At 64.3% G+C, this 56,620-nt stretch carries 51 protein-coding genes and 3 pseudogenes (1 of these 54 only partly in view); 24 read left to right on the top strand and 30 right to left on the bottom strand.

All coding sequences use genetic code 11. From position 1 onward, the window contains the following. A protein-coding gene (locus RVY76_RS15290) for a response regulator transcription factor (protein ID WP_317377114.1) crosses the window boundary here: on the bottom strand, positions 1-540 show its 5' portion. 132 nt of this gene lie to the left of the window's left edge; the window shows 540 of its 672 coding nt (coding positions 1-540); its start codon is at positions 538-540; its stop codon lies beyond the left edge, outside the window. Positions 541-710: 170 nt separating this feature from the next. On the opposite strand from RVY76_RS15290, the gene RVY76_RS15285 reads away from it, so the two are divergent. The 11 genes from RVY76_RS15285 (at position 711) to RVY76_RS15235 (ending at position 12,617) form a co-directional block, all read left to right on the top strand. Beyond that, entirely contained in the window at positions 711-1,682 is a 972-nt protein-coding gene (locus RVY76_RS15285) for a Bug family tripartite tricarboxylate transporter substrate binding protein (RefSeq protein WP_317377113.1), read from the top strand. A gap of 78 nt (positions 1,683-1,760) precedes the next feature. After that, a complete protein-coding gene (locus RVY76_RS15280; protein WP_317377112.1) occupies positions 1,761-2,240 on the top strand; it encodes a tripartite tricarboxylate transporter TctB family protein in 480 nt (159 codons plus the stop codon). Then, positions 2,240-3,763 carry a tripartite tricarboxylate transporter permease gene (locus tag RVY76_RS15275; RefSeq protein WP_317377111.1) on the top strand — a complete coding sequence of 508 codons (1,524 nt, stop codon included), beginning with the start codon at positions 2,240-2,242 and terminating at the stop codon, positions 3,761-3,763. Before RVY76_RS15280 ends, RVY76_RS15275 begins: the two co-directional genes overlap by 1 nt. Further along, the gene (locus RVY76_RS15270; protein ID WP_317377110.1) at positions 3,764-4,780 is read left to right on the top strand and encodes an AbrB family transcriptional regulator; all 1,017 of its coding nucleotides are present in this window, start codon (positions 3,764-3,766) and stop codon (positions 4,778-4,780) included. Between the two features lie 989 nt (positions 4,781-5,769). Continuing rightward, on the top strand, positions 5,770-6,825 hold the full coding sequence (locus tag RVY76_RS15265; protein ID WP_317377109.1) for an asparaginase: 1,056 nt from the start codon (positions 5,770-5,772) through the stop codon (positions 6,823-6,825). Between the two features lie 657 nt (positions 6,826-7,482). Beyond that, entirely contained in the window at positions 7,483-9,294 is a 1,812-nt protein-coding gene (gene dsbD / locus RVY76_RS15260; protein ID WP_317377108.1) for a protein-disulfide reductase DsbD, read from the top strand. Beyond that, positions 9,291-10,094, top strand: coding sequence for a TlpA disulfide reductase family protein (locus RVY76_RS15255; RefSeq protein ID WP_317377107.1), 804 nt, complete (start codon positions 9,291-9,293; stop codon positions 10,092-10,094). The genes dsbD and RVY76_RS15255 overlap by 4 nt, the downstream gene beginning before the upstream one ends. Continuing rightward, positions 10,091-10,810 carry a L,D-transpeptidase gene (locus RVY76_RS15250; protein WP_317377106.1) on the top strand — a complete coding sequence of 240 codons (720 nt, stop codon included), beginning with the start codon at positions 10,091-10,093 and terminating at the stop codon, positions 10,808-10,810. The genes RVY76_RS15255 and RVY76_RS15250 overlap by 4 nt, the downstream gene beginning before the upstream one ends. Beyond that, positions 10,810-11,412, top strand: a complete 603-nt coding sequence (locus RVY76_RS15245; protein ID WP_317377105.1) for a DsbA family protein — start codon at positions 10,810-10,812, stop codon at positions 11,410-11,412. The genes RVY76_RS15250 and RVY76_RS15245 overlap by 1 nt, the downstream gene beginning before the upstream one ends. A 66-nt stretch (positions 11,413-11,478) precedes the next feature. Beyond that, positions 11,479-12,030: a L,D-transpeptidase gene (locus RVY76_RS15240; protein ID WP_317377104.1), complete on the top strand. Its 552-nt coding sequence runs from the start codon at positions 11,479-11,481 to the stop codon at positions 12,028-12,030. Further along, the gene (locus RVY76_RS15235) at positions 12,030-12,617 is read left to right on the top strand and encodes a L,D-transpeptidase (protein WP_410796048.1); all 588 of its coding nucleotides are present in this window, start codon (positions 12,030-12,032) and stop codon (positions 12,615-12,617) included. Before RVY76_RS15240 ends, RVY76_RS15235 begins: the two co-directional genes overlap by 1 nt. Before the next feature lie 5 nt (positions 12,618-12,622). Here the strand turns inward: RVY76_RS15235 and RVY76_RS15230 are convergent, their stop codons facing one another. After that, complete coding sequence (locus tag RVY76_RS15230; RefSeq protein WP_317377103.1) at positions 12,623-13,543, bottom strand: hydrogen peroxide-inducible genes activator; 921 nt, start codon at positions 13,541-13,543, stop codon at positions 12,623-12,625. 110 nt (positions 13,544-13,653) lie between these two features. On the opposite strand from RVY76_RS15230, the gene RVY76_RS15225 reads away from it, so the two are divergent. From RVY76_RS15225 to RVY76_RS15210, 4 genes are read left to right on the top strand one after another with little or no spacing between them, the layout of a single operon-like run. Continuing rightward, positions 13,654-15,348: a TIGR01244 family sulfur transferase gene (locus RVY76_RS15225; RefSeq protein WP_317377102.1), complete on the top strand. Its 1,695-nt coding sequence runs from the start codon at positions 13,654-13,656 to the stop codon at positions 15,346-15,348. Positions 15,349-15,400: 52 nt separating this feature from the next. Further along, complete coding sequence (locus tag RVY76_RS15220) at positions 15,401-17,137, top strand: sulfate permease (protein WP_317377101.1); 1,737 nt, start codon at positions 15,401-15,403, stop codon at positions 17,135-17,137. Further along, positions 17,134-18,048, top strand: a complete 915-nt coding sequence (locus RVY76_RS15215; RefSeq protein ID WP_317377100.1) for an MBL fold metallo-hydrolase — start codon at positions 17,134-17,136, stop codon at positions 18,046-18,048. Before RVY76_RS15220 ends, RVY76_RS15215 begins: the two co-directional genes overlap by 4 nt. Positions 18,049-18,050: 2 nt before the next feature. Then, positions 18,051-18,653, top strand: coding sequence for a class I SAM-dependent methyltransferase (locus RVY76_RS15210; RefSeq protein WP_317377099.1), 603 nt, complete (start codon positions 18,051-18,053; stop codon positions 18,651-18,653). Here the strand turns inward: RVY76_RS15210 and RVY76_RS15205 are convergent. From RVY76_RS15205 to RVY76_RS15195, 3 genes are all read right to left on the bottom strand, one after another. Further along, positions 18,631-19,977 carry a sensor histidine kinase gene (locus RVY76_RS15205; RefSeq protein ID WP_317377098.1) on the bottom strand — a complete coding sequence of 449 codons (1,347 nt, stop codon included), beginning with the start codon at positions 19,975-19,977 and terminating at the stop codon, positions 18,631-18,633. The two genes, RVY76_RS15210 and RVY76_RS15205, sit on opposite strands and share 23 nt — an antisense overlap. After that, positions 19,956-20,642: a response regulator transcription factor gene (locus RVY76_RS15200; RefSeq protein WP_317377097.1), complete on the bottom strand. Its 687-nt coding sequence runs from the start codon at positions 20,640-20,642 to the stop codon at positions 19,956-19,958. The genes RVY76_RS15205 and RVY76_RS15200 overlap by 22 nt, the downstream gene beginning before the upstream one ends. Before the next feature lie 412 nt (positions 20,643-21,054). After that, a complete protein-coding gene (locus tag RVY76_RS15195) occupies positions 21,055-22,131 on the bottom strand; it encodes an aldo/keto reductase (protein ID WP_317377096.1) in 1,077 nt (358 codons plus the stop codon). 164 nt (positions 22,132-22,295) lie between these two features. On the opposite strand from RVY76_RS15195, the gene RVY76_RS15190 reads away from it, so the two are divergent. Further along, positions 22,296-22,838, top strand: a complete 543-nt coding sequence (locus RVY76_RS15190; RefSeq protein ID WP_317377095.1) for a TetR/AcrR family transcriptional regulator — start codon at positions 22,296-22,298, stop codon at positions 22,836-22,838. A 196-nt stretch (positions 22,839-23,034) separates the two neighbouring features. Here RVY76_RS15190 and RVY76_RS15185 read toward each other — a convergent pair. The 15 genes and pseudogenes from RVY76_RS15185 to RVY76_RS15115 all read right to left on the bottom strand — a co-directional run bounded on the left by RVY76_RS15185 (position 23,035) and on the right by RVY76_RS15115 (position 38,933). Continuing rightward, positions 23,035-24,044, bottom strand: a pseudogene (locus RVY76_RS15185) (IS5 family transposase). A 65-nt stretch (positions 24,045-24,109) separates the two neighbouring features. Next, positions 24,110-24,786: pseudogene (locus RVY76_RS15180) on the bottom strand (transposase); the annotation flags it as partial. 136 nt (positions 24,787-24,922) lie between these two features. After that, positions 24,923-25,657: a class II aldolase/adducin family protein gene (locus RVY76_RS15175; protein WP_317377094.1), complete on the bottom strand. Its 735-nt coding sequence runs from the start codon at positions 25,655-25,657 to the stop codon at positions 24,923-24,925. A gap of 14 nt (positions 25,658-25,671) precedes the next feature. Beyond that, positions 25,672-27,105, bottom strand: a complete 1,434-nt coding sequence (locus RVY76_RS15170; protein WP_317377093.1) for a carnitine 3-dehydrogenase — start codon at positions 27,103-27,105, stop codon at positions 25,672-25,674. Then, positions 27,102-28,022, bottom strand: a complete 921-nt coding sequence (locus RVY76_RS15165) for a 3-keto-5-aminohexanoate cleavage protein (protein ID WP_317377092.1) — start codon at positions 28,020-28,022, stop codon at positions 27,102-27,104. Before RVY76_RS15165 ends, RVY76_RS15170 begins: the two co-directional genes overlap by 4 nt. A gap of 9 nt (positions 28,023-28,031) precedes the next feature. Then, a complete protein-coding gene (locus RVY76_RS15160; protein WP_317377091.1) occupies positions 28,032-28,814 on the bottom strand; it encodes a carnitinyl-CoA dehydratase in 783 nt (260 codons plus the stop codon). Then, the gene (locus RVY76_RS15155) at positions 28,811-30,850 is read right to left on the bottom strand and encodes an acetate--CoA ligase family protein (RefSeq protein WP_317377090.1); all 2,040 of its coding nucleotides are present in this window, start codon (positions 30,848-30,850) and stop codon (positions 28,811-28,813) included. Before RVY76_RS15155 ends, RVY76_RS15160 begins: the two co-directional genes overlap by 4 nt. 3 nt (positions 30,851-30,853) lie before the next feature. Beyond that, positions 30,854-32,014 (bottom strand): acyl-CoA dehydrogenase family protein, encoded by a 1,161-nt coding sequence (locus RVY76_RS15150; RefSeq protein WP_317377089.1) that lies wholly within the window; start codon positions 32,012-32,014, stop codon positions 30,854-30,856. Between the two features lie 81 nt (positions 32,015-32,095). After that, positions 32,096-32,905, bottom strand: a complete 810-nt coding sequence (locus RVY76_RS15145) for an ABC transporter permease (protein WP_317377088.1) — start codon at positions 32,903-32,905, stop codon at positions 32,096-32,098. Next, positions 32,902-33,711 (bottom strand): ABC transporter permease, encoded by an 810-nt coding sequence (locus RVY76_RS15140; RefSeq protein ID WP_317377087.1) that lies wholly within the window; start codon positions 33,709-33,711, stop codon positions 32,902-32,904. The genes RVY76_RS15145 and RVY76_RS15140 overlap by 4 nt, the downstream gene beginning before the upstream one ends. Positions 33,712-33,775: 64 nt before the next feature. Next, positions 33,776-34,882: an ABC transporter substrate-binding protein gene (locus RVY76_RS15135; protein ID WP_317377086.1), complete on the bottom strand. Its 1,107-nt coding sequence runs from the start codon at positions 34,880-34,882 to the stop codon at positions 33,776-33,778. An 88-nt stretch (positions 34,883-34,970) separates the two neighbouring features. Beyond that, positions 34,971-36,011 (bottom strand): ABC transporter ATP-binding protein, encoded by a 1,041-nt coding sequence (locus RVY76_RS15130; protein ID WP_317377085.1) that lies wholly within the window; start codon positions 36,009-36,011, stop codon positions 34,971-34,973. An 84-nt stretch (positions 36,012-36,095) separates the two neighbouring features. After that, positions 36,096-37,124: a LysR substrate-binding domain-containing protein gene (locus tag RVY76_RS15125; RefSeq protein WP_317377084.1), complete on the bottom strand. Its 1,029-nt coding sequence runs from the start codon at positions 37,122-37,124 to the stop codon at positions 36,096-36,098. Continuing rightward, positions 37,066-37,800 (bottom strand): class II aldolase/adducin family protein, encoded by a 735-nt coding sequence (locus RVY76_RS15120; RefSeq protein WP_317377083.1) that lies wholly within the window; start codon positions 37,798-37,800, stop codon positions 37,066-37,068. Before RVY76_RS15120 ends, RVY76_RS15125 begins: the two co-directional genes overlap by 59 nt. Further along, positions 37,797-38,933 carry a TauD/TfdA family dioxygenase gene (locus RVY76_RS15115; protein ID WP_317377082.1) on the bottom strand — a complete coding sequence of 379 codons (1,137 nt, stop codon included), beginning with the start codon at positions 38,931-38,933 and terminating at the stop codon, positions 37,797-37,799. Before RVY76_RS15115 ends, RVY76_RS15120 begins: the two co-directional genes overlap by 4 nt. A gap of 117 nt (positions 38,934-39,050) precedes the next feature. Here RVY76_RS15115 and RVY76_RS15110 point away from each other — a divergent pair, with 117 nt between their 5' ends. Further along, the gene (locus tag RVY76_RS15110; protein WP_317377081.1) at positions 39,051-39,932 is read left to right on the top strand and encodes a LysR substrate-binding domain-containing protein; all 882 of its coding nucleotides are present in this window, start codon (positions 39,051-39,053) and stop codon (positions 39,930-39,932) included. A gap of 413 nt (positions 39,933-40,345) precedes the next feature. On the opposite strand, the gene RVY76_RS15105 is transcribed toward RVY76_RS15110, so the two are convergent. After that, positions 40,346-40,477 (bottom strand): hypothetical protein, encoded by a 132-nt coding sequence (locus tag RVY76_RS15105; protein ID WP_317377080.1) that lies wholly within the window; start codon positions 40,475-40,477, stop codon positions 40,346-40,348. A 418-nt stretch (positions 40,478-40,895) separates the two neighbouring features. Between RVY76_RS15105 and RVY76_RS15100 the strand changes: the two genes are divergently transcribed. Then, a complete protein-coding gene (locus RVY76_RS15100; protein WP_317377079.1) occupies positions 40,896-41,846 on the top strand; it encodes a cation transporter in 951 nt (316 codons plus the stop codon). Here the strand turns inward: RVY76_RS15100 and RVY76_RS15095 are convergent, their stop codons facing one another. Then, positions 41,847-41,969 carry a hypothetical protein gene (locus RVY76_RS15095; protein WP_317377078.1) on the bottom strand — a complete coding sequence of 41 codons (123 nt, stop codon included), beginning with the start codon at positions 41,967-41,969 and terminating at the stop codon, positions 41,847-41,849. A gap of 338 nt (positions 41,970-42,307) precedes the next feature. On the opposite strand from RVY76_RS15095, the gene RVY76_RS15090 reads away from it, so the two are divergent. Both RVY76_RS15090 and RVY76_RS15085 read left to right on the top strand, forming a co-directional pair. Further along, on the top strand, positions 42,308-42,940 hold the full coding sequence (locus RVY76_RS15090) for a VPLPA-CTERM sorting domain-containing protein (RefSeq protein ID WP_317377077.1): 633 nt from the start codon (positions 42,308-42,310) through the stop codon (positions 42,938-42,940). Positions 42,941-43,126: 186 nt separating this feature from the next. Next, entirely contained in the window at positions 43,127-45,268 is a 2,142-nt protein-coding gene (locus RVY76_RS15085; protein WP_317377076.1) for an esterase-like activity of phytase family protein, read from the top strand. A gap of 318 nt (positions 45,269-45,586) precedes the next feature. Here RVY76_RS15085 and RVY76_RS15080 read toward each other — a convergent pair whose 3' ends face one another. From RVY76_RS15080 to RVY76_RS15070, 3 genes are all read right to left on the bottom strand, one after another. Then, positions 45,587-46,333: a response regulator gene (locus tag RVY76_RS15080; protein WP_317377075.1), complete on the bottom strand. Its 747-nt coding sequence runs from the start codon at positions 46,331-46,333 to the stop codon at positions 45,587-45,589. Positions 46,334-46,498: 165 nt separating this feature from the next. Continuing rightward, entirely contained in the window at positions 46,499-47,212 is a 714-nt protein-coding gene (locus tag RVY76_RS15075; RefSeq protein WP_317377074.1) for a sensor histidine kinase, read from the bottom strand. Continuing rightward, positions 47,209-47,634, bottom strand: coding sequence for a response regulator (locus tag RVY76_RS15070; protein ID WP_317377073.1), 426 nt, complete (start codon positions 47,632-47,634; stop codon positions 47,209-47,211). The genes RVY76_RS15075 and RVY76_RS15070 overlap by 4 nt, the downstream gene beginning before the upstream one ends. A gap of 166 nt (positions 47,635-47,800) precedes the next feature. On the opposite strand from RVY76_RS15070, the gene RVY76_RS15065 reads away from it, so the two are divergent. Together RVY76_RS15065 and RVY76_RS15060 are read left to right on the top strand one after the other, a co-directional pair. Beyond that, a complete protein-coding gene (locus RVY76_RS15065; protein ID WP_317377072.1) occupies positions 47,801-50,083 on the top strand; it encodes a sensor histidine kinase in 2,283 nt (760 codons plus the stop codon). Continuing rightward, positions 50,073-50,531 carry a response regulator gene (locus RVY76_RS15060; protein ID WP_317377071.1) on the top strand — a complete coding sequence of 153 codons (459 nt, stop codon included), beginning with the start codon at positions 50,073-50,075 and terminating at the stop codon, positions 50,529-50,531. Before RVY76_RS15065 ends, RVY76_RS15060 begins: the two co-directional genes overlap by 11 nt. Before the next feature lie 365 nt (positions 50,532-50,896). Here RVY76_RS15060 and RVY76_RS15055 read toward each other — a convergent pair whose 3' ends face one another. From RVY76_RS15055 to RVY76_RS15040, 4 genes and pseudogenes are all read right to left on the bottom strand, one after another. Further along, positions 50,897-52,033: an MFS transporter gene (locus tag RVY76_RS15055; protein ID WP_317377070.1), complete on the bottom strand. Its 1,137-nt coding sequence runs from the start codon at positions 52,031-52,033 to the stop codon at positions 50,897-50,899. Then, on the bottom strand, positions 52,030-52,554 hold the full coding sequence (locus RVY76_RS15050) for a helix-turn-helix domain-containing protein (protein ID WP_317377069.1): 525 nt from the start codon (positions 52,552-52,554) through the stop codon (positions 52,030-52,032). Before RVY76_RS15050 ends, RVY76_RS15055 begins: the two co-directional genes overlap by 4 nt. Continuing rightward, positions 52,520-53,311, bottom strand: coding sequence for an IS66 family transposase (locus RVY76_RS18725; RefSeq protein ID WP_410796047.1), 792 nt, complete (start codon positions 53,309-53,311; stop codon positions 52,520-52,522). Before RVY76_RS18725 ends, RVY76_RS15050 begins: the two co-directional genes overlap by 35 nt. Positions 53,312-53,367: 56 nt before the next feature. Then, a pseudogene (locus RVY76_RS15040) lies at positions 53,368-53,817 on the bottom strand (transposase); the annotation flags it as partial. Positions 53,818-54,701: 884 nt separating this feature from the next. On the opposite strand from RVY76_RS15040, the gene RVY76_RS15035 reads away from it, so the two are divergent. Then, positions 54,702-55,001, top strand: a complete 300-nt coding sequence (locus RVY76_RS15035; protein WP_317377068.1) for a hypothetical protein — start codon at positions 54,702-54,704, stop codon at positions 54,999-55,001. 259 nt (positions 55,002-55,260) lie between these two features. Here RVY76_RS15035 and RVY76_RS15030 read toward each other — a convergent pair whose 3' ends face one another. Then, on the bottom strand, positions 55,261-55,398 hold the full coding sequence (locus RVY76_RS15030) for a hypothetical protein (protein WP_317377067.1): 138 nt from the start codon (positions 55,396-55,398) through the stop codon (positions 55,261-55,263). A gap of 494 nt (positions 55,399-55,892) precedes the next feature. Between RVY76_RS15030 and RVY76_RS15025 the strand changes: the two genes are divergently transcribed. Next, positions 55,893-56,279 (top strand): hypothetical protein, encoded by a 387-nt coding sequence (locus RVY76_RS15025; RefSeq protein ID WP_317377066.1) that lies wholly within the window; start codon positions 55,893-55,895, stop codon positions 56,277-56,279. The last annotated feature ends 341 nt before the right edge of the window (positions 56,280-56,620 follow it).

Raw genomic sequence — 56,620 nt, 5'->3', positions numbered from 1 at the left:
CGTATAGAGCTTGTCGGCCACCTCCTCCTTGGTGAGCATACGGCCGAGATTGCCGATCAGGATCTCGAGAAGCTGGATCTCGCGGGCGCGGAGCTGGGCGTCGACGCCGTCGACGGTCGCCCGTTTGGCGGCGCGGTCGAAGCGCAGGGTACCGGCGTTGAACTCATTGCTGGCGCTCCCGGCCTTGCGCCGTGCGAGAACACGGCAGCGCGCCGACAACTCGCGGAAATCTATGGGCTTCACCATGTAATCGTCCGCCCCGGAATCGAGGCCGATCACGCGGTCGTCGATCTGGCTGCGCGCGGTCAGGATCATCACCGGCGTCTCGTCCCGCCGCGAGCGGAGCGATCTGAGCACGTCGTAGCCGCTGCGTCCGGGCAGGTTGATGTCGAGCAGCACGATGTCGAACCTCGCATGGCGCAGCAGCTCGTTCGCCTCGTTTCCATCGCGTTCGCGGTCGACCGAATGCCCTTCGGACCGGAGACGATCGACGATCGTCTCGGCAAGGTCGTCGTTGTCCTCCACGAGAAGCATCCGCATGGCGCGACGTTACCGGCCCCCGCGAAATCTGAGAAGCGTCAATGCCACCGCGTCGGCGGCTGTCAGGTTGGTGTCAGCTTCGCGTCAGCCCGGGATCAGGCGGGCCGCGTAAGGAGGTCTGAACCCCGGGCTTCCGGGGTCCGAAACCATCGTCTCAGGGAGGAGATACCATGAAGATCACGCGCCTTGGCGCCGCCGTCGCGCTTGCCGCCGGAATCGCGGCCCCCGCATTCGCCCAGACCGAGATCCAGGACCCGGAATGCGTTGCACCCGCGCAGCCGGGCGGTGGTTTCGACCTGACCTGCCGCGTGGCGCAGGCCGGGCTCGAATCTGTGCTGGGCGAGCCGATGCAGGTGACATTCATGCCGGGCGGCATCGGTGCCGTGGCCTTCAACATGTTCAACACGACCCGCGACGACGACGCCTCGGCCATCGTCGCCTTCTCGACCGGTTCGCTGCTCAACATCATCACCGGAAAATACGGCGATTACTCGCCCGAGGACGTGCGCTGGGTCGCCACCGCGGGGGCCGATTTCGGTGCCATCATCGTGCGCGCCGACAGCGAGTACGAGACGCTGTCGCAGCTGATGGACGATTTCGCCGCCGATCCGTCGAGCGTCGTCGTCGGGGCCGGCGGCTCGGTCGGATCGCAGGACTGGATGAAAGGCGCGCTTCTGCTGCGCGAGGCCGGCGCGAGCCCGATGGAGATGCGCTACGTCGCCTTCGACGGCGGTGGCGATGCGATCGCGTCGCTTCTGGGCGGGGCGATCCAGGTCTATACCGGCGATATCGGCGAGATGGTGCCCCATCTCGAATCGGGCCAGATGCGGATCCTCGGCGTCATGGCACCGGAACGCCTCGACGCGCCCTTCGACGAAATCCCGACCGTGATGGAGCAGGGATACGACGTCGAGTGGACGATCCTGCGGGGCTTCTATGTCGGCGGCGGCGTTTCGGATGCGGAATATCAGGCGTGGGTCGACGCGTTCGACGCTGCCTACCAGACCGAGGAATGGTCGCAGATCCAGCACGAGAGAGGTCTCCTTCCGCTCGATTTGTCCGGCGAGGAGCTCGAGCAGTCGATCGAGGAGCGCGTACAGGTCTTGCGCGAGGTCGCGACCGAAGCCGGCCTGATTCAGTAACGCGCGTTGCTGCGACCGGTCCGGCGGGCTGCACCGCCGGACCGGTCCTTGCCTATCAGAACATCGAAGGGGGGCCGGATGGCTGACCGTATCTTCGCCGGGGTCCTCCTGGTCGTCTCGCTGGCCTATGCGGTCATCGCGTTCACGGCCATCAGCGCCCCATTCCAGTACGACCCGCTCGGCCCGGAAAGCTGGCCCAGACTGCTCGCCATCGTGGCGATCGTCTGCCTGCTCATCATCCTGTGGAAGCCCGATACCGACAGCCTGGGCGTGACCGGGCGGACGTGGTTCCGCCTCGCGGCGACGATCATACTGCTCGTCGCCTATGCCGAACTCTACGAGCCGCTTGGCTTCATCGTGTCGACAATCCTGTTCGGCACGACGATGGCGGCGATGCTCGGGGCCGGGATTCTCCGCTCCGCCGCGTTCGGCCTTGCCGCGGGCATCGCCGGCTACCTGCTCTGCGTCATGCTGCTCGATCTCAACCTGCCGGCGGGCGAGATCTTCGAGACCCTGTTCGAGCCGTCCAGCCCCGCCGCGTCAGAAGGAGAGAGCTGATGGAAGCCGTCATCTCCGGTCTCGCAACCGGATTCGGGGTCGCGCTCGACCCGTTCAACCTGTTCCTCGTCCTCGCCGGCTGCTTTGCCGGGACGCTGATCGGAGCGCTGCCGGGCCTGGGCCCGATCAACGGCGTCGCGATTCTGCTGCCCATCGCCTATGGCCTTGGGTTCGGGCCGGAATCGGCGCTGATCCTGCTCGCGGGGATCTATTACGGGGCCGAATACGGCGGCCGGATCTCGTCCATCCTGCTCAACGTTCCGGGCGATGCGGGCGCAGTCATGACCACGCTCGACGGCAATCCGATGGCCCGCAACGGCGAGGCGGGGCGCGCACTTTCGCTTTCGGCGGTCGCGTCATTCATCGGCGGCACCTTCGCGGTGGTCCTGATGTCGCTCTTCGCGCCATTGCTCTCGGCCTTCGCGGTGACGTTCTCGCCGGCCGATTACGTGGCGCTGATGGTCTTCGCCTTCGCCTCGCTCGCCTCACTGGTGGGCAAGAGCACGACAAAGACGCTCCTGGGGGCCACGATCGGACTGATGCTCGCCACGATCGGGGTCGACGCAAATACCGGCGTGGCGCGTTACACATTCGGCATTCCCGACATTCTCGCCGGGATCGACTTCCTGATCGTCGTCGTCGGTCTCTTCGGGATGGCCGAGCTGCTGACGCTGGTCGAGCATCAGGTCTCGGGCAAGCTGAAGTCGCTGCCGGTCGACAAGAGCTTCGTGCGCTGGTCGGACATCGCCCTGACGAAATGGACCATCGCCCGGTCCTCGGTCATCGGGTTCTTCATCGGCATCCTGCCTGGCACGGGCGCCTCCGTTGCCTCGGCCGTGGCGTACGGAACCGAAAAGCGGCTGTCCGACAGCAAGGGGACCTTCGGCCATGGCGACATGCGCGGCCTCGCGGCACCCGAAGCCGCGAACAACGCGGCCGCGGGCGGTGCCATGGTGCCGATGCTGACACTGGGCATTCCGGGGTCTGGCACGACGGCCATCCTCCTCGGGGCACTTCTGATGTTCAACATCCAGCCCGGCCCCCTGATGTTCACGCAGCGACCCGACGTGGCCTGGGGCCTGATCGCGTCGATGTATATCGGCAACGTCGCGCTGCTGGTCATCAACCTGCCGCTCGTGGGGCTCTTTGCGCGGATGCTGACGATCCCGCAGCACTATCTGACGCCGCTCATCGCGATTCTTGCCTTCATCGGGATCTACACGATCGTCGGCAATCCGTTCGACCTGCTGCTGATCACGGGCCTCGGGATCTTCGGCTGGTTCCTGCGGAAGATGGACTTCTCACTCGCGCCGGTGATCCTCGGCTTTGTGCTGGGATCGCTCTTCGAGAACAACCTGCGTCGCGCATTGTCCATCTCGGGCGGCGACTGGAGCATTCTCGTCTCGGACTACAAGAGCATCGTGCTCTACGTGCTGGCGGTCCTTGTCGTCGCGCTGCCGGTCTACCTCACGCGCCGGGCGCGCAGGATGGAGGGCGATGCGGACCGAGGCGGTCTCGTCTGAGTGACGGCAGCGCATCGATCCTGGTCTACTGCCCTCGCGGCGGGTCTGACGGGGGCGGCACTGGCCGCCCTCGCTGGCATTCCGGCCGGGGCGCTCATTGGTGCCACGCTTGCCGTCGGGGCGGCGGCGGCGGCCGGCCTCCCCGTTGCGCTGCCTGCCCAGCTGCGCAACGTGGCCTTCGCGGCGATCGGCCTGTCGCTCGGATCCGGGATCGACGGGACGCTGCTGTTGGAAATCGGCGATTGGGGTTCCAGCCTCGCCATCCTGATCCTGTCGCTGATCGCCACGATCCTGTCTGGACGGCTTGTCCTGACAAAGGTGTTCTCGCTCGACGCCGAAACCGCGACACTGGCGAGTTCGCCCGGCACGATGTCGAACGCCGTCGCGATCGCCATAGAAGGTCGAGGCGACCCGACCGCGGTTATGTTCCTGCAGGTGCTGCGCCTTCTCGTTCTCGTGGTCGCAGTCCCGCCACTCGCCATCTTTCTCGACGCGCCCGATGCAGAGGTCGGCATCGTCACTCACGCGATGGCCCTTCCGGAGCTGGTGGTTCTTCTCGCCATTTCGCTGGCGGTGGGGCTCGCGGGCGCGCGCGCAGGCATCCCCGCCGCCTGCCTGCTGACGGGAATGGTCGTGAGCGCCGTCGCCCACGCGACGGGGCTCGCCACCGGATCGGCCCCCGGCTGGGTCATCTTCCTCGCCTTCGCGATCACCGGGTCGACGCTCGGCACCCGGCTCAGCCGCGTGGATCGTCGCCAGATGGCCCGCTTTGCGGCAGCTGGGATCATCACGGTCTCGGTCTCGTTTCTGTTGTCGCTGGGATTTGCCGCGCTGGCCGCGGCGCTCACCGGGCTGGATTTCGGGCAGGTCTGGATCGCCTACGCCCCCGGCGGGGTCGAGGCGATGGCGGCGATCGGGCTCGCGCTCGGATACGATCCGGCATTCGTCGCGCTGCACCATTTCGCGCGGATCCTGGCCCTCGTCATTCTCGTGCCGCTCGTCATGCGGATGCGCTAGATGCGGCTTGGGCAGATCCGGACGATTGGGGCAGAAACCCAAGCCGCCTCGGCGCTACGCAGCCCATCAGACGGCGATACTGCGAAGCCGAACAGTTCTCATCCGGATTTCAGTCACGGGTTAAGCCTCGCGGGCCGTTTCCATCAGTCCGCCCAAGGCAAAGGAGGGAACGCCGGACACGATCCGTAAGCCTCGGCCAGCTGGTGCCGGGGCACATCGCTCTGGTCCGCGTCGTCTGCGATCCTTCCCGACGTCCTCCGGACGTCGGAGGCCGGACAACGGCGGATCGGCCCGTCGTCGATGACCATGCAGCCGGAACTCGTCGCCGGCACCTTGGACTTTGAGATTCATCACAAACCGGATGCGACGATTCGCGCCGGGTCTTCGTGGTACGTGCCGTCGATGTAGCTCTCCCAGATTTTATCTGCTCATCACCGCACCCGGCGCGACCGCGCAGATCGTGTCGAGCGTGGCGACGCGAATTAACTCTGCCGGTGTCTATCGCGTTGGCATCAAGAACCCGATCAAGCGGACGCGGCCGCGTTACGGCCTGTTGAACGGATCGCGGGCGTTTCGCAGGTTACCCTCGACAGGACACGCAGACACTGCCGTCTCATAGACGGTCAGGCCGCTGGTGGCTTAACTCACCGCTATGCCTTTTGAGCGCTATGGAAATTGCAGCATTGGAACGCCTTTCGCGCCGATCCCCAAGCTGATGTTCGTAGTCCCCGATAGCCCTGTGACACGGCTTCCCTGAAGCGGTCATTCGGGACGGGGCATAGTATCACCGGACCTCGAAGTTCACCTGCACGGACACATTTCTCGTCCACGAATTTCTCGAAACCTGCTGCGTTCGCAGGCAGGTTGCACGACGATTTCGCGATTGCGGCCCTTCTTGCACACTTCGGCAGGACGTCGGCTCTCATGAACTTTGGGAACGTCCAGTTGCGGCGCATGGATGCGGATGCAACAGAAACGGGACCGTAGATATGCTTGATTTCTCGATAAGGCAGTTTGCAACGACTGCTGCCGTCGGTGCGGCACTTGCACTGACATCGCTTACCGCTACGGCCCAAGAGAGCGATCTTCCCCTCATAAAAGTGGTCGCCACGGGGGGCACAATCGCCAACACGCCCGACGGGCGCCTCTCTGTCGACGCGGTGATCGAGGCGCTGCCCGTGGTAGAGTCGCTGGCAGAACTGCAAACCGAAGAAGTCACCCGCGTCGGCAGCTCAACCCTTGGTTGGCAAGAGTTCATCGATACGGCGAAGGCGATCGAACGGTCTCTGGAGGAAGAGCCTGAGATCGACGGTTATGTGGTGACGATCGGGTCGAACACCTCCGGGGACATGGCATACTTCCTCAACCTCGTACTCGATACGGAGAAGCCCATTGTGGTGACGGCGGCTCAGCGCCAGCGGACCACCTTGTCAGAGGATGCAAGTCGCAACTTTGTAGATGCGGTCATTACCGCTGGAACGCCCGAAAGTACCGGCAAGGGCGTCTTGCTCGTCGCAAACGAGTTGATCCACTCGGGGCGAGACGTGGTGAAGCAGGTAGTCAGCCGCGTCGATAGCTGGCAATCACTCGACGTCGGTGCGCTCGGTATCGTTTCGGGCGGCGAAGCGGCGTTCTACCGCACGCCCACGCGGCGACATACGACCGAAAGCGAGTTCAACCTGGATGAAATCGAAAGCGCGGAAGATCTACCGAAGGTCGAAATACTCTACTCGTACGTCGATGCGAACCCGGTACTGATCGAGGCGCTGGTGGCGGACGGCACCGACGGAATCGTCGTCGCGGCCTTCGCGACAGGTTCCGCACATGCAGGCCAGCGCCCGCCCCTTTCCGCGGCAATGGAGCAGGGTGTGAAGGTCGCGATCGCCAACCGTGGCAGCAACGGAAGATTCACGGTCGAAGGCGGCGACTACTACGATCTGAGCGCTGACAACCTCGCCCCCCAGAAGGCGCTGATCCTCATGATGATGGGTCTTACCGTCACCGACGATAGCGCCGAGCTGCGCCGCATCTTCAGCGAATATTGACATCGACCGGCGAAATGGAAGCTTCTCCGTCGCACGCTGCATAATCTCGAATTGCGATATTCGTCCCGCACAATCTACCGGGCACGCCCGGAAGAGTGAGAGCATTTCGGCAAACGGCTCGGAGCAAGTAGAGGCGTTGCAGCATACCGCTTCCGTCCGCGGCGCTCAGGCAGGCGCAAGCGGCGCGATCCTGCAGTTCACCGCTCTTCCGGATGCCGCGGCGCGGCCCACCAAACCGGCCGTTCGCCGCGGTCGGGACATCGGCCAACCCCGAACTCACACTTCGCGGACGAAGCTGCCCGTGACCCGTATCAGTTCAGTGGCCACAGCAAATTTGTGAGCGGCCATCGAGTTGAATCCTCCTCCCGATGAGATTGGCCCGCCGCCTGCCATGAGCCGGCGAAACCCGTTCGGCCGGTCAAGTTCGAGGAAATCGAACCCGTTGAGCCGGTCGCGGAGACGAGGAAGGGCCCTGATTCCACCGACCCAGATCACTGGGCCTCCGCCCACAACAAGCAACTGTCGCGGCGTTGCCACTTGGTTGGCCTTGCGGAAGAGCAGGTGCCGCAGCGGCCTCATGCGCGGCCTACGTGCGAAACATCCGCCCATCCGCACGACCTTAAGCCTGGCATAAGATTGCCGGCGCAGATCGAGCCCATGATACGCATAGCACTCTTCTTCGCGCTCCTCATGTCTCTCGCGGCCCCGGTGGCCGCACAGTCGGGCGAGCCTCTTCCTCCAGCCGAGGCTTTCCGCCTGAGTGCCCAGATCGAGGACGGAGAAACCCGTCTTCGCTTCGACATCGAGGACGGGTACTACCTTTACCGCGAGCACCTCTCGGCCGAGGGTCCGAAGGGAGAGATCCCGATTGCCACGGCACCGGGGATCGTCAAGGACGACCCGACCTTCGGACGCGTGGAGATCTATTACGACACCGCCACAGCAAGTCTGCCGGCCACGGACGGGAACGTGACGATCACCTGGCAAGGCTGCCAGGACGAGGGCATCTGCTACCCGCCGCAGCGGGTCTCTCTCGACGCGATCCCGGCCAGCGCTTCAGCCAGCGCAGAAACCGGCGCATCGGAGGCGGGCGGCCCCTTCTCCGGACCGCGCGGAATGACATCCGCGCCGACATCCAGCGACGCCGACCCGGCACTGCCGGCATCGTCCGGCACCGCCGGGATCACGCTCGCCGAGGATCGCGGGATCGCCGGGTTCGAGGGCGGCGCAGGCCTCGTCGTGCTGACATTCTTCGGTCTCGGGCTCCTCCTGTCCGTCACGCCCTGCGTCTTTCCCATGTTCCCCATCGTCGCGGGCATGGTGACCGGCCAGGGCAAGGATCTGACCATGGGCCGCGGCATCGCGCTCACGGGAACCTACGTGGTCGCCATGGCGGCTGCCTTCGGCTTCCTCGGAGTCGTGGCGGCCTGGTCGGGGCAAAACCTGCAGATGGCACTGCAATCGCCTTGGGCCGTGGGCGGCATCGCGGCGCTTTTCGTGGTCTTTGCCCTCACCATGTTCGGTGCGTTCGACATTGCGCTTCCCTCCGCCCTCACCACCCGCGTGCAGCGGATCGGGGGACGCGGCGGATCGCTCGGAGGTGCCGCAGGGCTCGGCTTCACCTCCGCGCTTATCGTCGGGCCCTGCGTCACCGCCCCCCTTGCCGGTGCCCTCCTCTATATCGCGCGGACAGGCGACGTGGCCCTTGGTGCCGCAGCCCTTTTCGCGCTCGGCCTCGGGCAGGGCGTGCCGCTTCTCGCCATCGGCGCCTTCGGAGCGCAGATCCTGCCGCGCGCCGGGGCGTGGATGGAGCGGGCCAAGCAGGCCTTCGGCATCGTGTTCCTCGGCCTTGCCATCTGGATGATCGGCCGGATCGTGCCCGGCCCATTGGCCCTCGCCTTCTGGGCCACGCTCCTCGTGGGCACCGGCGTCTTTCTAGGTGCCCTCGACCGCCTGTCGCCGGAAGCCGGCGGCCTCCGGCGCGGTGCCACGAGCCTCGGCCTCCTGGCATTGCTTGGTGGCGGCCTACAGGCGGTCGGCGCGGCGTCCGGTGCCCATGACCCCCTGCGTCCGCTCGCCGTTCTCGCCGGCGATCCATCGGCCGATGACCCGAAGGCCGTCTTCGCGAACGTTACGGACAGCGCCGGGCTCGACGGCGCGCTCGACGCCGCGACCGGCCCAAGCATGGTCTACGTCACTGCAGATTGGTGTACGTCCTGCCGGATGATCGAACGGCACGCCCTTGCCGATGCCGACGTGCAGTCGGCCCTCGCCGACCTCGCCCCCATCTCGGTGGACGTCTCGGACTTCGGCCCCGCATCCCAGGCGCTCCTCGACGAGCTCGGCTCCGTCGGTCCGCCAACCATGGTCTTCCTCGACGCGGGCCGCCGCGAAGTCCCGGGCACCCGCCTGGTGGGCGAGGTCGGTTCCGCCGACATGCTGGGTTCGCTCGCGGGGGTGTCGCGATGAGCGCCGTGCAGATCGGACCCCTCCTCTTCGACGGCGACCGCTTCGCCGCGATCATGGCGGCCCTCGCCTTTGCGATCGTCGCCGGGCTCGTTGCACGATGGCGCGGCGCGGACGTGCCGGTCTTCGGCCTGCTCATCGCCTGGGTCGTCTTCGCGCGGATCGGATTCGTGGTTGAGAACTGGGAGACCTTTTCGCAGCATCCATTCGAGATCTTCGCCGTCTGGCAGGGCGGATTCTCCGTCCGGACGGGAACGATCGGTCTTCTTGGCACAGCCCTTGTCTTCGCCATTCGTCGATCCGGAATGGTCGCACCGGTCATATCCGGCACCCTTGCAGCGGCGTTCGCCGGAGCGATCACGCCGTTCCTGATCGCTTCCGATGGCGGTAGCGGCCTGCCCGATACCCCGTTCCTTGCCTATGAAGGCCCACCGGTCGTGCTCTCGGAACGTGCCGGACGCCCGCTCGCCATCAATCTCTGGGCCACGTGGTGCCCGCCCTGCCGTCGCGAGATGCCGATGATGATGGACGTCGCCTCCCGGGCCGAAGGCGTCGATGTGGTCTTCGCCAATCAGGCCGAGACGCCGCCCCGGATCGCCGGATTCCTCGACGATGTGGACCTCCCCGGCGAGGGCATCCTGCTCGACCCCGAGGGTGATCTTCTCGGTGGTCTGGGAGCGATGGGGCTTCCGACGACGCTCTTCTACGATGCGGACGGCCGGCTCGTCGCGGCCCATACGGGCGAGATCTCCCGCGCGGAGTTCACATCACGCCTCGAAGACCTCGGAGGAGAAATACAGTGATCCGACCCATCCTCGCGCTTGCGGCTTCTCTTGTTCTCGCAGCCTGTGCCCGCCCCGGACCGGATGTCGCAACGATCCCGGTTTCGCCCCGGATCGATCCCGGAATCCTGCAGATGTACGGGGCGGTCGACGATGGCGAGACGATCATTCCCGCCGTCGACGCGCGGTTCCTGTCGGAGCGCAATGCGCGTCAGGAAGTGGACTACTGGACCTACGAAACACCCGGATCCATCGTCGTCGACCCCTACGAGCGGTTCCTTTACTATATCCTGCAGGACAACCGGGCGATCCGCTACGGCATCGCGGTGGGGGAGGCAGGCCGTCAATTCGACGGTGAGGCGGTGATCCCCTATCAGCGCGACTGGCCGTCCTGGACACCGACCGAGAACATGATCTCGCGCGAGCCGGAACTCTACGCGCCGCATGCCGGCGGCATGGAGGGCGGGCTCGACAATCCGCTCGGGGCGCGCGCGCTTTATCTTCACCAGGGCGGACGCGACACGCTCTATCGCATCCATGGCACGTCACAGCCATGGACGATCGGTCAGGCCGCCTCGTCGGGCTGCATACGGCTCTACAACCAGGACATCGTCGATCTGGCCGACCGCGTCCGAAGCGGTACACGCGTCGTCGTCCTCTCGCCCGAGGAATCGGGGCGCGGAACGCGCCCGCCGGGGTCACTTCCCCCAACCCAAATCGGAACGGAGCTTTACTGATGCCGACACGTCGTTCGATCCTCGCCGCCGCAGGCGCGGCCCTTGTCTTGCCGAGCTTTGCCCGCGCGCAGGAGAACCAGCTCACCGTGGACGAGGTCCTCTACGATCCCGACGCACCTATCCTCGCCAATCCCGACGGCGACGTCACGGTGATCGAGTTCTTCGACTATCAATGCCCCTTCTGCTGGGAGGCACATCCCATGCTGAAGTCCGTGGCGGAAGCTGATCAGGGCGTGAGGCTCGTCCTCAAGGACTGGCCGGTCTTCGGTGCCCCCTCGGTCCGCGCGGCACAACTCGGACTTGGATCCGTCGAGCTCGACGAATACCGCGCGGTCAATGAGACACTGATGAATCTGGAGGGGCGGCTCAGCATCGAGCGTGTCGAGGAAGCGGTCACGCAGCATGTACCTGCAGAGCGGGCCATGGCGTCCTATCGCGACGATCGTTCGAGATGGGATGGACTTATGCAGCGCAACCAGATGCAGGCGGCTGCTTTCGGTTTTCGCGGCACGCCCTCCTTCGTCGTCGGCACCACGCTCTTCGGTGGCGCGATCGATCGGGAAACGCTCGAAGCCGCGATTGCCGCCACGCGGCGAGGCTGATGGCCTTCAGGCAGGCTTAAGGTTCGTGGAAGAACCTGACCAAAACCAACTAAAGAGGAGAGCAGTATGAGTTCCAGGATCAACCGCCGTCACCTTCTGATCGGGGTTTCCGCGATTGGTGCGGGTCTCGCCGCGCCGGCTATCGCCCAGACAGGCGGCCTTCGCCGCAACGCGTCGAGCTTTACCATGCCCGATTGGCGCGACCATTTCGACGATCTGGGCGTCGCCACGCTCATCTCGGACACGACATCGCGGGCCGTCCACTACTGGAGCGGCGACGGCGCGGATTACCGCATCTACCCTACCTCCGTCCCGATGTCGGACGAGCTGACCAAGCGCGGCTATACCGAGATCGTGCGCAAGAAAGTCGGTCCCGACTGGACCCCCACCCAATCGCAACGCGAGCGCTTCGGCTGGGAATACATGCCGCCGGGGCCCGACAATCCACTTGGGACGCACGCCATGTATCTCGGCTGGCCCGCCTATCTCATCCACGGCACCCACGACACGCGCAAGATCGGGCGACCTTCCTCCGACGGCTGCATCGGGCTCTACAATCACCAGATCGAGGAATTGTTCGGCATCTGCCCCGTCGGCACGCAGGTGAGGGTGATCTGATGGCTCCCACACGCCGAAAAGTTCTCGCGGGCGGCGCAGCAGCTGCCCTCTTGCCCAGTGCGCTCGCCGCGCAGAACTACCAGCCGGTGATGGAGCCGCATGTGGTGACGCTTCGTCATCCGTTACCGCCCCACGAACTGCACGTCTTTCCCGATCACTTTCGCCTTTACTGGACGCTGCCAGAGGGCCGCGCCTGGGTCTATCCGATCCGGGTCGGACGCGACGACCTCTATGAGGCGGGCGCATTCTATGTCGGGGCCAAGAAGGAATGGCCCTCATGGATGCCGACGCCCGGCATGATCGAGCGCGAGCCCGAACTCTACGAGCCCTACGCGGAAGAGGGGATGGAGGGCGGTCCCGACAACCCGCTCGGGGCCCGCGCGCTCTATCTCTTTCAGGAAGGGCGCGGCGACACGTTCCTCAGGATCCACGGCACGAACGATCCGCGCACGATCGGGCGCGCGGTGTCGAACGGCTGTGCGGGCCTCACGAACGAGCACATCGTGCAGCTTTATGAACAGGTGCCGATGAACACGCGCGTCGTCCTCTACCCAAAGATGGGATCGGATGCGTTCGTCGACGGCTGAGGCCGTCAATCCGGCAAATGCGCCTCGGCGAAAAGCGTATCACGGGCCTCGGTCAGGGACGCTCCGATCTGTTCGAACGTTTCGGACCGGGCGGAACTCTTGCGCCAGGCAAGCACGATCTGCCGCGGTCGTGCCCCGCGAAGCGCGGTGAGGGAGAGATGCTGCCCGGTCACCGCGCCTGCGGCGATGGCGAGGTCCGGCAGCAGCGTGATACCCAGCCCCTCCTCCACCATGGCCGCGAGCGTGGGCAGGCTGGTCGCGGCAAAGCTCTCATCCTCGCTGAGAAGCGCCTCGGGGAAGGCGGAAAGCGCATGGCGCTGGAGGCAATGCCCCCGGTCGAGAAGGAGGAGACGCCGTCCATTCAGGTCCTCGCCCTCCACGGACCCGGCATTGGCGAGCGGATGGTCCAGCCGCGTGGCGAGGTGGTAACTGTCCTCGAACAGGGTGCGGGTTTCCACGCGCGCCGGGACGGGATGCGGCAGGGCCATCAGGACGAGGTCGAGCCGACCGGCCAGCAGCGACTCCACAAGGCTGTCCGTCAGTTCCTCGCGCAGCGAGACCTTGAGCCCCGGCAGCCGCGCACGGATCAGCGGCAGGGCGCGCGGCAGGATGAAAGGGCCGACGGTGGGGATCACCCCCATGCGCAGGAGCGCGCCGCCGGTCCCCGCCTCGCGCGCGGCATGATCCTCGAGATCGGCCACGGAGGCTAGAATATCCCGTCCTCGGGCAGCGAGATCGGTCCCGAGGGGCGTCATGGATACGTTCTGCCGCGTCCGTTCGGCGACCTGAACGCCGAGAGCGTCCTCCAATTCCCGGATCCCCGCCGAGAAGGTGGACTGGGTGACATTGCAGCGCCCGGCGGCCTGCGAGAAGCTGCATGTCTCCTCGAGGGCCACGAGAAACCGCAATTGGCGAAGCGTGGTCATTCGTTATCGATATAATCGATCACGACGTGCTGCAAAGTCAATTTCACTGCAAGGGGTGGTCGTCTTACCATTCAAGGGTATCGCCGTCGGGCTCCGAGGAGGAGAATACCATGGACGTGAAGAAACTTGACCACCGGATCTCGGTCGGACCGCAGATCGCAGCGACCGACCTGGACGACCTGAAAGCGCGCGGTTTCCGCTCGATCATCGTGAACCGCCCCGACGGTGAGGATGACGATCAGCCTGCCTTCGCGGAAATCGAGGTGGCCGCACGGGAGCAGGGCCTGGAGGCGCGTCACATCCCGGTCGAGACCGGAAAAATCTCGGATGCCGAGGTCGCGGCTTTCGCCAAGGCGCTCGAGGAACTGCCGGGGCCGATCTTTGCCCATTGCCGGTCGGGTACGCGGTCCGCCACGCTCTGGGCGCTGAGCCAGGCAGGTCATCGCCCGATGGCCGACATCCTCGCGCGCGGAAAGGCGGCCGGTTTCGACCTGAACCCCGTCGCGCGGCGGATCGCCAATGGCGGCCGCGTGCCGACCGATACGGGCGACGCGAAGTACGATGTGGTCATCGTGGGCGGCGGGGCCGCGGGCATCGCGGTGGCGGCCTCGTTGCAGTCCCGCCGCTCGGGCCTTTCCGTCGCCATCGTCGAACCGGCGGAGGTGCATTACTACCAGCCGGGTTGGACCATGGTCGGTGCCGGCATCTTCACCGCCGACGACACAGCGAAAACCACGGGCGCGCTGATCCCGAAGGGCGTCACCTGGATCAAGGACGCGGTCGCGGCCTTCGAGCCGGAGAAGAACGCCGTGGTGCTCGAAGGCTGTCGGGTCGTGAACTACGATCGGCTCGTGGTCTGCCCGGGGCTGAAGCTCGACTGGAACGCGGTCGAAGGCTTGGGAGAGACGCTGGGCCGGAACGGCGTGACCTCGAACTATCGTTACGACCTCGCGCCCTATACGTGGGAGCTCGTGCAAAAGATGCGGGGCGGGACGGCTCTCTTCACCCAGCCGCCCATGCCGATCAAGTGCGCCGGTGCGCCGCAGAAGGCGATGTATCTGTCCGCCGACCATTGGCACAGGCAGGGGCGGCTCAAGGACATCGACATTCATTTTGCCAATGCCGGCGGCGTGCTTTTCGGGGTCAAGGATTACGTGCCCGCGCTGATGGAGTACGTGAAGAAGTACGACGCCACGCTCGACTTCTTCCATAACCTCGTCGCTGTGGACGGGCCCGCGCGAAAGGCGACGTTCAAGGTAACGAAGGCAGGCGAGGAGCCGACAACGCGCGAGATGGCGTTCGACATGCTCCATGTCTGCCCGCCGCAGACGGCACCCGACTTCATCCGCGTCTCGCCACTGGCCGACGATGCCGCCGGCTGGGTGGACGTCGACCAGCACACCCTGCGCCACAAGACCTACGACAACGTCTGGTCACTCGGCGACGTGATGAACGCGCCGAACGCCAAGACGGCCGCCGCCGCCCGCAAGCAGGCCCCGACCGTGGCCGAGAACATCGTGGCGGACATCAAGGGTAGCTCGGCGGTCGCCGCCTATGACGGGTATGGCTCCTGCCCGCTGACGGTGGAGCGGGGCAAGATCGTGCTGGCCGAATTCGGGTATGGCGGCACCTTGCTCCCGACCTTTCCGAAGTGGGTTCTCGACGGCACGAGGCCCACGAAGCTCGCATGGATGCTCAAGGCGCAGATATTGCCGCCGATCTATTGGCAAGGCATGCTCAAGGGCCGCGAATGGCTGGCTGCCCCGGGCCTCGCACAGCAGGACGCGCCGACCGAACGGGCATAATCTTTTCCACCAGCGGCTACGCCGCCGGCCCTTCTGAACAACCGGGACCACGATGATCCGCACGCTGCGCAGATACCTCCCCATTCTGGATTGGGGCCGCCGCTACGACGGGGCCACGTTCGGAAACGATGCGCTGGCGGCCTTGATCGTGACGATCATGCTGATCCCGCAATCGCTGGCATACGCGCTGCTGGCCGGATTGCCCGCCGAGGCCGGGATCTACGCCTCCATCGCGCCCATCATGCTCTATGCGATCTTCGGCACGTCGCGGTCGCTGGCCGTCGGGCCGGTTGCGGTGGTGTCGCTTCTGACCGCCACGGCGGTGGGGCAGGTCGCCGAACAGGGGACGGCCGGCTATGCCGCCGCGGCATTGACGCTCGCGGGGCTGTCGGGCGGGTTTCTCGTGATCCTCGGCGTCTTTCGCATGGGGATGCTTGCGAATTTCCTGAGCCATCCCGTCATCGCGGGGTTCATCACCGCCTCCGGCATCCTGATCGCGGCCTCGCAGCTGCGCCACATTCTCGGGATCGAGGCCGGGGGGCACACCCTGATCGAGATGTTCGCGTCGATCGTCTCCAATCTGGATCAGATCCATCCGGCCACCATGGCCATCGGGATTCCGGCCTCCGCTTTTCTCTTCTGGGTGCGGCGGGGCATGAAACCGGCGTTGCTGAGGCTGGGTGCCGGTCCGACGCTTGCCGATATCTTGACGAAGGCCGGGCCGGTGCTGGCCGTCATCGTGACCACTTTGGCGGTCTGGGCGCTGTCGCTCGATCGGGCGGGCGTGGCCGTCGTGGGGGACGTGCCGCAGGGCCTGCCGCCCTTCACCCTGCCGGGCCTGTCACCCGATCTGGTCCGCCAGCTCCTGATCCCGGCGATCCTGATCTCGATCATCGGCTTCGTGGAATCCGTTTCCGTCGCCCAGACGCTGGCCGCAAAGCGACGCGACCGGATCGATCCGGACCAGGAGCTGATCGGCCTCGGCGCGGCGAACCTGGGTGCGGCCTTCACCGGCGGCTACCCGGTGACCGGCGGCTTCGCCCGTTCGGTCGTGAACGATGATGCCGGTGCCGCAACGCCCGCGGCCGGGGCCTTCACTGCCGCTGGACTGGCGCTCGCCGCGGCGTTCCTGACACCGCTTGTCTTCTATCTGCCGAACGCCACGCTGGCAGCCACGATCATCGTCGCGGTTCTGGGCCTCGTGGACCTGTCGATCCTGCGTCGCACATGGGCCTATTCCAGGGGTGACTTTGCCGCCGTCGCCATTACGATCCTCCTGACGCTCGGGGCCGGGGTCGAGATCGGCGTGGCGACCGGCGTCGCCGTTTCGCTGCTCCTCCATCTCGTGAAGACCTCGAAGCCCCACGTGGCCGAGGTGGGCCTCGTTCCCGGCACGCATCACTTCCGCAACGTCGACCGACACAATGTCGAAACCGACCCGCATCTTCTGACCCTGCGGATCGACGAAAGCCTCTATTTCGTCAACGCGCGGTTCCTCGAGACGCTGGTCCAGGACCGCGTCAGCGAAGGATGCGCGCTCCGCCACGTGGTCCTCATGTGCCCGGCGGTGAACGACATCGACTTCTCGGCGCTCGAAAGCCTCGAGGCGGTGAACCGGCGTCTCACCGAACTCGAGATCGGCTTTCATCTCAGCGAGGTGAAAGGCCCCGTCATGGACCGGCTCGAGACGACGCATTTCCTCGACGCGCTGAACGGCCGCGTCTTCCTCAGCCAGTACGACGCCTGGTCCGCGCTTGCCGGGCTCCCTTCGAAATCCGCAGCAGAATGAAAGAGGCGAAGATGGACATCCTGTCGAAAGTCAGCCCCTCCACCGGCACCGGCTCCCCCCGTGTGGTGGGATTCTACGAACCGGTTTCGGGATCGTGCCAGTACATCGCCATCTGCGAGGCGACGAGGAAGGCCGCGCTGATCGATGTCGTCCTGAACTTCGACGCGGCGGCCGCGCGGACCTCGACGGACCACGCGCAATGGGCGCTCGACTATCTCGACCGCGAGGGGCTGGAGCTCGAATGGATCCTCGACACGCACCCCCATGCCGACCACCTGATGGCCTCGGCCTGGCTCAAGGCGCAAACCGGGCGGCCTACGGCCATTGGCGAGAAGGTACGAGACATCGCCGGCCTCTGGCGCGAGATCTACCACATGCCCGACGCCTTCGACCCCGATGCCGATTTCGACCGGCTCTTCGCCCATGGCGATACGTTCCGGGTGGGGGAATGCGACGGACGTGTCATGCTCTCGCCCGGCCATACGCTCGGCTCCGTGACCTATGTCATCGGCGACGCGATCTTCGCCCACGACACGTTCATGCAGCCCGATGTCGGCACCGCGCGCTGCGACTTCCCCGGCGGCTCGGCGCGGGATCTCTATGCGTCGCTGACGGCGATCCTCGATCATCCGGACGGGCACAGGATCTTCATCGGCCACGATTACGGCACGGACGGCCGTGATGAGCCCGCCTGGGAGAGTACCGTGGCCGAGCAGAAAGCGTCGAACAAGCATCTGGGTGGCGGCATCCCCGAGGACGAATATGTCGAGATCCGCGAAACGCGCGACGCGACGCTCGGTCTGCCCAAGCAGATGCTCCACGCTCTTCAGGTCAATCTGCGCGGCGGCCGCTTGCCGGAACCCGAGGCCGACGGGCACAGCTATTTCAAGATCCCGGCGAACAGGTTCTGAGAATGCCCGACTGGGATACGCGATATACAAGTGACGGCTACCTTTTTGGAACGGAACCCGCCACCGTCCTGCCGCGCCAGGCGGCACATCTGCCGACCACCGGGCGCGCGCTCTGCGTCGCCGACGGCGAGGGGCGGAACGCCGTCTGGCTGGCCGAGCGTGGCATTGGTGTCACCGCCTTCGATGCGTCTCCCGTTGCGGTGGAAAAAGCCCGTCGCCTTGCAGCCGATCGAGGACAGAACGTCGAGTTCCAAGTGGCGGATGCGGAAAGCTTTAACTGGCCCGACGCTGCCTTCGATGTTGTCGTGGGCATCTTCATACAGTTCGCCCAACCCGCGGAACGCTTGCGGATGTTCGATGCTATGAAGCGCAGCACGCGCCCCGGCGGAATCATCCTCCTCCACGGTTACACGCCGAAGCAGCTCGAGTTCGGCACCGGCGGACCGCCCCATCCGGACCATCTCTATACCGAGCGGATGCTGCGCGACGCCTTTTCCGACTGGCGGATCGTGACCCTCGACGCCTTCGAGGCCGACCTTGCCGAGGGCACGGCCCATGTCGGCCGCTCCGCCGTGATCGACCTCATCGCCCGCCGCCCGGCCTGACGTCGCACGGCACCGTCAGGCGCACTGTCTGGCCCGGTCGATCCGGCATCAACTCAAGCGTCCCGCCGAGCCGCTCCATCGCCACAGCCACGATGGCGAGGCCGAGCCCGCTGCCCGGGCCGCTGCGGCCCCGCACGAAGCGGTCCGTCGCGATGTCACGGATCGCCTCGGGGATGCCGGGGCCATCGTCGGCCACCTCGATCCGGCAGCGATGCGTATCGCAAGCGGCGCGAACTCGGACCGTGCCGCCTGCCCCGGATGCAAGAAGCGCATTCTCCAGGACGTTGCGGATTGCCGCATGAAGCAGGAACCTCGGCACCGCCAGGTTCGCCGGTATCGGCTCGGTGACGATGCTCACTCCTCGATCTGCTGCCAGGGATGCCAGTTCTTGCTCAACCTCGGAAACGATCTCGTCGAGCCCGAAGACCTGGGCGGGCAGATGATCGCCTTCTACCGTCGTCAGCTCCAGGAGTTGCCGGACGAGGCGGTCGGTCCGGGTTACCGAGGTTTCGATTTCTTGCAATGCCGCGCTCCGCGTCGCGTCATCCTCTGCCCTGCGCGCGACCCAGGCCTGGGTCTTCAACCCTGCCAGCGGCGTCTTGAGCTCATGCGCGGCGAATGCCGTGAAATCCCGCTCGGTCTCCCGCCGCTTCGCAGCGCGGGCGAACAGGCCATCCAATGCGGTGCGGACCGGGCGCAGCTCCGCCGGGGCGGACCCGGCGGGGAGAGGGCTGAAGTCGCTCGCCTCCCGTTCGCGCAACGACGCGGCCAGACGGTCGAGTGGCGCGAGACCACCGGCAATGCCGATCCAGATCAGCACCGCGAGCCCCGGCAGAACGACAGCCGCAGGCCAGAGGAGCCCTCCGATCACGTCCCTCACCAGCCGGTCGCGAACCGCCACGTTGTCGCCGACCATGACCCTCACACCGAGCGCCGGATTGACCACGGTGTAGACGCGCCACCGCTCTCCGTCGATCGAGGAGAAAGCGTAGCCCGTTTCGGTACCGTCGGTCAGACGTGTCTCCGGCGCCCCGCTCGACTGACCTATCAAGGCACCTGAAAGCGACCAGATCTGGCATGTGAGCTGCCTGGAATATGTCGCGTCCTCCGCCATTGGCACTTCGAAGGCCGTTGACGCATCGGCGACGTCGATCCGACGATCGGCGAGGAGTGAGGAAACCATCCGCGCCGATTCCGCAAGTCGCGCGTCGAGCACGTCTTCCACCTTCGCGCGCGTGGAATGCTGGATCCACAGGACCGCCGACAGCCATACCGCGACCGTCGCGGCAAGAAGCGTCAGGATCAGCCGCAGGCGGATCGACATGGGCCTCCCTCCGGTGCAACGCGATAGCCCACACCGCGGACGGTCTCGATGAACCCCGCTCCGAGCTTCGCCCTCAGCTTGTGGACGTGGACCTCGACCGTGTTGCTCTCAACTTCGCCGGTCCAGCCATAAAGCCGTTCCTCGAGTTCGCCCTTCGAACGGATCGTGCCCGGACGTTCCATCAGATGATGAAGGATGGCGAACTCCCGCGCCGAGAATCGCAGATCACGCCTGTCCATGAGCCCGGTCATCCGCCCCGGATCGACCGTGAGACCGTTCCAGGCAAGGCCGGGCGCTGCACGTCCCTCGCCCCGGCGCAGAAGCGCGCGAAGCCGCGCCCCGAGCTCGTCCATGTCGAAGGGCTTGCCCATGTAATCGTCCGCCCCATGATCGAGCCCCGCGACGCGATCAGCCACCTGATCCCGCGCGGTCAGAAGGAGGATCGGCACCGCGTTCCCTGCCCGCCGTAGCTCGACGAGGAGGTCGATGCCCGATCCGTCCGGCAGCCCGATATCGAGCACCACGCCCTCGAAGCCACCGCCCGACAGCGCGACCCGCGCATCGCCGATCGTATGAACCACGTCGGCCCCGAAGCCCCCGAGACGCAATCCCACGACCAGCCCATTCGCCAGAACCGCGTCATCCTCGACGATCAATACGCGCATTTTTGAAGCCTCCGGCAGGCACAGACCGTCCGAACCTTAAGCGAGGCTTAAGACCTTGGCACGAGCCGCCGCCGATCAGGCGATCCTTCCCAGAATGGAGAAGCATCCGGTGCCCCGCATAACCACTTGTTCTCTCTTTCACGCTTCGATGTTCGGCGCAGCGATGAACTGCATGGTCTCGACGTCAGCCCGCGGCGGTGTGGCGCACCGGGCAGCAGGAACGTAAGATCGGTTGCCGCTCGCTGCCCTCAATATCCGCTCGCCTGTCGGGTCATCGCTGCAGCACGGCTTCACAGAACCGGACGTCCAAGCATCGCGCACAGTGCCAATGCCCGCCTTGCGGCATTAAACGGCCGTTCCCGATCTTGCGCGAGATGTCCGCTTTGCATTTCATCCCGCGCCGCCGGTTTTCTCATTCCCCCCAAGCGGTAACCTCATGCCCACCGTAGAGCATCTTCCGGATCGTGGGAGAGGCGAGGGAGGAGGTGAAGCCGGGGGTCGGCGCGCTGGCGTCGTTCAACCGCTTCATCTGGTCGTCGTTCAGGCCGATGCTGGCGGCCGCGATGTTGCCTTTCAGCTGCGCCGCCGTGCGTGCACCTACGAGGGTCGAGGCAACGCCCGGACGTGCCATGGTCCAGGCGAGCGCCGCCTGTGCCGGCTCGCAGCCGAGCTCGGCCGCCACCTCCCGGAGCGTGTCGAGGATCGCCCAGTTGCGGTCCGTGAACTTGCTGTCGCCGAACGGATTGGCACCGCTCAGCCGGCCGGTATCGGCGGTATCGTCGCGTCTGTATTTCCCCGTCAGAAACCCTCCGGCCAAAGGGCTCCAGGGCATGACGCCCATCCCGCCCTCCCGCGCGGCGGGAAAATGCTCTGCCTCGACCTCGCGCGCGACCAGCGAGTATTCGAGCTGCATCGCGATCGGGCCCGGTACCCGGCGTTCGGAGGCGATCGTCGCGGCCTTCATCGCGACCCAGGCGGGCACATCGGAGAAGGCGTAGTGACGGATCTTGCCGGCGCGCACGAGGTCGCCCAGCGTCTGCACGATCTCTTCGACCGGCGTGACGCCGTCCCAGATGTGCATCCAGTAGAGGTCGACATAGTCGGTGCCGAGCCGCTTCAGCGACGCGTCCAGGGCGCGATGGATGTTCTTCGATCCCGCTCCACCGGCATTGGGATTGCCCCCGCCGCCCTCCTTGGCGGTCAGCGGGCTGCTGGACCCGTTGAAGCCGAACTTGGTGGCCAGAACGATGTCGTCGCGGGACCCGGTCTCGTGGATGAACTTGCCGACCAGCTCCTCGCTGGCACCGCTGGAATAGATGTCTGCGGTATCTACGAAATTGCCGCCCGCGTCGCGATAGGCCTGAAAGATCTCGCGCGACGCCGCCTCGTCGGCATTCCACTCGCCGGGGCCGAAGGTCATCGTGCCAAGGGACAACGGGCTGACCACCAGGCCGGAGCGGCCGAGAGCGCGGAAATTCGTGAGGGACATAAGGTGTTCCTGAGTTTCATATCGGTCGTTATATATTTACATGCGGATCTTGAGCGGTGAGGTCAACCGGTTTACTAACGATTGCTATGGAAAGCCCCTCTGAGCCACGCCGCAAGACCGGCCGCCCCTTGTCGTTCGATCGAGATGATGCCCTCCGGAAGGCGATGCTTGCGTTCTGGGAAAGCGGCTACGAGACGACCTCGATCAGCGATCTGACCGCCGCGATGGGCGTGACCGCTCCCAGCATCTACGGGGCGTTCGGCGACAAGAAGCGGTTATTCCTCGAAGCGTTGCGGCTCTATGCGGGCGATCCGCGCGATCTTGAGAAGGCGATGGATCTTGCCCCGACCGCCCGGGATGCCGTCGCGGGCATGATCGAGAATGCGGCGAGGCTCTTCACCAGCGACGCGACACCGCGGGGATGCCTGCTCGCCAGTGCCGCGGCCACCGGATCGAAGGGGGCCGCGGACGTGCGACAGGCCGCGGCCGGGGAGCGACGCGCCATTCGCGGCGTCATCGTCGCACGGATCGAGCGCGACATCAAACAGGGACTGCTGCCAAAGGCAACGCAGTCGGAGGTGCTGGCCGATCTCGCCCTTGCCGTGACGCAAGGCATGTCAGTCCTTGCCCGGGACGGTGCCGATCGAGAAACACTGCTGAAGGTCGCACATGCGTCGATGACGGGCTGGCCCCATCCGAAGGGTTGAGGACCAAGACCGCGAGAAGCCGATAATCGTTTCTATCGCAGCGTTAATCAGAGAGGGCTCGAAGCGGACTTCACGCAGCGCAGCGAATGGAAGGCCCGTCGAAAGGGTAACGTGTCGGGCCGCCCCAAAGCAGACATCAGAAGGGCGTTGTTGCGCAACTCATGAATGAGGCATGATGCCCCTTTCCCCGTCAGCGTTATACCACAAAGACGATAGCGGTGCCGAGCGCATTGCAACAATTGATGAGGGCGATGCGGATCTGGATTTCGGCGGTTTGCCGGTCCGCGCCTCTTGCGGCGATGCGCTAACAGAAAGCCTAGAGGCACCGCGTTTTCGCCTCGATCCGGCTCCGGTCATGGTATCCGGTCCTTCCACAGCCCGGCAGGCGCATCCGCAGGATGCTGGCGATGGGAGCTTCCAGAACGCCCTGTCATAATGCCGGGTGATGCGAAGGGTTTCGTTGCGGATGATTGCCGCCGGGCAGTCCTCTTTCCACGGGCGCTCGTTCTTGCGGATAGGGATGATAAGGCGTGGTCTGACGGTCGATGATGGCGGCGCGGCAACGGCGCGTGCCATACGCTCCATGCAGTGCCCGGCAGGCGATTTGCTGCGCAAATCTGCCGAGAAAGGGCAGTCGCGGTGCCGATCTCTTCGCCTTCGTGGATCTGGTTGAGAAATTCTGGTAAGATTGGGACTGTCATCATTGTTGCTAAAAGTGAATTCCATGGCGCGGATTTCAAACGGCGCGGCATCCATGACAAGATGCACCTTGCGCCATCAACGAGAGCCTTTAACGCCGTGCTTGAGCGCCTGCCGCTTTCCATCGCCCAGAAACTCGAGGCCGGTACTTTCAGCCAGCAGCTTGAGGACGCCATCGGCGCGTCTGTACAGGATCTGAATGGCGAGCGTCTTCTTCCGACGGCCGAGCGTCGTGTAGTCCGGCACCGCCCAGGCCCGCCAACTTCGGAAGGCCGGCGACCATTCCGATCGTTTGCCGGAGAGGCAGCTTGAACAAGACCTTGATGGTCAGACCGAATTGGATCGCAGCATTAGAGAACAACGCGGGGCGACTGGGCTGTCGTCGTGCGGCGCGAGCCACATCATCTCCTTGTCCAGCCAGATCAGTAGCGACCCGCGCTTGCGAAGCGAAGCCGTGTAGCTGGACCATTTCGTCGTGCGACAGCGGGCGGGTGCAGGCTGGCTCATGCACGCCGTCGAACCGCATGAATTCACGATGTGAATCCTTCGAAGACAGAACTCTGCAACCACTCCGTGTCATAGACACCATTGGCGATCACTGACCTGATTTCTTCGCCAATCGAGATCTGGCCAAGCAGGTCGGGCCGGACCGGTGCGTCACCAATCTGACTCCCGGTGATCTGGACGGCGCGGAACTCCTGCGTTTTCTCATCTATCCCGAGGCGGATCTTGCGCCACATACGCCATATGGGGCCGCCATGCTTGCGAGCGTGCCATTCGCCCTCAACCTAGGTCCCGGTACTGTCCATCGCCCGGCAGGGTCATGCGCAACATGATCACGAGAGGGGATCGGCACAACCAACCCTTGGAGCCACGATATAGGATGCTGAGGGCAACGGCCTTCCGGCGGTGGCTCAACGTGCTGAAGTCGGGTACCGTTCAGGCGCAAAAGGCTCTCGACAAACCAGGTCGTCTGCGAGAGCGCCGTGCCGAACAGCACCTTTATCAAAAGGCAAGTCCAGATGGCGGCATCATTATAAGTCCGCTGTAGGCCCCGCCCGCCTGTTGGCGTGGCCTTTCAGCTCATCCAGGGGTCAAACCAGATCGTCAGCGACCACCGGCTCATGAGCGCTGCAGGCAGGCAGGCAGGCCAGCCCATGGTGTTGCGCAGCGGATGCCGGGACGGGATGCGCTCCTCAAGATCGACATAGCTGAGCAGCAACCCCGTCACCTCGTCCGATCCGCGCATCGCTACCTCCGTCATACCGTGGTGGCGATGAATCACCTTCCGCAATGCGCGTCGCGAACCGATTTTTTTCAGGAGCCTGCCAGGAGGCATGGCCCCGTGGAAAGGTCCGCGCCGGGAATGCGCGAACCTTCATATGTCAAGCGCGGTAGTCGCTGCCCATCCCTTCGATCGAGCGCAGGTGGGCGTCCCACTCGAGTTGCAGATCGCCGTCTTCCTCGTTCATCTGCGTGTATTGCCCGTGGACCTGCGCGGCGATGCTCTCTTCGACCATGCGGAGCGGGCGCCCCGAGGATGTCGCTGCCACCTGGATCTCGCAGGACCGTTCCAGATAGAACATGTTGGAGAACATCTCGGCCGCAGTTCGCCCGGTCGCGATCAGCCCGTGATTGCACAGCACCATGACCGGGTGGTTGCCGAAGTCTGCCACGATGCGCTCGCGCTCTTCGAGGTCGAGCGCGATGCCTTCGAAATCGTGGTAGGCTGTGCGGTTGTGGAATTGCAGCGAAATCTGGTTGAGCGGCAGCAGCCCCTCTTCCATGCACGACACTGCCACCCCTGCGCGGGTATGGGTGTGCATGATCCAGGCCGCGTCATGCCGGTGCATGTGGACCGCCGAATGGATCGTGAACCCCGCCGGGTTCACCCGGTGCGGGCTGCCGTCGACCTTGTTGCCGTCAACGTCGATCTTGACCAGCGACGAGGCGGTGATTTCTTCCCAACGCCAGCCGTAGGGATTGATCAGGAAATGCCCATCCTCTCCCGGCACGCGGGCGGTGATATGGGTGTAGATCAGATCCGTGAATTTATGCAACGCGGCCAGGCGATAGCAAGCGGCCAACTCTTCGCGGGTCTGTTTCTCTTCAGGAGACATCTTTGTTCTCTTCCTCAATTGCGCTGGCCGACAGACCCGCCGGCGCCGGGCGCATCGCGCCCGGCATGGGCCGCAGCCAGGGTTTCGAGCGCCTCCGCCACCGCCGGCTCCGGCGGGCAGGCGCGACGGGTGTTCAGATCGGTATGCAGCATGAGCGTTTCGATGGTGGCCACGAGGCTGCCGTCTTCCTTCAGAATGCGGTGAAAGAGCTTCATCGTCTTGCCTGCCCCGTCGAGCACCTGCGTGGTCGCCGTCAGCACCGCCCCCCGATGCACCTCATCGAGGTACCGAATGCGGGTGTCTACGGTGAAGAAGCTCTTGCCGCTGGCAACGTAGGCATCGTCGGCACCCACCAGCTTCATCATGCCGTCGGTGGCCCAAGTGCCAAGCTCGAGATAGGCGGCCTCGTTCATGTGACCGTTATAGTCGGTCCAGGTCACCGGCACGGCGCGGCGCTGCGTGACCGGCAGTCCATCGATCTCGCCGCCGGTGTCCAACCTCTCCTCATGCGCGGTGATCACGCCCCCTGCGCCGCTGCCGGTGCGGCGCAGGCCCCGCAGGGTGGCGACCAGGTTGTCGTCGCGCAGGGTTTCCATCTGGGCGATGGTCATATGGCCGGACTGCGCGTCCGACTGTTCACTTATGGCCTGCACCAGCGCGGCGTCGAGATCGGGCACATCGGTGAGCTTGGACCAGGGCCAGTGCAGCGAAGGGCCGAACTGCTCCATGTAGCTGGCCATGCCTGCCTCGCCGCCTGCCAGACGATAGGTCTCGAATAGGCCCATCTGTGCAAGTCGCAAGCCGAAGCCCATGCGCATCGCGTCGTCGATCTGCTCGGTCGTGGCGATGCCGTCCTTGATCATCCACAGCGCCTCGCGCCAGATCGCTTCCTGAAAGCGGTTGCCGATGAAGGCATCGATCTCCGTCTGCATCTCCAACGGATACATGCCGATGGACTGCACCACGGGCAGAGCCTTGGCGCGCAGCTCCGGCGCGCCGGTGATCTCGGCCAACGGCAAGAGGTAAACCGGGTTGAACGGATGGACCACGACCACCGGCGCGCCGTTCGCCGCAAGGTCGGACGCCTTGAAACCGGAGGTCGAGGAAGCGATGAACCCGCCCTCGGGAAGATGCGCGGCGATCTGGTCGTAGACCTTGTGCTTCAGCTCCAGCCGCTCGGAGACGCTCTCCTGCACCCAATCGGCTCCCTGCACGGCCTCATCAAGCGTCGCGCAGAAGCTCAGCGTTCCCGCTGGCGGCAAAGCCCGGTCGTAGAGCGCGGGCAGCGAGGCGCGGGCCCGGTCGAGCACCGCGCCGATCTTGCGCGCAGCCTCCGGGTCGGGATCGAACACCGCAACGTTCCAGCCGTTCAGCAAGAACCGCGCCGCCCAGCCGCCGCCGATGACGCCGCCCCCGATGATCGCTGCTGTCCCGACTGGCGGGGTCATGCAGGCACCGGCATGTCACGCTTCACGAGGCCAAGCTGGTCGCGGACCTCCTGCGGGCCCATCGGCGAGGCACCCATGTTGGCAAGGATGTTCCCCGCTTTCTCGACGAGCTGCGCATTGGTCGCCATGACACCGCGTTCGAGATAGAGGTTGTCCTCGAGACCCACCCGCACGTTGCCCCCGGCAAGGGCTGCGGCGGCCACATAGGGCATCTCGTCCCGGCCGAGGCTGAACGCCGACCAGGTCCAGCCGGCGGGCACGTTGTTGACCATCGCCATGAAGGTGTTCATGTCCCCCGGCGCGCCCCACGGGATACCCATGCAAAGCTGCACCAACGCGGGATCCGCCAGCACGCCGTCCTTCACCAGCTGCTTGGCGAACCAGAGGTGTCCGGTGTCGAACGCCTCGATTTCCGGCTTGACGCCAAGCTCGGTCATCATCCGGCCCATGGCCCGCAGCATCTCGGTGGTGTTGGTCATCACGTAATTGCCATCACCGAAGTTCATCGAGCCGCAATCGAGCGTGCAGATCTCGGGAAGGCAATCGCGGATATGCGCCATGCGCTCGGTCGCGCCCGCCATGTCGGTATTGGCGGCGTCCAGATCTATCGGGCGCTCGACATCGCCCAAGGTCAGATCCCCCCCGGTCCCGGCGGTTAGGTTCAGCACCATGTCCACCTCGGACGAACGGATGCGGTCCGTCACCTCGCGGAACAGCGCCACGTCGCGGCAGGGCGCTCCGGTTTCGGGGTCGCGGACGTGGCAATGCACCACCGCCGCGCCGGCCTTGGCGGCATCGATGGCGGCGTCGGCGATCTCTTTCGGCGAGCGCGGCACGAGCCGGCTCTTGTCCTGCGTGGCCCCCGCTCCGGTGATGGCGGCGGTGATGAAGGGCTTGCGGTTCATTTGCAGGGTCATCTGATCTCCTTACCGGCCCTTCCAGACCGGATCTCGTTTTTCGGCGAAGGCGCGTGCGCCTTCCTTCTGGTCCTCGGAGCGGTAGAGCTTTTCCACCGTCTCGAACTGGCTGGCGTTGATGCGGTTGAGTGCGTCCTGAAACTTCATGTTCTCCGCCTCGCGCGCGATCTCCTTGATCGCGGCAAAGACCAGCGGCGGACCGGCGGCCAGCTCGTCGGCCATCTTGCGGGCCTCGGACATGAGATCGGCGGCGGGGACGATGCGGTTGACCAGCCCCCAGCGATGCGCTTCCTCGACGTCGAACCAGCGCCCGGTGAAGAGCAGCTCCATGGCGATGTGATAGGGAATGCGCTTGGGCAGCCTCAGCGTCGCCGCATCGGCCACGGTGCCCGAATTGATCTCCGGCAGGGCAAAGCTGGCGTGATCCGCGGCAAGGATGATGTCGGCACCGATCGCAAGCTCCAGCCCGCCGCCGCAGGCGATGCCGTTCACGGCGGCGATCACCGGCTTGTTGAGGCCACGCAGCTCCTGCAACCCGCCGAAGCCGCCCTTGCCATAGTCGCCGTCGGCTCCCTCGCCCTCGGCGGCGGCCTTGAGGTCCCAGCCGGGGCAGAAGAACTTCTCGCCCTGCGCGGTGAGGATCGCCACGCGCAGCTCGGGGTCGTCGCGGAAATCGGTGAAGATCTCGCCCAGCTCTCGTGAGGTCGCCATGTCGATGGCATTGGCCTTGGGCCGGTTCAGCGTGACTTCGAGCACCGCGCCGCGGCGCTCGGTTAGAACGTTCTGGGTCATTCTTCCATCCTGATCAGGGCATCCGCCGCCACCGCGTCCGTCGCGCGGCAGATGAGCGGGTTGATTTCGATTTCGTGCAGAGCACCGGCGTGCTGCTGCACCAGCTGTTGCAGCGCCATGGCCGTGTCGATCACCGCCTCGATATCGGCACCGGGACGGCCCCGGTAGCCGGTCAGCAGAGGCGCGGTGCGAAGGCTATGCAGCGCCGCCGCGATGTCCTCGCGTGCGGCAGGGATCAGCACCGAGGCGGTGTCGCGGATCAGCTCGGTCAGGATGCCGCCCAGCCCCAGCGTCAGCACGAAGCCGTGCGCCTGATCGCGCGTGACGCCGATGATCAGTTCGGCCACGGTGCCGGTGATCATCTCCTCGACGAGGAAGTTCTCGGCGGGCATCTTCGCGGCGGCCTCGGTAACCGCCTGCGCGCTGGAAAGGTTCAGCACCACGGCCCCGGCTTCGGTCTTGTGGGCGATGCCCTCGCCCTTGAGCACCACCGGGAAGCCGATCCGCGTTGCGGTCTCCGCGGCCTTGTCGGCCTCACCGGCGCGCCCCGACCCGGGAACGCGCACACCGAAGCCTTGCAACAGCGCCTTGGCCTCGGCCTCGGAGAACACCCGCGCCGCGCCGCGGCCATTCACCGGCAGAGTCACGGGATCGGCACGCGCATTGCTCCGTCCCGGCCCGGTAACGGCAGCCCGGATCGCACGCAGCGCGTCCCCCATGCCACAAAGCGGGACGATACCCATCTCGAGCGCCTTCATCGCCACCGGCTCCGGCAGCCCCTCGGAAAGCAGCGAGACCAGCGCCATCGGCGTGCCCGTCATCTCGCGGGTCTTCGCAACGGCACGCAGGACCTGATCGTAATCGGGCGCCTCGAAACGGTCGTCGCGGGGATAGTCCACCACGACGCAGCCAAGCCCGAGCTCCGCTGTGCAAAGCGCCGTGAAGGTCGCCGTCAGCGCCTCTTCATCGCCCCAGATATAGGTATTGTAATCCAGCGGATTGGCGAGCGCGACCTTGGGCCCGAGCGCCGCGCGCAGGCCGGTTTTCTGTGTATCGGTCAGCGCCGGGTAGGTGACCCCCGCGATTTCGCCCATATCCGCCATCAACGACGCCTCGCCTCCGGAACAGGAGGCCGAAGCAATCCTCGCAGAGCGCAGTCCGCCGGTGACATGCAGGATCTTCAGCGTCTCGATCAGCTCGGTCGGCGTGTCTACCTGTGCGATGTCCAGCCGCCGCAAGAGCGCCCGAGCACCCGCGTCCGAGCCGGTGAGCGAGGCCGTGTGCGACACTGCCGCAGCCTGCGCTTGCTCGGACGCACCGACACGCAGAGCGACGATCGGCTTGCCCAGTTCGGCGGCACGGCCGGCCAGCGCCTCGAAGGCAGGCAGATCGCTGATCCCTTCGATGTGCAGGCCGAGCGCGGTGATGCGCGGATCTTCAAGCAGCGCAATCCCGAGATCCGACATCGAGGTTTGCGCCTGATTGCCGGCCGCGACCACGGTGGCGAGCGGCAAGCCGCGCCGCTGCATGGTCAGGTTGATGAGCACGTTGGAGGACTGGCCGATCACCGCCACGCCGGTCTCGACCCGCGACATGCCGTGCCGATCGGGCCAGAGCGCCATGCCGTCCAGCGCATTGACGATGCCATAGCAATTCGGCCCCAGAACCCGCATCTCTCCGGCCGCCTCTACCAGCTGCGCCTGAAGCGCGTCGCCATCGACAAGCTCGGAAACCGCCTCCGAGAAGCCGGCGGCGAAACAGACCGCACCACCGCATCCCATGGCTGAGAGCTCGCGCGCCATGGTCACCGTCAGCTCCCGGTTGACGCCGATGAAGGCCGCGTCGGGCACGTCCGGCAAGGAGGCGAGGTCCGGATAGGCGGGCAACCCTCCGACCTCGGATTTCTTCGGATGCACGGGCCATATCGGCCCGGTGAAGCCGGTGGCACGGCACTGGCGCACCACCGCCTCGCACCATGTGCCGCCACCGATCACGGTGACGGCCTTCGGCGAGAAGAACCGGCCCAGTGGCGACATGGCTCAGGCTCCCAGCGGCCGGAAAATCTCCCGGCTGATGATGTGGCGCTGGATCTCGGACGTGCCGTCCCAGATGCGCTCCACCCGCGCGTCGCGCCAGAAGCGTTCGATCGGCAGTTCGTCCATCAGACCCATGCCGCCGTGGATCTGCAACGCCGCATCGGTGACGCGGGCGAGCATTTCCGAGGCATAGAGCTTGGCCGACGCGATCTCGCGGTTTGCGGGCAGCCCCTGGTCGAGACGCCAGGCGGAGGCGAGGGTCAGCCAGTCGGCGGCGTCGATCTCGGTGATCATGTCGGCGATCTGGAAGCTCACGCCCTGGTACTTGCCGATGGGCTGTCCGAACTGCTTGCGCTCGGCGGCATACTGCACCGCATGGTCATAGACCCGGCGCGCCCGACCGACGGAGTTGGTCGCAACGGTGATACGCGTGGCATAGAGCCACTCGTTCATCACATCGAAGCCGCCATCGACCTCGCCCAGCACCTGAGCGTCCGACAGACGGCAGTTGTCGAAATAGAGGATCGAGTTCTGGTAGCCGCGGTGCGACACCGAGTTGTAGCCACGGGCGATCTCGAAGCCCGGCGTTCCGCGGTCTACGAGGAAGCAAGTGATGCGCTTTTTCGGTCCGCGCGGTGTCTCGTCGACGCCGGTGGCGACGAAGACGATGACAAAGTCCGCGTGCTCTGCGCCGGAGATGAAGTGCTTGGAGCCGTTCACCACCCAGTCGCCACCGTCGCGCACGGCCGAGCATTTCATGCCCCGCACGTCCGAGCCGGCATCGGGTTCGGTCATCGCGAGCGCATCCATCTTCTCGCCGCGCACTGCGGGCATCAGGTACTTCTCGACCTGGTCACCCTTGCAGGCCATCAGGATGTTCTGCGGGCGCCCGAAGAAATGGGTAAGCGCCATCGAGCCGCGGCCAAGCTCGCGCTCGACCAGCGCAAAATCGACGTGGGACAGGCCCGGGCCGCCGACGCTCTCGGGAAAGTTCGAGGCGTAAAAGCCCAGATCGAGGCACTTCTGCTTGATGTTCTGCGCGATCTCGGCGGGCACCTCTCCGGTGCGCTCGACCAGCGACTCGTGTGGGTAGATCTCCTTCTCGACGAAACTACGGACGGTGGAGACGATCATCTCCTGTTCTTCAGTCAGTCCAAAATGCATGAGTCACACTTTTCTTTTGTGCGGAAGGTCCGGGGTGGGTTCGGTCCGCGCCGGGGCTGCCGGCGCGGGAATGGGGCGGGATCAGCGCGAGCGTTCCTTGCGCATCAGCATCGCGGCGCGGACGGCGACCAGCAGGGTCACCACGCAGATCAGCAGCACCGAAAGCGCGGCGATCGAAGGATCGACGTTGTCACGCAGTCCCATCCACATGCGGCGCGGCAGGGTGATCGTCTCGACCGAAGTGATGAAGAGCGTCACGCCGATCTCGTCCCAGCTGAGCAGGAAGCACAGGAAGAACGCGCCGATCAGGCCGAAGCGGATGTTGGGCAGGATGACCCCGAAGACGCGGGTCGGTACGTTGGCCCCCATCGACTGGGCGGCAAGGTCCATACGCCGGTCGAGCTGGCTGAGCGAGACCATGATCACCACCACCGCGTATGGCACGACCATGACCATGTGCGCCAGCACTACGCCGCCGAGCTTGTCGTAGGCGATGATGTCGTTCCAGCGGGCCATCTTGTTGAGGAAGAAATACAGCGTCAGCGAAGACACCACGGGCGGTGCCACCATCGGCAGCAGCACGAAGCCGGTCATCAACCCCGCACCGCGAGGGCGCAGCATCCAGATGCCGATGCAGAAGGCCGCCGCCAGCGCCACCGCTAGGAAGCTGGCCAAAAGGCCGACCTGCACCGATGTCAGAAGGCTCTGGCCCCACTCTGCGTCTTCGAAGAGCGCGGCGTAATGCCGCCAGGACCAGTCGCCATCCGGCAGCGAAAGGTAACGCCGCGAAGTGAAGCTGACCGGGATCACCGCGATCAGCGGCATCAGCAGGAAGACCGCGACGAGGCCCGAGAGGAGCGTGGCGATGACGCCGGGACGAAGCCTGTTCATTTCGCCATCTCCCCGTAGCGGCGCATCAGCACGTAGAGGATGCCCCCGACCCCGAGCATCAGCACCACGCTCATCGCGGCGGCCATGCCCCATTGCGGGATCTGGAAGATCCAGAGATAGATCAGTTCTGCCACCAGCACCGACTGTCCGCCGCCCAGCAGCGCGGGCGTCACGTAGAAACCGATGGAGAAGACGAAAACGAGCAAGGTCGCGCCTAGGATGCCGCTGGAGGTCATCGGCAGGAAAATCTGCCAGAAGATCCGCAGCCGCGAGGCGCCCATGCCGTCGGCGGCGGTCAGCACGCGTTCATCCACGTTGCGCATGGCCGTGGCGAGCGGGAAGACCGCGAAAGGGATCAGGTAGTGCGACATACCGACGACCACGGCAAACTCGTTGCGGGTCATCTGGATGGCGCTGTCGATCAGGCCCATATCCTGCAGCCAGGTGTTCAGCAGGCCACGGTTGGACAACATCGACAACCACCCGAACGCGCGGCTGAGCACCGAGATCCAGAACGGGATCATGATGCAAAGCTCGGTGATCGAGCGCACCAGCGGCGAGCCCCGCACCCAGAGCAGTGTGATGACGTAGGCGCAGCTCACCGACACGGCGGTGACCAACACGCACAGGCGCAGGGTCCGCCAGATTACGCCAGTGGGTAGATCCTCGGTCAGCACACGGCTGTACTGGGCCAGCCCTGGATCAGGGTCGGTGAAGCTCAGCTGCACGATCCCCAGAAACGGCAGCAGGTAGCTGACACCGAGGAACAGCAGCACGGGACATATGAGAAAGAGAAAGGCGCGCATGGGGTCTCCGGTCCGCCGCCCGGGTCAAGGGCGGCGGTCGTTGAAAATCAGGCGGAGGCGTTGATCAGGCCGAGATGATCTGAAGATAGGCGTCGAGCGCGGCGCCGTAGTTTTCTTCGTACCAGTCGGTGTCCAGAGCGATCTGTTTCGGCCTGTTCTCGGGGTCCATCGCGTTGAAGCGGCGCTCGTCCTCGGGGATCAGCGCATCGGCCGCCGGGTTCGACGGCGCGTTGCCGAGCATCTGGAACAGGACCACCTGACGCTCTGGGTCCTGCGTGGCGGCGATGTAGCGCATCGCGGCCTCGGTGCCGCCGGGGTTACCCTTGAGCACGCCGATCCCGCCCGGCCCGATGATGCCGTCCTGCCAGGTGAAGGTGATCTCGCCCTCGGTGTCCTTGTGCAGCAGGCTTGCGCGGGTGTTCCAGATCAGCGCCATCGACACGTCGCCGTTCAGCAGCAGCGACTGGCTTTCGGCACCGCCGCCCCAGAAGGCGCCGATGTGCTCCTTGAAGCCGTCGATCTTGGCATGGGCACGCTCGAGGTCGAGCGGATAGAGATCCTCTGGCGCCACGCCATCGGCCAGCAGAGCCGCTTCCCACATGCCCGCGCCCCACTTGTACATGGATCGCTTGCCGGGGAACTTCTCGGTGTCGAAGAAATCGGCGATCGAGGTGGGCGGCTCGTCGAACTGCGTCGCATCGTAGGCGATGACGTAGCTGTAGAAATAGCAGGACGAGCTGTATTCCCAGCCGAAGCCCTCACGCTGCTTGGATTCGTCAACGATGTCGTAATCGATGGGCTCCATCAGCCCCTTGCGTCCAAGCGCCTGCGACGTGAACGGATCCGCGTCCACGAGGTCCCAGGACGGGTTGCCGCCCTGTACCTGCGCAGTGATCGCACCCTCGGTCGGGCCGGAGCCGTCGTAGAGTACCTCGATACCGGTCTCTTCGGTGAACGGGGTACCGAAGGCCTCGTCCATCGCATCGAGTGCATCGCCGCCCCAGTTGACAAAAACCAGCCGGCCGTCCTGCGCCTTTGCCGCGCCCGCGCCGAGCGCGGTGGTGCCCAGCAGAGCCGCAAAGCCCTGCAGCATCTGGCGGCGCGAGATTTGCCCCTTGGCGGCGCGTTCTTTCAGGATCTCCGCAAGGTCGTTCTGAAAATGAGTGTTCATTAGTCTTACCTGTTGCGTTTTATTATCCGGGTCTCGTCGTCCCGAGGCGACCTGCGCCGCCGGTCGGGGATTTGTCGTGTGACCGAAGTCAGATGGCGAAGCTGTCGCCGGTGTTCCATGCCACACGAAGTTCGGTGCCAGGATCGGGCGGCGGCACTCCGGGGCCGTTGTCGAAATAGAGCATCAGCTCTTCACCCGCCCGGGTTTCCAGCAGCAGCCGAGATTTCGAGCCGAGATAGACCCGGTCGCGCATCGTTACCGGCAGCTGGTTGGTGTCAGTGTCAGTGGCAAGGCGCATGTGTTCGGGGCGGATCGCCAGCGTGTCGAAGGCACCCGAATTGGTTGGCAGCTCGATCGGCGCGCCGGAAAGACCCGCAAGCGACAGGATGTTGATGTCACCGAGGAATTCCGCGGTGAAGCGGTTGGCGGGGCGCTCGTAGACCTCGGCCGGTGTGCCGATCTGTTGCAGCTCACCCTCGTTGAAGATCGCCACGCGGGACGACAGGGCCAGCGCCTCTTCCTGGTCGTGAGTGACGAAGACGAAGGTCGTGCCCAGCTCGCGGTGCAGGCGGCGTAGTTCTTCCTGCATCTGCCCGCGCAGGTTCTTGTCGAGGGCAGAGAACGGCTCGTCAAGCAGCAGCACCTTGGGCTCGTAGGCCAGCGCCCGGGCCAGTGCGACCCGCTGCTGCTGCCCGCCAGAAAGCGCCTTGGGCTTCTTGTGGGCGTGACCGTCTAGGCCGACCATCTCGACCATCTGCGCGACGCGGTTGGCAATATGCGACTTGCTGCGCTTCTGCACCCTCAGCGGGAAGGCAATGTTCTCGGCCACGGTAAGATGCGGAAACAGGGCATAGCCTTGGAACACCATGCCGAAACCGCGCTGGTTGGCCGACCAGGTGGTCATGTCCTGCCCTTCGAGAAACAGCTGGCCCGAAGTCACCGGCTCGTATCCGCCAAGCAGTGTGAGGAAGGTGGTCTTGCCCGAGCCCGATGGACCGAGCAGGGAGAGAAACTCGCCTTCCGAGACCCCGAGGGAAACATCTCGCAAAGCGTGGAACTTCCCGAATTTTTTTCCGACCGAACGTGTTTCGATCTGCGTTGTGTCTGACACAATCGCCTCGCTCTTCATTCCTGTCCGTTGTGGTCTAAGGGTGCGGGGCGAAGAGGTGAACTGCAAATGAAACTCGTTCAGAGCCGTGACAAATTTCCTTTGTCACACCCTGCGAGGGGAGCTGAGCCTGCTAAATTCTACCCTTGATTTCAGCCACTTATGAAACTCTTCAACAATGGGATTTTCGATATTTTCCTTGGGTGTGCAAACGAAATAACCGGTGTCTGCGTGCAAAGAAGCCGAGAAAGGTCGCATCAGACGCCCTTCGCGCAGATCTTTTCCCCAGAGAACCGTATCGCCGATGGCGATCCCCTCCCCGGCTAGAACCGCCGTATGGACGATGTTCATGTCCGAGTAGCAGATGCCGCGCCGGGCATCCTCGGACGGCAACCCCGAGAGGGCCATCCAGTCCTCCCAGTCGGTGAAATCGGTGATGTGCAACAGTGTCGCTTGCTGCAAGATGCGCAGGTCGTTGAAACTCTCGAACCGGCTGAGATAGGCCGGGCTGCACAGTGGCGTGAACTCGACCGCGAAGAGCGGCTCGGTCCTGAGGTTGGCGCGCGGCTCGTGCCCGAACGTGATGAAGGTGTCGATCTCGGGATTGGTGGTGTCGGCCATCTTGTGTGAGCTCAGCACGGTCACCACCACGTCGGGATGCTCGGCGATGAAATCGCCCAGATGCAGACACAGCCAGCCATCGGCAAAGCCGGGTGTGGCGCTGATCGTCAGCGAGCCGGTCAAACCCTCCTGCGCCACCCGCGCGGTGGAGGTGGCGATCATGCTGAGCGCACGGCGCACGTCCTCGGCATAAGCACGGGCGCGGGGCGTGATTTCGGATTTGTTGCCGGTGCGTTCGACAATTTTGAAACCGAGATCGGCCTCGAGCAGCCGCAACTGGTGGCTGATCGCGCTGCGCGTAACGTTCAGCTCGGCAGCGGCACGCCAGAGGGCACCGTTGCGGGCGACACTCTCGATGGCACGCAGCGCCTGGATGGAGGGGTAGCGTTTGATGACAGGCCTCGCGCGTGGATGCCCCCGCTGGATACACCGGCGGGGGCCTGCATGCGAGCGCTCAGAGCGCCGGGAGTTGCGACTTGAGAAAGTCGAAATGCCGTTCTGCCATTCCGGCATAGGTCCGCCAGCCGTCGACGGTGTTCTGCGCCACCGCATCCGAAAGCACCGACAACGGTGCGCCAGTTGACCGGGCCAGGATCAGCGTCTGCGCCGCCTTCTCGAAGAAATAGAGATCCTCGAAGGCCGCCGCGACGGTCTCGCCCGTCACGGTGACGCCATGGTTGCCCATCACCAGCACGCTGTTGTCGCCCAGCGAGTCCGCCAGCCGCTCGCCCTCTTCCTCGGCATCGGCAATTCCGCCGAAGTCGAGATCATAGGACGTGCGCCCGTAGAATCGTGCGGTGTTATTGTCGATCGGCACGATGGTCGGGTCCTTCAGGCAAGCCAGCGCCGTTGCGTAAGGCGAATGCGCGTGCAGGATCACCCTTGCTTCGGGTTTCTTGCGGTGCAGCGTTCCATGCACGCACCAGGCTGACGCGTCGGGCGTACCCTCCCCCTCGACCACCCGCCCGTCACGGACATCGATCCGGAGAAGGTCCTCGGGACGGATCGTCGCGAAGTGCTGCCAGCAGGGATTCAGCAGAAACTCGTGTTCGCTGACGGCCGCGCTGAAATGGTTGCCGACCGACTCGCTCCAGCCCATCTGGTGGCAGATGCGGAAGGCCGCCGAGAGATCCTGGCGCAAAGCGTCAGTCTCCCCGACGCTCCCGGTCGTCTGGGTCAGGTCTTTCATTTGAAACGCCCCTCGCTCACCAGCGCACGGTAGGTGGACCGCATCTCGGCTCGGTCCGTGTAGGTGCCGCGCAGGTAGCGGTCGCCGCTTTCGGCCGTGTAGGCTGCGCGGCCGTGTACGATGCGGTGGTTGTCGAAGACCATGCATTCGCCAGCCTTCATCAGGAAGGTCATCATGTACTTCTCTTCCTGCAGCATCTTCCCGAAGCGGCAGAAAGCCGGGTACCAGCTGTCCAGAAGTTCCTGATCCAGGTCCGAGATGTCCAGCATGTGCTGACTGATGGTCAGGCCCGAGACCTCACCGTGCTGGTCCAGCTCGATGATCGTCTGGCGCGAGCGCATGTCGTAGGTGTCGTGTTCGCAAAAGAACGGCACCGGGGTCTCCGAGAGCACCTTGAACCCTTCGGGATCGCGCGCCCGGAAGTCGTTGGCAACGGCCACGCCATCCGCGTAGAGGCTGTTGCCGCCTTCCACCGTGTTGGCGCGGCAATGCAGGAACTGAACGCCCGGCGCGTGCTCCTCGGCGGGCGTGTCGGTGTGCAGTTCCAGCGCCGATGCGGTGTAGGCCGTGTTGGTCGGGTTGATGTGGGTCCTCACGTCGAAGTAGTCGCCGAAGAAGGTCGGGCGGACACGCCCGATCATCTCGGCGGTCTTGGTAAGACCTTCGTCGCTGTCGGGCATGTCGGTGAGGATCACGAAGCCCTCGACCAGCAGCGCCTCGATCCACTTCGCCCGCAATGCGGGGTCCGCCAGCAGCTCGGGCTGGCTGAAGCGCGGCACGTTCGGGTAATGGTCGCCGTACCACGCCCTGCGCGGCAGGTCGGCGGGATCGGGGCGGCGCTGCGGGGTCTTGTAAGCCTCGAGCCACGCCAGCGGGAATCGCGTCACGTGGTCTTCGCTTTCCCACGAAATTTCCAGAACGTCGCCGGTCACCTCGGCGGTCTTCGCCTTGGGCGCGGTATCGAGGTGGAAGATGTCGAAGCTGCGCTCGCGCGTGGAGCTGTTGAACGAGCTGGGGCAGTTGTCGCGCAGCCAGTGATAGTTGAAGTAATGAGCTTTCCCGTCGGAGAGAAGAAGCTCCAGACCCTTGTCCCTTAGGACCGGATCGGCAGCGGGGGAGGTCATGACATTCATGCGTGATTCCAGGTTATTGGAGTGAATTTGGAGGTTTCTGCAAGGAAGCATTCCACGTCTTCCTTTCCGCCAAAAGCCGGATTACCGTGAAGTTAACTTAAGTCCGGGATTAACTTGATGGATCGCCTGCCCCCATTGCGCCTGCTGACCACCTTCGAGGCCGTCGCCCGGCACGGTTCGGCGGGGCTCGCCGCCGCCCGGCTCAACGTGAGCGCGTCCGCGGTAAGCCAGACCGTCAAAGCGCTCGAGGATCATATCGGCACCTCTCTCCTCGACCGCGGCACTCGTCCCGCGCAGCTGACAGAGGCGGGCGAGCTCCTCGCGCGTGCGGTACGTGACGGGCTGGGACAGATCGCGGCGGCGCTGGAGGACATCCGGGCACTCAGCGGGCAGGACGGTGCCCAGCTGACAGTGTCCTGCACATTGGGCATGGCCACCTATTGGCTGATGCCACGCCTGCCTGATTTCTACGCCGCGCACCCGGATGTGACCGTGAACGTACAAGCTCCGGCAACCGACCTGCCGCATCTGTCCCCCGGCGTCGACGTCGCCATCCGCTACGGCACCGGCGGCTGGAGCGAGGGCACGACGGTGAAGCTGTTCGACGAACGCGTCTGCCCGGTGGCGGCACCCCAACTGCTCGAAAGCCTTCTCGGGAAGGGAGTTGATCTTGATGCGGCGCCACTCATTCACGTGCGCAGCCCGCACAACCAGCATTGGGCCGGCTGGGAGGAATACCTGCGCACCCGGCGGATCGAACGCAGCCGGCTGTCGGGGCAAACGTTCAACAACTATGTGCAGGCCGCACAGGCGGTCCTGGACGGGCGCGGTGTCATGTTGGGCTGGCGCTCCATTGCCAGCGGTGCGGTCCGCGAGGGGGCGCTGCGCATGTGGCCGGACGGAGAGCTTGATCTCGGCACATCCTACTACGTGACCGGACCTCGACGACCGTCGGGGCCCGCGCTGGCTTTCCTGGAATGGATTATCGGCAATGAGTGATCTGCCGCCGCCGCCCCCTCATTGCCGGGCGACGGGATAGCCACTGCAGCGAAAGTCGGCTTTACCGCCCTTCCGCCAAGCCCTCTCGGAATCACGGCAGAGATCGAGCAGTTGCGGCGAATGACAGGAAAACTCGCTCAGCGGTCATCCAAGGATGAAAAATGCTGCGCGATGCGCGAATGGCCGGTTCGATGAAGCTTCATAGCCGTACTCAGCGAAGGTCGGCTCTGGCCCGTGTGCGCAGAGCGAACAGAAAGCACTGACGTGCAGTCCGCGCCACCGCAGTCCCGTCCGGCTCTAGCGGCGGTGTGCATGCTGCCTCAACCAATGTAAGTCATTCGGCCGAGAGCCAGAGTCGTCCGAGAAATGTCGAGCGGAGCGGGCGAACGCCTCGTGTTCGCCCGCCGGGCGGCTCACTTGCCCTTCTTCTCACCCAGAGAAACTGGTTTCGCCGCGCCGGAATTGGCCGTCGCAAGAACCTTCGGGCTTTCCCGCTTCGGCTTCTTCGCTTCCTTGTTTCCGCGCTTGTTGTTGCCTTTTCCCATCACGACCTCACAGGTTGTAAAACCGGTCCGGCGACATACCGGATCGGCCGATCCTCAGGAAAATCAGGGTTGCCTGATCGAGGTCAGGGCGATGACTTTGATGAGTTGCGCAAAGTGCCACTTTCGGGCCCATCTCGCATGATTGAAGTAGGCTTCCTCTCGTGGTCTCACAAGGCAAGGGGATCGATGGCAATCGAACTTTGAACCGTGGCCGCCTGTTTCACGTATGAGCCTGCGATCGGAACAAGCACCTGTGGCGAATGTCCAGGTCGATCGGCTGCGGCGGAGCGTGCACAGTGACATGGCAGACGACAGCTCAGGGCCGCACGAAGCCGCCTGCACGGAAAAGCAGTTTTCGCCATCGTCTTTCGGTGCCTGCACCCGCTACGCTGCCTCATCGCGATGAGGGGGAGATCCAGTGGCAGATCAGATTAAACGCATTGAGGCGCGGTCTCTGACACTCGCGATGTGGGGCAACCTCGTCATGGCTGCAATGGGTCTTGGTGCAGGACTGTGGTCGAATTCCGGCGCAGTGCTGCTCGACGGTCTGTTCTCGCTCATCGGGTTCTTCGCGGCGCTCGTCGGTCGCAGGGTGGGTCTGCGCAGCGACACGCCGCCCGACCGCGACCGCCCCTTCGGCTATGCCGCGGAGGAGGCGATCTTTTCGACGTTCCGGGCCCTGTCGCTGCTGGGGCTGATCCTGTTCGCTGTCGCGAACGCCCTGCGCACGATCTTCAATACCCTCTCCGGGGTGCCGGCCGAGCCGCTGCTCTACGGCCCGATGATCGGCTATTTCATCCTGATCGGCGTGGTGTGCGCGCTGCTCTGGGTCAGTCACTTCCTCGCCTGGCGGCGCACGGGACGGCAAAGCGCGATCCTGCGGCTGGAGATGAAGGCGGCGTTCTTCGATGGCCTCATCACGGTGTCTGCGGGCGCGGGGCTCGCGGCGATCTACGTGCTTCGGGACGGCGCGCTTGCGGGCATCGCCCCGATCGGAGACTCGCTGATCGTCCTGCTGCTCTGCCTCGCAGCGGCTGTCGTCTATCTCGGTGACTTTCGTGGTGGACTGCGAGAGCTGGCATCGGCCAGTGCCCTTCCGAAACACGTCGCGACGGCGCGGCGGGCCCTGCGCCCGGCCATCGCCGAGGATGGCGGGACGCTGCGCGACCTGTCGGTGGTGAAACTCGGGCGGACGTTCCTTTTGACCGCCTACTACGATCCGGGCCGTCCGCTGATCGCCCGTGAGGTGGATGCCCTGAACCTCCGCCTGATCCGCGACGCCCGCGCGGCCCTCCCGGGCGCGGATGTGCTGCTGCTCGTCACCGAACACCCGCGACGATGGCCCGACGAGCTCGACCCCTACGGATGATCAGAGCGAGCGGCGCGCCCGGACCGCCAACGCCCCGTCCGTCAGGTCGCGCAGATCGACCATGCGAAGCTGGCCCGCTGCTGCAAGGCACCGCAAACGTCCGCTTGCGAAGGGCGGTGCCACGGCGTTCCACCGACAGCGACGGGCGGCATTGCGACAATTGAAGTCCAGAGCTGGATCAGGGCCGGGACCAGCCTCCGTATCGTCACGGCTCTGCCGCGAGCCTGGCAATCTCGGGATGGACTGTCCAACGGTAGACAGGGACAGAGGTCATTAACCTGCCGTAAAGATTTGGATCGCTCTTGCAGGCATTCTTCTCTAAGTCGGCCGTCGTCGAGCGACGCGGACATGCTCTTCTTTCGTTCAGCACCGCTTCGTGGTTCGACCCGAGGATGTCAGATCCTCCGGAGGCTGGAAGAATCCGCCGATACCTCATTCTTCCGTTTCATGGAGTTATCAACGTGAAGAGCCTCGCGATCGCCCTCATCATTTCTGCCGCTGCCGCCACCGCCGGGTCCGCCAAGACGCTGACCTACGACTTCGCCGGGAACGGCCGGACGGCGTTCGGCTTCTCCTTCGCCTCCGAGGGCGTCACCATCGATGTCACCGGCCTGTCCTACCACGCCGGCAGCTATCGGCAGGAACGCCTGACGCAGTGGGATCACGGGTTCGGAATGTCGAGCTATTGGGGCGACAGCCACTTGATCGACGGCTACGGGAAACAGGAATTCGTCGTTTTGTCCTTCTCGGAAAAGGTCGACCGCATCGACTCACTGACCTTCGACTATGTCGATCTCCATGACAGCTTTTGCCTTTATGGCCTCGACGCCGACAACAATGCCGTCCGGCTTAAGTCCACGCAGATCTCCGACCGCAAGAGCGGCAAGGTCACCTATCTGTTCGAGGAGGATTATGCGGGCAGCTATTTTGGGGTGGGCGCGCTTGGCGAAAAGGACGCCTTCAAGCTGCGCGGCTTGACCGCGACCATCGAAGACGCACCTTCGCCGGTCCCGCTCCCGGCCGCATTGCCGTTGCTCGCGGCGGGCCTCGGCGGGCTGGGAGCCGTCTCGCGCCGCAAGCGTCGTTCCACCTGAGAGCCCACGGACCGGGTCCCCAGGATTATCCTGCGGGCGGCGAGCACGCCGCCCACAACGCACACCCATGTTCGTGCAAACTCGGTTTCACGACCGTCACGCGTTTGTCACACATCCGTGATCATAACCGCGCCGAAGCGTGCCGAGAGCCACTCGCTCGCAGATCCTTGCAGGAGACGAAAGAACATGGATTGCCGCGCGTTGACGATATCGTCGGCCTTCATCTGTCTTGCCGCGCCGGTTTTGGCTGAGGAGATGAATTTCAACCGGATTGCGTCCTTCCGCGTCGCCGACAATCTGCCCGACTCCGAGAACACCTCGGCGGAGATCATCGACGTGACCGAAGACGGCATGACGTTGGTCTATACCGATAGCCCCGGCGGCTCGATCGGTTTCATCGACATCACCGAACCGGCGAACCCGAGCGCCGCGGGTGTGTTCATGCCCGAAGGTGAACCGACGTCGGTCGCCGTGATCGGCGGCCATGCGCTGGCGGGCGTGAACACCTCGGAAAGCTATACCGATCCGTCGGGCTACCTCGTCGAGATCGATGTGGCGAGCCGAGAGGAGATCGGCCGCTGCGAACTGCCCGGTCAGCCCGATAGCGTCGGCATCGCGCCCGACGGCTCGTTTCTGGCGGTGGCCATCGAGAACGAGCGTGACGAAGATCTCGGCGACGGCCGCGTCGGCCAGTTGCCCGCGGGATCGGTCTTCATGGTCGATCTGGACGATGATGGTCTGATCGAGTGCGACACTGCCCGCGTGGCGGACGTCACCGGGCTTGCCGATATCGCGCCCGAAGACCCCGAGCCCGAGTTCGTCTCGATCAACGGCGAGAACGAGGTCGTGGTGACGCTGCAGGAGAATAACCACATCGTCGTGCTATCGTCGGATGGCGAGGTCATCGACCATTTCTCGGCAGGTAAAGTGACGCTGGAGAACGTGGACACCGCCGAAGAGGGTGCGTTGGTCTTCCAGGACACGATCACCGTCGCGCGCGAGCCCGACAGCATCACCTGGATCGACGACACGCATTTCGCGATGGCCAATGAAGGCGACATGGATGGCGGATCGCGCGGCTGGACGATCTTCAGCCAGGATGGCGAGGTCGTCTACGATGCGGGCATGTCCTTCGAGAACGCCATCATCGAGGTCGGTCATTACCCGGAAGGGCGGTCCGGCAACAAGGGCGTCGAACCCGAGAGCGTCACGTTCGACGTGTTCGACGGCACGCCTTTCGTGTTCGTGGGTGCCGAGCGCGCCTCGATCGTGGGTGTCTACGACATCACCGATCCGGCCAATCCCGAACTCAGGCAGCTGCTTCCCTCGGGCATCGGCCCGGAAGGCTATGTGACGATCCCCGAGCGCAATCTTCTGATCTCGGCCAACGAGACCGACGATGCCGGCGCGCGCGCCCATGTCATGATCTTTGAATATCAGGAAGCTGCGGCGGTCTATCCGCATCTCACGTCCGCGGGCATGGACGAGCTGACCGGCTGGGGCGCAATCTCGGGTCAGGTAATGGCCGCGGACGGCACCATCTACGCGGTCTCCGATAGCTTCTACGGCATGCAGCCGACGATCTTCCACATCGATGTCAGCGAGGCACCGGCGCGAATCGTGGACGCAATCCGCGTCACGCGCGAGGGCGCGCCGGCGCAGTTGATGGATATGGAAGGCATCGCGCTGGATGGCGAGGGTGGCTTCTGGATCGCCTCCGAAGGACGCTCGGATCGCCTGGTGCCGCATGCGATCTATCATGTCGGCGGGGACGGCGCGATCGAGGACTACATCACGCTTCCGGAGGCATTGTCGGCCGTCGAGGTCCGGTACGGTTTCGAGGGCATCACCCGCGTGGACGACATGCTCTATGTCGCCGTGCAACGCGAATGGCGCGACGATCCTGAAAACCACGCCAAGGTTCTGGGTTACAATCTCGAGACCGAGGAATGGTCGGTGATCCACTACCCGCTGACCGAGCCCACAACCGGCTGGGTCGGCTTGTCGGAGATCGTGGCGCACGGGGATCACGTGTACTTCGTCGAGCGCGACAACCAGCACGACACGCGCGCCGTGACCAAGGTCATCACCCGGGTACCGATGTCGGCGATGGAGGATATGGTCGACCTGGGCGAGACGCCCGCCGTGCTGGATCCGGAGCTGGTCGTGGACCTGCTACCGCACCTGCGATCGACGGGCGGATACGTACTCGACAAAGTCGAAGGTCTTACCATCGCCGAAGACGGCACGATGTGGGTCTCGACCGACAATGACGGTGTCGACGACCATTCGGGCGAGACCATGTTCTTCTCGATCGCCGCAGAATAGACGCAAGATTTCTATGAACAGAGCCCCCGCTGTTACGTGGGGGCTCTGTTCTTGCGTGACCACGCGCTCTCGATAGCGGGTTCTTGTTGGAGTCTCGATGTACCGATTTGGCGACGCCGCACGACAGCGACTTGCGCGTCCGTGAAAGGCCGGTCGAACACAGGTTGCCCGGCTGAAGGCAATGCTTCTGCCTTTGGGGCGGAGAATATCTTCGGAAACAGGAAGATATCATGACGTCGAGCCGAGATTGGCTCTTCAGTCAGAAAGATTTGCCTCACACGGGCCGCGTGGCATCCACAACCGCACGAGGGTGCTCGCTCAGGCATCGGGCACGGTTGGGACATGCTTTTTCAACGCCAGAACATCTTCGACAGATTTTCTGTAGCGGTTGTGTGCGACCTCGTGATCGCCCTGTTCCAAGGCTTGCCGTCCCGCGTCCAGGTTCACGATCAGTCGCTCCAGGATCTCGACGGCCTCTTCAGGCAGGGAAAGAGACCCAGCCTCACCCCCGCCCTGGCTTCGACCGGTACGCGCCTTGGCGACCACCCCGGATAGGGAGGCGGCCGAGAGATCGGCCTTGGCCAGCACAGGTACCTCGCCATCGGCGCTGTCGACCGGGGCCCCGGTGATCATGGCGATGCCCGCGCCGCGCAGGCGGATGTCCTTGATCAGCTCGTGGGCCAGATCCATCCCCACCCCGTCGGGCAGCAGGTGGTCGAGCAGGACGATATCGGCTGGCCCGGTGGCGAGGTAGGCACGGGCAGTTGCGATCGTTTCGAACTCGAGGATCGTCATGCCGCTGTTCGCCGATCTCAAAAGCCGACGCAGATGCATGCGGTCGAAGGCGCTGTCCTCGACGATCACGCAGGTCAGCGGGCGACCGGGCGTGGCCTGATCCTCCGCCGGCTCCAGGGCGAGAGCTGTATAGCCCTGGGATTTCAGGAGGTCATAGAGCGCGTCACTCGCGATCGCATTGAGATAGGCACCCATGGCGACGGTCTGTCGGGAGGATCCCGATCCGGTCAGCAGGCGCTTCAGTCGGGATCCGATGTCGCTCAGTCTCATAGGGCAGCTCTTCTCTTCATCTATGGCGGTGTGCCAAAGACGCCTGATGGCGATTTCTCACCAATGAACTGTGCGCCCGGTCGAAGGCCCACCCTGCCTGTCCGGTTTGCAGTACAGCCCCGCGCAAGGCGATCGTTCGTTTCCCGATCAAAGCTCGGTGGCCGGCTAGTCCGACGCAATTCGGTCGCCGAGCGGCAGGGCGACTGCGAAAACCGCTCCGCCCCCTGCCGCGGCATTCTCGTCGACGTCGATCTTTCCCCCGTAATGCACGACGATCTTGCGCGCGATCGCAAGGCCCATGCCGCTGCCCTCGTCCTTGTCACGCGAGACCAGCTTGTGCATGGGCTTGAACACCATCTCGCGCGACTCTGCCGGGATTCCGGGGCCGTTGTCGGCCACGTGGAGGGACCACCATTCGTCTTCCACGGTGGAGGAGATCGCGAGATGCGGCGCGGTGCTTTCGTTATGCCGGACGGCGTTCTCCACGAGGATCGCGATCAGCCGCTCGAAATCGGCTTGCCCGATCTGCATCACCGCAGGTGTCAGCTGCATGTTCAGAACCACGCGGTCGGGAATACTCATGGTCTCGACGATCCGGCGGATCGCCCCGCTGGTTTCGATCGGCCCTACCTTCTGAAGCCGCCCCACGCGGCAATAGATCAAGAGACCTTCGATCATGCGGTCCATGCGATGGCTGTGGGATTTCAGAAGCGCCATGGAGAGCCGAGCCTCCTCGGGAAGATCGATCCCGGCTTCGTCCAGGTCTTCCTGGATCCAGTCGGGCAGATTGCGAATGGCGCGGACCGAGGCCATGAGGTCGTGGGAGATGCGGTAGACGATCTCGTCAAACTCGCCGTGTTCCGGGGAAACGTCCGTCATGGTTCCTCCCCGCGGATCGGGCGATCGTCGCGCAGAGGGTGCCTGAGAAGCTCGACAGTCAGCTCATTCTTCGACACCACCCGGCAGCCGCGCAGATCGCGGGCTCGGCCATGATCCGCGATGTCGGCAAGACCCGTGAGCAACGTCATGCGGCTCCCCGGGCACAGGCCTTGGTCCACCACGTCCTGCACGAACTGCGTCCCTAGCCCGTCGGGCAGGATGTGATCGACGAAGACGCTGTCGTATCGAACCGATCTCAGCAGCGTGCGAGCCTCGGACAGTCGACCCACGGCGTCCAGAACGACGGTGCCGAAAGCCTTGCGAAGCAGACGGGCAAGTGCGGCCCGGTCGAAGGCATCGTCCTCGACGTGAAGGATGCGCGGAAATGCACCGTAGGGGTGGGCGACTTCTTCCTGGACCATGCAAGCCTCCGGTGCGGACCTACCGGCGACCCTGGCCGCGCATGGTTCACAAAATCCTGTCGAACCGCGCCCGGGTCGACGGGCGCACATTCCCCTGGATCGCAGGATTAAACCCTCCTTCACCATCGCTTGGGACATATTTCCGATGCTCACCCGAGGTCGAAATATGTCGCGCCCCGCCCGGGGCAGCTTCCAGAACCGCCTGATTGTCACGGCGACGGCGACGGCGGGAATCGCCGTGCTCGCCATGACCCTGGCGGGGACGTTCGTCTCCCACCGGCTGGAGAAGCGCAGCCTGGACCGCGAGATCACCGTCCTGACGAACGCGATCGCCGCGCGGAAAGAGCAAGGAATTTCCCGGCTGATCTCGGACACGGTCATCCTGGCCAATATGCCCTCGATCAAGGGGATCGAACGCGCGGCCACGAATGGCGGTCACGACCCGCTGACCGGAGATGCAACGCGGGATTGGTTGGACCGGCTGGCAGAGGAGTTCGCCGCCTTTCATGTGATGCGGCCGGACGTCGCCAAGCTGAGCCTCCTGACTACGGGAGGCCAGGAACTTCTTGGCGTTGATCGAGCCGGGGAAAGGATCGTCCGCGTTCCCGATGATCAGCTTCTGGACATGGGCAGAGAGCGCTTGGTCGTCCGTGGCCAGGCGCTACCTCCCGGCGAGCCGGCAATCATCGAGCCAAGCTACGATCGCGAGAACGGCGTGATCAGCGAACCGCGCACGGTCATGCTCCGTATTGTCCTGCCCGTGTTCGGCGACACGGGCGATCGGTTCGGCATGGTCGTCATGAATGTTGATCTGGAACGTCACAACGCCTTGGTCTTCGGATCCCTGCACCTGACTTCCGATGTCGTGTTGCTCGATGCCGGTGGCAACAGCTACTTCTGGGATGCATCGGAACAAGCCGGACAGTTTCGCCTGAATGCGCTTCCCGATCTCGCACCGGAGATCCTTGATGCCCTCAAGACGGAAGCGTCTGCTCCCGCACAAATCCGGGCCGGCAACCGGATCATCAGTACGCGGACGGTCGAGGCTCTTCGGCAAGGCGGTCTCGACGTCAGTTTCGCTGTCATAACACCCCGCAGTGCCGTGGCCGGCAGCCATCTTGTGACGCTTACCCTGTTTGTCGCGGGGCTACTCGTCCTGCTGACCGGAACGACCCTTGCCAACCGGAGAATTCGCCAGGACGTCCGGCCGCTTCTCGATATGAATGCCAGTATACAGCGGGCGGCCTCCGAGGGGTGCCGAGCCGATCTACCTCTCGACCGGCCAGACGAGATTGGCGAGCTGGCTGGCAGTTTCGACGGTTTGATCAGCCGCCTCGATCAGCAGGAACGGAGTGCCCGGGCGATCTTCGACGGCGTAGCGGATGCCGTGGTCGTCATCCGGGAGGATGGTACCATCGTGAGCGCGAACCATGCGTTCAGCCGTCTGTTCGGTGCCGATTGGGAAACGGTCCAGGACTTCCATATCGGGGAGTTTCTCGCGAGCGAGGCATGGAGCTGGCAGAAAGACGCGATCGAGGCCTATCTCGAAGCGGATGAAATCGGTCTGACCGGGCGCGAGCGCATCCTGAACGGCTGGAATGCCGAGACCGGGGCCTTTCCCGCTGAAATGACCCTGAGTCCTATCCCGGGCCAGACGGAGCCCTTGTTCACGATCATCGCCCGCAATGTCTCCGAGCGCATCGAGCGGGAGGAAGAGCGCGAGAAACTCATCGAGCAACTGAACCTCTCGAACGAGGAACTGGGCGAGTTCGCCTATGTGGCCTCGCACGATCTCAAGGCACCGCTCCGCGCCATCGCGAGTTCGGCGGAATGGCTGGCGGAGGACCTTGCGGACAAGCTCGACGACGATACCCGTGAAACCATGGAATTCATGCGGTCACGGGTCCGGCGCATGAATTTCCTTCTGGACGACCTGCTTACCCATTCCCGGATCGGCCGATCGGGGGAGGATGTCACGTCCGAACGGGTAGCAGGGCATGTATTGGCAGACCGGCTCGCTCTTTTGCTATCCCCGCCGGATGGCGCGTCGATCTTCTACAGCGACGCGTTCCGGGCGGCGACCTTCGCACCGACGCCGCTGGAAACGGTCCTGTTGAACCTGATCTCGAACGCCCTGAAGCATACCGACACGGCCGAGCCCGTGATCCAGGTCGACCTGCAGGACCGTGGATCGGACTACGAGATCCGCGTGGAGGACAACGGTCCGGGCATTCCGCCCCGGTATCACGATCAGGTCTTCGGTCTCTTCAAGACGCTAAAGTCCCGTGACGAGGTGGAGGGCAGCGGTATGGGCCTTTCCATCGTGCGCAAGCATGTCCGGCTGAAGGGCGGCGATATCCGGATCGTGTCCGACGGCAAGGGGGACGGAGCGACCTTCATCTTCACATGGCCCAAACCTTCGGAAAGGACGGCTGCCGATGCTACGTGACCTCAGCTCAAAGGATCTAAGCCCGGTCAATATCCTCATGGTCGAGGATGATGACTTCGAGGCGAAGTCCGTGACCCGGGCCTTCCGGAAAGCCCGCCTCCAGAACACGATCGTTCGCGCCCGCAACGGGGTCGAGGCGCTCGAGATCCTCGAAGGGCGCCATGCGGACCTGTCGCTGGACTGGCCCCTGATCGTCCTGATCGACATCAACATGCCGCAGATGAACGGGCACCAGCTCATTGCCGAGATCCGGAGCCGGCCGGCTTTGAAACGACTGGTCTGCTTCATGCTCACCACATCTACGGCCGTGGCCGATATCGAGCAGGCCTATGACTACAATGTCGCCGGATACATCGTGAAGGAGACCGCGGGTGCAGATTTTACCAGACTTCTCAACCTCCTCGGGGATTACTGGCTGACGGTGCAGCTGCCGCGGTCGGGAGGATAGGCCGTTCTCGGCGAACATCGCCGTGGGTTTGTGTGTCCCGGTGCGTCTGGCCGAATTGCGCTCTCGCCGAACTGATGACTGGTCGGCTTCAGACCGGAATGTCACGCACAGGGACTGCCCTCCTGATCCTTGGGGCGGTCGAGATCGAGCAGGACCGGACGAAAATTTCGTTCGGAGATCTCCGCCCTGGCCTTGGCAACCGTCGTCGCCTCAGTAGCGCGGACGGATTTCCCAAATTCTGGCGGCAGATCCTATGGAGCGGTGCGTCCTTCTCCACATCTTCGGGAACTGTTCCGAACAAGAGCGGCCAAGCGCGAGTACTGTAGGAGGTCTGCCACGAACCCGTCCATGGTAGGTTCCGGTGGCTAGGTTACCGCGCTCTCGGTCGTGCTTCTCGCTCGAAAGACCCCTGCAAAAAGCGCAAGGACGGCAAAGCATGTCACCGCCGGACCTGCGCCCGGACCTGCCATCAGAAACCCGAAGAGCGGAGCGCCGGCGGTCTGGCCCACGGCGATCGTCAGGAACCCGATCATGAGCCCCGTCGCGGGACGGTCCGGCAGGGCGCGGATGCCCCAGACGAGGTAGACCCCCGTCAGCATCACATACGCCGCCCCGAAGACAGCGCCTCCGATCAAGGCGAGGGCGGGAGTGGCGATGCCCGATCCAACCGCGAGAATGCTTGCGGTCATCAACCCCAGGAAGGTCCAGTGAACCGCGTCGAGACCGAACCGGCCGACGAGCGTACCGGCCCATGCCCCGGCAATGCCGCCGGCACCGATGCAGGTCCACAGGATGCCGGTTCCGGTCGGCCCCCATCCCAGTTGCTGCGACACGAGCTGGCCTCCGAAGGACCACAGGGCGGTGCTGGCAGCGCCCATCAGGAAAGACGCGGAGATCAGGCGCATCACCGGGCCGTTCATCGGAGGCAGTCCGCCAGCACCCCTGCCGCCGGAGGAAGCCGGAAGTGAGATTGCGGCCGCGATGGCCAACACGACCGCCACGGCGGCGAACGCACCGAAGGCCAGCCGCCATTGGCCGGCGATGGCGAGGGCGATCGGTCCCGACAGGGCCACTCCCGCGCTCGTCCCGGCATTGATCACGGTGTTCGTAAGATCCTGACGGCTCTTCTGCACCGCGGCCGCCACGGCTGCGGCCATGGGCGGGGATGCGAGGCCGGTGCTCGATCCCGCCACCACCACGGCGATGGCGAGGATCAGCGGCGACGGCGCGAGCGCGATCCCGGCCATACCGACGGCAGCGACGATGGCGGCACCGGTGGCGACCGCGCGTGCGCCGATCCGTTCGGTCAGTACCGCCGATGCGACGATGGCGACGCAGTAGCCGGCAAACGAGCCACCGGAGATGATCCCGCTGAGCGAGGAGCCGAGGCTCAGTTCTCCGTCGATTTGCGGCAGGAACAATCCGAAGGCGAAACGGGCAAAGCCGTAACAGACCGCGATCAGGCCGAAGCCTGTCGCGCCGATGCGAAGGGCGGGGCTCATGGTCGTGCCCTCTCGATCAGAATGGCCGCCGCCGCCCGCGCTGCGGAAACTGCGTCCGCGCCCCGATAGACCGCCGCGTGGGTCGCCCCCTCGAGCAGAACCAGCACCTGCTCGGCCAGGACCGGGTCTTCGCGTCTGAGGTTCGTTGCGACGACTTCTTCGATCCGTCGATGAAACGCCGCCTTGTGCATCGCGACCGCCTCGGCGATTTCGGGCGTGTCGCCGCCAGTCTCGGCACGAGAGCGGAGGAACAGACATCCCCGTGTTCCCTCGACGCGGACCCAGTCCTCGAGGGCTGCGAACAGCGCGTCGACAGTCTCCACCTCGAGCCGAGCCATGAACCGCCGGTCGCGCTCGGTCAGCACCCGCGCCATGAGCTGCGCCTTGCTGCCGGCATGCTTGTAGAGCGTCCTGCTCGACATTCCCGCAGCCTCTGTCAGCCGGTCCATGCCGGTGGCCATGTAGCCGTGCCGATCAAAGAGCCGCTCAGCCGTGGCGGTCAGCTTCGTTGTCATGTCCATGGAGAGCCTCCTTCGGTGTCCATGAACGCCAATGTAAAACGTACGTTTTACATTGCAAGTCGACAACGCTTGGAGTGCGGCACTGTCCGGCAAGACGGACATCGGCTCCGTGCTCGATGCTGCGCGGGGGCCTTGTTGCGCGAAGCCGTGCTGGGCTTGCCGATCGTCTGCCCTTCCGATCTTCCGAGAAGCGGTAGAGCGCGGACGGCGGTGCGGGTACCGACCACGGCCGCTCGATGCGCACGTAAGTCCAGAGCCGCACCGGCCGTGTTTTGCCGGTGCCGGGCGCAAGTATCTGCACGGGCGTGTCGTCGAGGCTCAGTTGCACGGAGGATCTGAAAGCCCAGCTTTCCCTTTTTAGTATTAAGGTCAGACGACGGGTCGAGTGTCGGGGATGCCTTGGGCGGTGAAGCGATTCAGGATGGATATCCGGATCTGAAGGTCGGCGGTCTGCCTTTCGAAGGTGAGGCAGCGAGCCGCCATCGGTCCGATGCCGATGCCGAACGGCCACGAGCTTCCGACCGAGCAGCTTGAAGCAGTTCACCGTGGTCTCGACGCGACTTCGGCGATGGGAGCCGCTCCATCTTCGCCAGATGGCTCGGCCCAAGCGCCTGATGGCCCTGAGGGCTTCGTTCCGACCTACCGCCCCGGGGCTCTCTCTTTTCCACGGCTGAGTGTTGCGGCGGGGCGGAACAAGCGACGTCCGTCCCGCGGTTCGCGATAGTATCGCGGCATCCGCGGGTGTCGCAGGCACCATTCATCGTAATCGAGGCGATCGGCTTATCCGCGGAGATCTGGCGGAGCACCCGGCCAGGCAAACCGTTCCGACACGCCGAATGTCTGCCGGACATGCTCGACACAGGCCCGGCGGCGAGCGGAGCTCAGTAGTTTCACTACGCGGACCTTCGGTTCCCGAGGCGGCCTCCCGAAGGATCAGCTTCTCGAGCATGGAGATCGGAAATGGTTTTCCTGAGACGCTCGTTCTCTTTCTCAAGCTCCTTGAGGCGCTTCACTTGGTCGATCTTCAGCCCGCCGAACTCCCTGCGCCAGCGGTAATGGGTGAACTGGTTCGGCATGGCACCCGGACCGCTGGCGCGCTCTTGCCCTACCTCCGATCGACCGCACCGCTTCGGACACCGGTCGGCCTTGCGATACCAGCACGTCGACCTGCCAAAGCTTCGCGACAATTTCTTCCGGCTTGTGCGCTCCGCCGGGGTATCGATCCACCGGATCGATCCCTGATCCGGATCCGATCTTTCCCATTCCTTCATCCTCCATCTGGCCCAAAATCCTGCTTCTGGATGGACCCCTTCTCAGGGGGGCAGAGCTTGCAGCGTTGTGCAGATTGGGCTTCGAGCTGCCGTTCGCCGCCCGCGCTCAGTTTCCGCTGCGATCGCGAGGTCACGAGGGAGGACGGAGGGATTCCGGACTTTCGCGGCATGAGCAAAATCGACCGTCGCCGCCGCAGAAGCCGCCATTGCCGCTCCTGCCAAGCTTGGCATCGGGACGTCGCGCCGTAGGTCCACTCGGAGCATAGATCTCTGACGCCGAGAGCGGTCTTATACCGACGATGCTCACTACGACCTTTCGCGGTGTAGCTGTTTAATCTCTTGCCAATTAAAAAAAGAGCTGCATTCATACGCTCGACGACGATTTATTTCTGGTCGTTGTTCCTCAAACCTCGGCGGGGCTCCTCGCTTTATTCTTATAGGTTTATCAGGAATGAAACGTCATCTTTTGATCATCTGTCTTTTGACGTCGGTAGCCGTGCCTGCCGCGGCCGAGATACTATTCCTCAATGGCACTTGCCCGACTGGGATCGACGTCCATGCAAATCAGGGTGGGCCGGTTTACATCAACGGTGCCCAAGCCGAGGTCACCGAATACGACGAACGCTCATGGGAAGCAGGCTCCAATTCGACATCCGTCTAGATCATGGTCGAGAATGGCACTGTCTCGATGAGCTACACCGCCGCCGGAGGTGCGAAAGGCATCTGCCAAGTGAGGAAGGCAGACGTAAACAGCGGCGGTGTTTGCCCGCCCGACGTAAGCAACGCTGATCGCTGCAAGTATCCCTCCTGCAATTAAGAAGCGATGCCTAGTTGGCTGCTGGAATCACTACTAAACAGAAACTTTGGAGGTCTGATATGAAAACTAAATTTTCAGCTACGTTGGTCTGCACCATCCTGCTCGTCGGTCTTGCGGGCTGCGTCGAGGATATGGCCGAGATGGACAGCATGGACGCGCCGCTTCGTAGCGGTAGCGTCGCCGCCGAACAAGGCTGCGTACAGGGCGTGAACACCAACTACGGACGGCCCGTCGCCCGCGTGACCAGCTCCGATTTTTCGCAAGCCAATACCGAGGTGATGCTGACCGCCGAGGGCGAAACTTGGCGCTGCCTCGTCTCGGAAAGCGGCGAAGTCCGGGATCTCGCCGTTGTGATGTAATCTCAATGAGATGCGACCTCGCATAGCTTTGCCTGGCACACTGATCGTCCCCGATATCGCGGCTGGTTCCATCTGCGCCGGGGGCGATGCCATGTACGATGCCTGTCCCCTCCACGTTCAGTCGCTCTGGGCCTCAGTGCGCAAGCTGGTGACGACATCAACGACGGCGGCGCTGACAGCGGGACCTTCCGCGTCGCGCGCGCGGCCGGGTAAGCAGGTCGCCGTGCGGCCAATGCGATGGGCTCAAGCGTGCCGAGGATCACTCCACCTTCTGGCGCGGCTGTATGTGGTCGCCCTGTTGCTGTTTGCGATTGGGCGCTTCGGCCTCTTCGGTGCAGACCGCGACCCGCCATCGGCCGTCTTCCTGGGGCCCCGTGGTCTGCGGTGGGTTCTTCATGTGGACCTTCTGCCGGAACCGCTCTGGCCAATTGCGGCGGTCCTCGCACCGCTCCTCAATCTCGCGCTTCTTGCGATAGTGTGCCGGTGGGGCGCGTCCCGCGATTCGGGGCGATCCTTGAGGGTGTCGTGGAGATCTGTGCGGCCGCCGGGGTGGGCGTTGCCACCGGTCTAAGCGCCGGCATCTGCTCCACCGTTATCGCGGCGCAAGAGGAAGGTCTGCTCACGTCCGAAGAGGTCGATCAGGTGCTGAACTGAGCCGCTCGCGATATGGCCACGAGTGCGGACGACCTCGATGGCGAAATCATCGGCAGCGCGACAGAATGCGAGACGGCCCTAGAAAGGCTACGCTCGGCCACCGAATGACATCCTGAGTACAGCGTATTGGATCGTAACATAACCAGAATAGACAGAATATCGGCCGCCGCGATCCTTGTCCTTGCTGCGTCCATCCCGGCATCTGCGCAATCGCCCGACTACATGAGGGAAGATTGTATGGTCGCATTCCAAGGATTCCATCAGGAGTTCGGCGCGCGATCCGAGACCACATACGAGGGCCAGCGTACGGACGGCACTCACGCCGTGAATGGACAGATCTATCTCGAGAACCGGCTGTCCGACTTCCAGTGCTCGTACAACAGTGCGGGCGACACGATGGTTCGTCTCTATGCGGACGGACAAAGCTGGCCGGATATCGCCCGGGCCGGCGATAGCCCCTATTTCGACGATGCCGTTGGGTCGGCAAGCGAGCCCCCGGCATCGGACGCGGCCGCCGAGGTCCAATTCGAACGTGGGAACTACGGAACCATGCTCGAGGGGGCGATCGTCGGGCGAAACTATTTCGACTACAGCCTGACAGCCAATCAAGGCCAGACCCTCTAATTCGATCTTCAGGTCAACGGGACGAACGGCGATGGGTCCATCAACTTCAATGTCCTGCCGCCGGGAAGGACGGGCGAGGCGATCTACAATTCTTCGGTATCGGGAAACTCCGGCGTCACGATCAGCTTGCCGGAAAGCGGTGCCTACGTCGTCCGACTCTACTTGATGGGCAATGACCGAAATAGCGAGAAGACTGTCAGCTACGACCTCGACGTTTCCATCCAGTAAGGAGGCAACTCTTGGTGTAACAAGCTCACTGCTCCTCAATCATCCGAAGGCCGCGTGCTCGGAGAAGAAGGCCAAATGCACGAATACATCCTTGTCGCTGCCGTCTCGAATGC

Origin of the sequence: Palleronia sp. LCG004, assembly GCF_032931615.1 — a bacterium.
Lineage (GTDB): Bacteria > Pseudomonadota > Alphaproteobacteria > Rhodobacterales > Rhodobacteraceae > Palleronia.
This window is presented reverse-complemented; position numbering and strand designations above follow the sequence as displayed.

Bases quoted from the DNA above. Each gene is read 5' to 3' on its own strand.
- RVY76_RS15285 (WP_317377113.1), top strand. From the start codon at position 711: ATGAAGATCACGCGCCTTGGCGCCGCCGTCGCGCTTGCCGCCGGAATC.
- RVY76_RS15280 (WP_317377112.1), top strand. From the start codon at position 1,761: ATGGCTGACCGTATCTTCGCCGGGGTCCTCCTGGTCGTCTCGCTGGCC.
- RVY76_RS15275 (WP_317377111.1), top strand. From the start codon at position 2,240: ATGGAAGCCGTCATCTCCGGTCTCGCAACCGGATTCGGGGTCGCGCTC.
- RVY76_RS15265 (WP_317377109.1), top strand. From the start codon at position 5,770: ATGCTTGATTTCTCGATAAGGCAGTTTGCAACGACTGCTGCCGTCGGT.
- dsbD (WP_317377108.1), top strand. From the start codon at position 7,483: ATGATACGCATAGCACTCTTCTTCGCGCTCCTCATGTCTCTCGCGGCC.
- RVY76_RS15255 (WP_317377107.1), top strand. From the start codon at position 9,291: ATGAGCGCCGTGCAGATCGGACCCCTCCTCTTCGACGGCGACCGCTTC.
- RVY76_RS15245 (WP_317377105.1), top strand. From the start codon at position 10,810: ATGCCGACACGTCGTTCGATCCTCGCCGCCGCAGGCGCGGCCCTTGTC.
- RVY76_RS15240 (WP_317377104.1), top strand. From the start codon at position 11,479: ATGAGTTCCAGGATCAACCGCCGTCACCTTCTGATCGGGGTTTCCGCG.
- RVY76_RS15235 (WP_410796048.1), top strand. From the start codon at position 12,030: ATGGCTCCCACACGCCGAAAAGTTCTCGCGGGCGGCGCAGCAGCTGCC.
- RVY76_RS15230 (WP_317377103.1), bottom strand. From the start codon at position 13,543: ATGACCACGCTTCGCCAATTGCGGTTTCTCGTGGCCCTCGAGGAGACA.
- RVY76_RS15225 (WP_317377102.1), top strand. From the start codon at position 13,654: ATGGACGTGAAGAAACTTGACCACCGGATCTCGGTCGGACCGCAGATC.
- RVY76_RS15220 (WP_317377101.1), top strand. From the start codon at position 15,401: ATGATCCGCACGCTGCGCAGATACCTCCCCATTCTGGATTGGGGCCGC.
- RVY76_RS15215 (WP_317377100.1), top strand. From the start codon at position 17,134: ATGAAAGAGGCGAAGATGGACATCCTGTCGAAAGTCAGCCCCTCCACC.
- RVY76_RS15210 (WP_317377099.1), top strand. From the start codon at position 18,051: ATGCCCGACTGGGATACGCGATATACAAGTGACGGCTACCTTTTTGGA.
- RVY76_RS15205 (WP_317377098.1), bottom strand. From the start codon at position 19,977: ATGTCGATCCGCCTGCGGCTGATCCTGACGCTTCTTGCCGCGACGGTC.
- RVY76_RS15200 (WP_317377097.1), bottom strand. From the start codon at position 20,642: ATGCGCGTATTGATCGTCGAGGATGACGCGGTTCTGGCGAATGGGCTG.
- RVY76_RS15195 (WP_317377096.1), bottom strand. From the start codon at position 22,131: ATGTCCCTCACGAATTTCCGCGCTCTCGGCCGCTCCGGCCTGGTGGTC.
- RVY76_RS15190 (WP_317377095.1), top strand. From the start codon at position 22,296: ATGCTTGCGTTCTGGGAAAGCGGCTACGAGACGACCTCGATCAGCGAT.
- RVY76_RS15175 (WP_317377094.1), bottom strand. From the start codon at position 25,657: ATGTCTCCTGAAGAGAAACAGACCCGCGAAGAGTTGGCCGCTTGCTAT.
- RVY76_RS15170 (WP_317377093.1), bottom strand. From the start codon at position 27,105: ATGACCCCGCCAGTCGGGACAGCAGCGATCATCGGGGGCGGCGTCATC.
- RVY76_RS15165 (WP_317377092.1), bottom strand. From the start codon at position 28,022: ATGACCCTGCAAATGAACCGCAAGCCCTTCATCACCGCCGCCATCACC.
- RVY76_RS15160 (WP_317377091.1), bottom strand. From the start codon at position 28,814: ATGACCCAGAACGTTCTAACCGAGCGCCGCGGCGCGGTGCTCGAAGTC.
- RVY76_RS15155 (WP_317377090.1), bottom strand. From the start codon at position 30,850: ATGTCGCCACTGGGCCGGTTCTTCTCGCCGAAGGCCGTCACCGTGATC.
- RVY76_RS15150 (WP_317377089.1), bottom strand. From the start codon at position 32,014: ATGCATTTTGGACTGACTGAAGAACAGGAGATGATCGTCTCCACCGTC.
- RVY76_RS15145 (WP_317377088.1), bottom strand. From the start codon at position 32,905: ATGAACAGGCTTCGTCCCGGCGTCATCGCCACGCTCCTCTCGGGCCTC.
- RVY76_RS15140 (WP_317377087.1), bottom strand. From the start codon at position 33,711: ATGCGCGCCTTTCTCTTTCTCATATGTCCCGTGCTGCTGTTCCTCGGT.
- RVY76_RS15135 (WP_317377086.1), bottom strand. From the start codon at position 34,882: ATGAACACTCATTTTCAGAACGACCTTGCGGAGATCCTGAAAGAACGC.
- RVY76_RS15130 (WP_317377085.1), bottom strand. From the start codon at position 36,011: ATGAAGAGCGAGGCGATTGTGTCAGACACAACGCAGATCGAAACACGT.
- RVY76_RS15125 (WP_317377084.1), bottom strand. From the start codon at position 37,124: ATGCCGGAATGGCAGAACGGCATTTCGACTTTCTCAAGTCGCAACTCC.
- RVY76_RS15120 (WP_317377083.1), bottom strand. From the start codon at position 37,800: ATGAAAGACCTGACCCAGACGACCGGGAGCGTCGGGGAGACTGACGCT.
- RVY76_RS15115 (WP_317377082.1), bottom strand. From the start codon at position 38,933: ATGAATGTCATGACCTCCCCCGCTGCCGATCCGGTCCTAAGGGACAAG.
- RVY76_RS15110 (WP_317377081.1), top strand. From the start codon at position 39,051: ATGGATCGCCTGCCCCCATTGCGCCTGCTGACCACCTTCGAGGCCGTC.
- RVY76_RS15105 (WP_317377080.1), bottom strand. From the start codon at position 40,477: ATGGGAAAAGGCAACAACAAGCGCGGAAACAAGGAAGCGAAGAAGCCG.
- RVY76_RS15085 (WP_317377076.1), top strand. From the start codon at position 43,127: ATGGATTGCCGCGCGTTGACGATATCGTCGGCCTTCATCTGTCTTGCC.
- RVY76_RS15080 (WP_317377075.1), bottom strand. From the start codon at position 46,333: ATGAGACTGAGCGACATCGGATCCCGACTGAAGCGCCTGCTGACCGGA.
- RVY76_RS15075 (WP_317377074.1), bottom strand. From the start codon at position 47,212: ATGACGGACGTTTCCCCGGAACACGGCGAGTTTGACGAGATCGTCTAC.
- RVY76_RS15070 (WP_317377073.1), bottom strand. From the start codon at position 47,634: ATGGTCCAGGAAGAAGTCGCCCACCCCTACGGTGCATTTCCGCGCATC.
- RVY76_RS15065 (WP_317377072.1), top strand. From the start codon at position 47,801: ATGTCGCGCCCCGCCCGGGGCAGCTTCCAGAACCGCCTGATTGTCACG.
- RVY76_RS15060 (WP_317377071.1), top strand. From the start codon at position 50,073: ATGCTACGTGACCTCAGCTCAAAGGATCTAAGCCCGGTCAATATCCTC.
- RVY76_RS15055 (WP_317377070.1), bottom strand. From the start codon at position 52,033: ATGAGCCCCGCCCTTCGCATCGGCGCGACAGGCTTCGGCCTGATCGCG.
- RVY76_RS15050 (WP_317377069.1), bottom strand. From the start codon at position 52,554: ATGGACATGACAACGAAGCTGACCGCCACGGCTGAGCGGCTCTTTGAT.
- RVY76_RS18725 (WP_410796047.1), bottom strand. From the start codon at position 53,311: ATGGTGCCTGCGACACCCGCGGATGCCGCGATACTATCGCGAACCGCG.
- RVY76_RS15035 (WP_317377068.1), top strand. From the start codon at position 54,702: ATGAAAACTAAATTTTCAGCTACGTTGGTCTGCACCATCCTGCTCGTC.
- RVY76_RS15030 (WP_317377067.1), bottom strand. From the start codon at position 55,398: ATGAAGAACCCACCGCAGACCACGGGGCCCCAGGAAGACGGCCGATGG.
- RVY76_RS15025 (WP_317377066.1), top strand. From the start codon at position 55,893: ATGGTCGCATTCCAAGGATTCCATCAGGAGTTCGGCGCGCGATCCGAG.